This window comes from Pararhodobacter oceanensis (assembly GCF_003076755.1).
Taxonomy (GTDB): domain Bacteria; phylum Pseudomonadota; class Alphaproteobacteria; order Rhodobacterales; family Rhodobacteraceae; genus Pararhodobacter; species Pararhodobacter oceanensis.
Genome location: NZ_QDKM01000004.1, coordinates 338,937 through 382,261, shown reverse-complemented (window position 1 = coordinate 382,261; position 43,325 = coordinate 338,937). Strand labels below are relative to the sequence as shown.

Genomic DNA, 43,325 nt, shown 5'->3' with positions numbered 1-43,325 from the left:
TGCTTCTTGCTCCTTAATCATCCCAATAATCTGCGACTCAGTAAAACGGCTCTTTCGCATATGTTTGCTCCTTCATGGTTGAGCAAACTCTACATTAAAGTGAGGGATCTCGCGGGGGGCAGGTCACGATTTTCTCGTACAGACACCGTCGGTCGACTGGATGTTTGAGGTGAAGTCGACTTTGGAGGATGGCTGCGAATTCGAACTGACCTCCAACGAACTCCGCGTCGCTAGCTCCGCCTCCCGAACCGGCCGCAGACGATATCGGATCCTATATGTTCCCCATGTATTTTCGCCCGAAAACTGGTGCGTTTTCGAACTGCCCAACCCGATGGATAAGGAAACACAGGCTCAGTTCTCCGTAGTTGGACGCGGCTCGCTTCGACTGCGCTTTGAGCGACGGTAAATTCGCTAGAAGCAGAGAAGGTTCGACGCCAGTCCCTTGCCCTCCGCCACTATTCATCACATTGCGTTATATACTGCCGCGCGCGATCGGATTGCGGCTGAGCGGTGGTGTTTGCTCTGATCTCGCGCTCTGCAGGCTCGGGCGGAATTTGCGCCTGATGCATGCCGGCGGGCAATTTTTCCCATCACACCAACAACCTTGTCGCCATGACCCCGGTCCAGGCCGAGATCGCGGTCAGGGCCGCGCCCCAGGTGACGTCGGCGGCGACCATTTGCAGGGACCAATCCCGCAGGGTGGCGTAATTGGTGAATTCATAGGTGCCATAGGCCATTGCGCCGAGGATCGCGCCGCCGATCAGCGCATTCATAGGTGCATCGCCGCGCAGGGCGGGAAGCGATACGAACCAGAGCACGCCGCCGACATAGAAGAGGTAGAAGATGATCGCCGGTCGCAGGCGGATGTCCTCAAGGAGCCAGCTGCCGATATGCTGCGAGAACAGCGGTTTCATCACCGTTGTCAGCATCACTGCATCGAGCAACAGGAATACTGCGGCGGTGATCAAATAGAGGGTGGCGATCTGGATCATCATAAGCTCCGTTTTGCGTTGGGGGTGTTACGGCGCGCGGGGGCAGGTGGATCACATGGTGCAGGGCGAGGGGGCGATCGACAGCAAAGCACGGGGACGCGCGCCAAGGAATGATCGCGATCTCCGCGCCGAACCGCCAGCCTTGATGCATGGGCCAAGTAAATCTTGATTTACGCTGTCTTCGGGTGCAGCGTGGATGCGCGAGCAGTCGGCCACTTTCGTCAGGGTTGAGTGCCGTTTGGCGACTGGGTTGGAGGTACCGCTTGGTAATCGGTTGCGCCCCGAGGTGGGTTGCAGCCCACAGGACCCATAGCGCACCCGCGCGCAGCATCCGCGCTGTGTCGCCGCCCAAATGTATGACGCCGCGCCCTGCGCCCGCGTCTCCGGTTTTGACCTTACGACCGGCTGCAAAGCCTCTTTGCCGCCGCAAGAAACGGATAAGATCACCCACAACAGAAGGTTCCTGCCATGACCCTTATTCTCGACCGTCGCGCGTTTCTGGCTGGCTCGGCCAGTCTCATCGCCCTGCATCCCTTCTCGGCGCGTGCGCAAAGCAATCAGGCACATCTGCGGATCATGGAGACCACCGATCTGCATGTGCATGTCTTCCCCTATGACTATTACAGCGACCGTGCGGTGGATACCGTCGGGCTGGCGCGCACCGCGGCTTTGATCCAAGGCGTGCGTGCGGAATCGACCAACTCGCTACTGCTCGACAATGGTGATTTCCTGCAAGGCAACCCGATGGGCGATTACATCGCTTATGAGCGCGGCATGGCCGAGGGCGACGCCCATCCGATCATCACAGCGATGAACACGCTGGGGTTTGACGGCTCGACGCTGGGCAATCACGAGTTCAACTACGGGCTGAACTTCTTGATGAATTCGGTTTCGGGCGCCAATTTCCCGATTGTCTGCGCCAATGTCGCCCGCGAACTCGGTGCCAGCCCGCGCGAGGATGCGACCCTGCTGCCGCCCTATGTGATCTTGAATCATACGGTCACCGATGGCGCGGGGGAAAGCCATCCGATCCGCATCGGGCTGATCGGCTTTGTGCCGCCGCAGATTATGAACTGGGACCGGCGCCATCTGGAAGGCAGCGTTATGGCCCGCGATATCGTCGAGACCGCGCGCGCCTATATTCCGCAGATGAAAGAGGAGGGCGCCGATCTGATCATCGCCCTCTCGCACTCAGGCATTGGCGAGGCCGATCATATCGACGGGCAGGAAAACGCCTCGATCCCGCTGGCGGCGATTGACGGCATAGACGCGGTGCTGACCGGCCACCACCACCGCGTGTTCCCTGGTCCGAATTACGCTGAAACGCCGGGTGTTGATGTGACCAACAGCACCTTGATGGGCAAACCGGCGGTGATGGGCGGGTTCTGGGGCAGCCATATGGGGCTGGTCGATCTAATGCTCGAGCGCGACGGCAACACATGGCGCATTGCCGCGCATAGTTGCGAGGCGCGCCCGATCTCTCAGCGCAATGACGACCGCTCGATCACACCTCTGGTTGAAAGCGTCGCCGAGGTCGAGGCCTCGGTGCAGGAAGAGCATGACGCGACGCTGGCCTATGTGCGCCGCGCGGTGGGGCGCACCGAAGCGCCGCTGCACAGCTATTTCGCCTTGGTCGCCGATGACCCTTCGGTGCAGATCGTCTCGAATGCGCAGCTTTGGTATATTTCGCAGATGATGGAGGGCACCGAATACGAGGGGCTGCCGATCCTCTCGGCGGCGGCACCGTTCAAGGCGGGCGGGCGCGGCGGGCCGCAGTATTACACCGATGTGCCGGTGGGGGATGTGGCGATCCGCAATGTCGCCGATCTCTATCTTTATCCCAATACGGTGCGCGCGGTGCTGGTGACCGGCGCCGAGTTGCAGGGCTGGCTTGAGCGTTCGGCGGGGATGTTCAACCAGATTACCCCGGGTGAGGCCGATCAGGTGCTGCTCAACCCCGATTTCCCGTCGTATAATTTCGACGTGATCGATGGGGTGAGCTATCAGATCGACCTGTCGCAGCCCTCGCGTTTCTCGGCGGATGGCGAGTTGGTCAACCCCGAGGCTTCGCGGATCGTCTATCTGGCCTATCAGGGCGAACCGGTGACCCCCAACATGCAGTTCGTCGTGGCGACCAACAATTACCGCGCGGGGGGTGGCGGCAGCTTCCCTGGTGCGACGCCCGAGACCACGATTTTTGAGGGGCCGGACACCAACCGCGATGTCATCGTGCGCTATATCGTTGATCAGGGCACGATCAATCCGCAGGCCGACGCCAATTGGTCCTTTGCGCCCTTGGCCGAGACCTCGGTGCTGTTTGATACCGGCCCCGAGGCGAGCAATTATGCGGCGGATGTCGAAGGTGTGAGCATTGAGGCGGCGGGCGATGGCCCCGACGGGTTCGCGCGGTTCCGTATTACGCTGTAATCCGTATCACGCATTAAAATGACCGGCGCCGCATCGTATGGCGCCGGTCCCTCTAACCAGCGGAGACACCCGAAAACGCGCCTAGCGCTGCTCCATCGCGTTTTCCCATTCGGTCAGGAAGGTGCGGCGGTTCAGCGGGTCGAGATAGGCCATCAGCCCCGGACCCAAGCGGATCGGGCCGAAACCGGCATCCTCGCGCGGGCCCGAGTGGCTGAGCGCGGGCAGGGCCCAATCGCCTTGCAGCTCGCGCATGCCCAGATCGGCCAGCATATCGACCATCGCCCCTGCCGCCTCGATCTGGCGGGCGGTGGTCGGAATGATCACCGTGCGCAGCATGACATTCGAGAAATCTTGCATGGTTAATATCTGCATACGCCCGCTTTGATCCTCGTCGAGCCAATCCTCGGCATAGCTGCCCAACACATTATAGGCGACCGCCAGACGACCTTCGGCGACATCTTCGATCATCTGTAATGAGCAACAATAAAGTTGCGGTCCCAGCCTGCCCATCACCTCGTTGAGCCGCCAATAGGCATCGGTCGAGCGGTCCTCTTGCGTGGCAAAGAGATACCCCAGCCCGCTTTCGCGCACGTCGTATGTGCCGACCGCGCCGACAAACCGCTCGGGATGATCGCGCAGCACCGCGATCAGCTCTTGCCGCGTGGCGGGCAGGTCGAGACCTTCAAAACTGGCGCTATGGATCGCCACCACCGCGGGCTCGGTGGTAAAGGCAAAGATCAGATCGCGCCAGCGCGCCCAATCCGGCAGCGCCTCGGTCGCGGCAGAGCTGAACGGCTGGGCAAAGCCGTCATTGGCAAGTTGGAACTGTAGATCCATCGCCGAGGACATCGCCAGATCAAATGCCACCCCGTCACGGATCGCGCGGTGCAGATTGCTGGAGGAGAGCACCGAATAATCCACCGCGATCTCGGGGCGCGCGGCCTGAAACGCCGCGATATAGGGCTCGAACACATCCAGATCGGTGGTCGAGGCAACCCGCAAGACGCGGGTGCCCGTATCCATGCCGCCGGTCGCTGCTTGGAGGGCGGGAAACACCCTGTGGTCTTCGAGCTCCAGCTCTGCCGCCTGCGCCATTCCGGTCAGCGCGAGCGTCAGAGCCAGGGGGAGCGTCAGGGTCAGGCCAGAGGCAAAACCAAGGTGATACATGCGCCACCTCCTTTGAGTTGGGCGTTGGACAATTCCAGCCGACCGCCATGCGCCTGTAACACTTCGGCGGCAATGGTCAGGCCAAGGCCGGAGCCGACGATATCCGCCGTGTTTTCACCGCGCTGGAACCGCTGGGTCAGGGGCTCGAATGGCGCCAGCCCCAACCCCGGCCCCTGATCGGTCACGCTGAGCCGCGCGGTGGTGGCGTCGCAGGTGATTTGCAGGGTCACACTGGTATCCTCGGGCGAGTATTTGATCGCATTGTCGAGAATATTGCGCAGCGCGTTTTCCAGCAGCACCGCGTCACCGGCGATCCACGCTGTATCAGCCTTGAGCAGCAGGCGGATATCGCGCATCGAGGCAGTGGGTTCGAGCGCGGCAACGGTGCGCGCCGCCAGTGTCGCCAGATCGAGCGTGTCGCGCGCCAGATCCTCGATCCGGTAGGCAACGGTGGCATGGTCCAGCAACTGCCCCGCCGAACGCGAGCTTTCATCCACCGCGCGGATAATCTGGCGCAGATGTTCGCGCTCGGTGTCAGTCTGCGCCATCCTGAGCGCGATTTCGGTCTGCGCGCGCACCGTGGCCAGCGGGGTGCGGATGCGGTGGGCAGCCTCGGCGATGAAATCCTCGGAACGCCGGATCGATTGGCGCAGCCGGTCCATCAGCCGGTTCAAGGCCAGCAACAGCGGCGCCAGTTCGGTCGGCGCTGGGCGAACCACTGGCCGCAAATCCGAAGGGCCGCGTCGCGACACCGCCGAGGCAATCTCGTTCAGCGGTTTGAGCGAGGTATAGGCGACCAGCGCGGAAAGCGCCGCTGCCAGCAGGAAAAACGCCACCGACAGCATCGCCGCCAGTGACGACAGATCATCGGCCACCGCGCTGACCCCGTCGCGGGTTTGCGCCACGGTGACTGTCACCAAGACCGGCTCGTCTCCGGCGAGCACCGCGCGCCCGAGAGAGGCCATGCGAATTGCTGCGCCGCGAAACACCGAGGTTTCAAACACCACCTGACCCGCGCTGCCGGGGGTTGGCGGGGTCAGCTCGTCATAGCCGGTCAAGGTCACGCCGCCTGCGGTGACGCGGTAGAACACCCGGTCTTCGCTGATCGCGCCGAGCATGGCAAAGGCGGCATAGGGCAGTTCGAGCCGCACCTCGCCCTGTTCGCTGCGCAGGGTTTCGGCGATGGTCGTGGCCGAGGCGGCCAGCACATTATCCTGCGTGCGTTGCGAGGCTTCGCGCGCCAATGCGGTGACCATCGCCCAAGAGAGCACCGACAAGAGCGCCGCCACCGCCGCCAACAGCAGGGTCAGCCGTTTCCCGATGGAGCGGCTCTGGATCATGGGGCGCCGGTCTCTATCCGGTAGCCAAGCCCGCGCAGGGTTTCAATGCGCAGGCCCATCGGCGCGATCCGGCGGCGCAGACGGCCCACATAGACCTCGATGGCATTCTCGGTGACGGTGGTGTCATAGGAAAACAGCCGGTCCATCAGATGCGATTTCGACATGATCTGGCTGGGGTGGCGGGCGAACACCTCGAGCAGGCGGATTTCGCGACTGCGCAATTCGAGCGTGTCATCGCCGCGCTGCAGGGTGCCCGCCAGCAGGTCAAAGGTGACCGGCCCCAGCGCGATCTCGTTGCGCGCCGCGCCGCCGCGACGGCGCAGGACCGCGCGACAGCGGGCCTCGAGTTCGGAGAAATCGAAAGGTTTGGTGATATAATCATCCGCGCCTTGGTCCAGAGCGCTGACCCTATCCGAGACCTGCGAGCGCGCGGTCAGCATGATCACCGGCGTTTCCAGATGGGCACGGCTGCGCGCCAGAAAGTCCCGCCCGTCGCCATCCGGCAACATCACATCCAGCAAGATCAGGTCGTAGCTGGCGGCGGCCAGACAATCCTCGGCATGCGCCAGATTGGTCGCGTGATCCACCGCATGCCCGTCCAGTGCCAGCCGTTTGGTGACGGCCTCGGCCAGTTCCAGATTGTCTTCGACCAACAGGTAACGCACCCGATCCCCTATCTGCTATTTCCCGTGCGCCAAGGCGCCGCCTGAGGTAACATTCTTGTCAGGCTTCTGTCAGCTTGATGTGATTTGGACCAGTCTATGGGCGGCACAGGACCGCCTGTCAAATGGGAGGATTACCAATGAGCACCTATGGGTGGACTCGTCGCACGTTGATCGCTGCGGCAACCGCGAGCTTTGCATTCACCGGCATCGCCAGCGCGGACGGGCATCAAATGATGGATTCCGTGCATTTCCTGATTCCCGGCGGCGCCGGTGGCGGCTGGGACGGCACCGCACGCGGCACCGGTGAGGCTTTGGTCAACTCCGGTCTGATCGGCCATGCGACCTATGAGAATATGTCCGGCGGCGGCAGCGGTGTGGCGATTGCCCATCTGATCGAGAATGCGGCCAGCAGCGATGGCACCTTGATGGTCAACTCGACTCCGATCGTGATCCGCGCCCTGACCGGCGAGATCTCGCAGAGCTTTCGCGACCTGACGCTGGTTGCCGGCACGGTTGGCGACTATGCGGCCCTGGTGGTTCTGGCCGACAGCCCGATCAACACCATGGACGAAGCGCTAGCGATGTACCGCGAAGACCCGAACAGCTTCTCGATCGGTGGTGGTTCGGTGCCCGGCGGCATGGATCATCTGGTCGCCGCGATCATCATGCAGGGCGCTGGCGAAGACCCGACGGCCTTTAACTACATCGGCTATGACGCCGGTGGCGAAGCCATGGCCGGCCTGCTGTCGGGCGAGATCATGGCGCTGTCGACCGGTTTCTCTGAGGCAATCGCCTTGGCCGAACAGGGCGAAATCCGCATTCTGGGCGTGACCGCGCCCGAGCGCGTCGCTGCCTATGACGCCGCGCCCAGCTTTGCCGAGATGGGCATAGACGCGCAATTCGTGAACTGGCGCGGGTTCTTCGCCGCTCCGGGCATGGATGACGACAAAGTCACCGCCTATCAGGACCTGCTGGGCGCAATGATGGAAACGCCTGAGTGGGAAGAAATCCGCGCGCGCATGGGGTTGGTCAATATCTTCAACCCCGGTGACGAATTCGCCAGCTTCCTCGAAGCACAGGAACGCCAGATCGGTGATCTGATGCGCGAGTTGGGTTTCCTTTAAGCAGGACACAGGGTCACTATTGGTGACCTGAGCAACCGGATGCCCCTCAATGCGCGGGGCATCCGGAGTTGAAAATCTACACTGAGTTTTCTCGGGGGGAGGAACCGCAGATGGCGCTTGATCGTTGGATCGCGCTGGCCTTTATCGCGTTGTGTTGCGTCTATGGCTATGCCGCATTTTTCACCATGGACGCCCAATTGCCGCCGATCCTGCGGCGCAATCCGGTCTGGCCGTCGACCTTTCCCAAGATATTGACGGTGCTGGGGCTGATTGTCGGGTTTATTGTCCTATTCAGCCGCAAGCCAAACACCGGCGCGGCCCCCAAAGAGGGGGCCATCGATCTGACACGGCTGGGCGATTACCACATCGGGCAGGCCATCGCTTTGCTGGTGCTGATGGTGGTCTATGCGCTGACCCTGCGCCCCTTGGGCTTTCTGGGTTCGACCGTAGGGTTTCTGGTGCTCGGATCGCTGATCCTGGGCGAACGCCGGTTCCATATCCTGATCCCCGTAGCGATGCTGGCTGCGGGCTCGATCTGGTATCTGGTGCAAGAGGTCTTGGGGATTTTCTTGCGCCCCTTGCCCGCAATGTTCATGTGAGGGGGCCAGAAGATGCTTGAAGGAATTCTCATCGGGCTGGCAACAGCCGTAACACCGTTCAACCTGATGATGGTTGTGGCAGGCTGTGTGATCGGCACGCTCATCGGCATGTTGCCGGGGCTGGGGCCGATGTCGATCATCGCGATCATGATTCCGGTGGCGATTGGCATCGGCGATCCGACCTCGGCACTGATCCTCTTGTCGGGGGTTTATTACGGGGCGATTTTTGGCGGCTCGACCTCCTCCATTCTGCTGAATGCGCCGGGGGTCGCGGGCACCGTCGCCACCGCCTTTGACGGCTATCCGCTGGCCCGCAAGGGGCAGGCGGGCAAAGCGCTGACCATCGCCGCCATCGCCAGCTTTGCCGGCGGCACCATCGGTGCGATCCTGCTGATGATTTTCGCACCGGCGCTCTCGACCGTGGCGTTGTTGTTCCACTCGGCCGAGTATTTCGCGCTGATGGTGGTGGGCCTTTCGGCGATCGCCGCCTTCGCCGGCACCGGACAGGTGGCCAAAGCGCTGATGATGACGCTCTTGGGCCTGATGCTGGGCTCGGTGGGCGAGGGGGCTTTGTCGAACACGCCGCGCTTCACCTTCGGGTTGATGGAGCTGCAGTCGGGGTTCTCTTTCATCACCTTGGCGATGGCGATGTTTGCCCTGCCCGAGGCGCTGTTTCTGGTGATGAATCCGGCCCGCGCCGCCACCGGCGAGGGCGGCAAGATCAGCAAACTGCGGATTTCAGGGGCGGAGGCGCGCAGCATTGCGCCGGTGATCGGACGCCAGTCCATTCAAGGGTTTTTCATCGGCGTTTTGCCCGGCGCGGGGGCCACGATTGCCTCGTTTCTGGGCTATGCGGTGGAGCGCAATATCGCCAAGGGCGCTGAGCAGGACGAATTCGGCAAGGGCTCGATCAAAGGCGTCGCCGCACCCGAGAGCGCAAATAACGCCGCCTGCACCGGCTCCTTCGTGCCCTTGTTGACGCTGGGCATCCCCGGTTCGGGCACCACGGCGATCCTGCTGGGCGCGCTGCTTGCGCTCAATGTGACGCCGGGACCACGGCTGATGGTCGATGAACCGGGCGTGTTCTGGGCGGTGATCATCTCGATGTATTTGGGCAATCTGGTGCTGTTGATCCTCAACCTGCCGCTGATCCCCTATATCGCGAAAATCCTGACCATCCCGCGCACCTTCCTGATCCCCTTCATCCTGTTTTTCACCTTGATGGGCAGCTATCTGGGGCAGAACAACTCCACCGAATTGCTGATCCTCGTCGGCTTTGGCGTGGTCGCAACGATCCTGCGGTTTGCCGACTACCCGCTGGCGCCGCTGCTGATCGGGTTTATCCTCGGGGTGATGCTGGAGAACAACTTCGCCCGCGCGATGCAACTCTATCGCGGTTTCGACTTCATCCTCGAGCGGCCGATGACACTGGCGCTCTTGGTGCTGGCGATCCTGCTGATGGTCCTGCCTGGCCTGCGCAACCTCCGCGCCCGCAAACGCGCCGGAGGCGTGGCCGACGGCGACTGACGCTTGCGGCAAAGAACCGGGTCCGAAAACAAGGCGGCGAGGGAAACCTCGCCGCCTATTTTGTTGGGCTGAGCCTAGGGCGTGACCTTGCGGTGGTGTTGGGGCGGGGCACCCCATTTCTTTGGTGCACAATATCACGGCAAGCGAGACTGCAATGGCTACTGAATTCGGCAGCTGGAGTGCGGTAGCTCAGTATGTGTATGCATGACCAATAAAAGTGTCGACATGTTGAAATGTGATTGCTAGGCTCACTCTACAACTCGGCGGGTGGCGCGCTGTTTTCGAGGTGCGTCGCGACAAGCTGAAGTTCCAACAGAAGGAGTATACAATGAACATCCCTTTTACTCAGACGATGGGCGCCGTGGTGCTAGGCACGCTCGCGAGTTTCACCACCGCCAATGTTGCCCACAGCCAAGTGACGCTCAGAATGGTTGGTTCGTTCCCCATCGGGCCCTCGGCGACCGCCGAAATCGGCAACCGGTTCATGGAAGCCACCAACCGGCTCGGTGAAGGCGTGGTGCAGATCCGCTATATCGGTGCCTCCGATGTGATCCCGACCTTTGACCAGCCCGAGGCTTTGGTGAACGGCATCTTTGATGTCTGGTATGGCGCGCCGAACTATTGGGCCGGTGTTGTGCCCGGCGGCGATTTCACCGAACTTTCCTCCTTGCAAATTCCTGATGGTGGCCCCGGTCACGAGATCTATAACTATCTGGTTGAAATGTTCGCCGAACAAGGTGTGCGGTATCTGGCGCATGCTGCCGGTGATGTCGGCGTCGGCACCCATATGTTGAGCACCAACTTCGAGGTCTCCTCGGTCGACGATCTGAGCGGCACCAAAATCCGCGTCTCGCCGATCCTGCGCCACTTTATCGAGGATGTGGGCGCCGAGCCGATCACTCTGCCGCCGAGTGACATCTTTCTTGCCATCGACCGCGGGACGGTCGACGGTTTCAGCTGGCCGGTTGCGGATAACTACACCAACAATGGTTGGGAAGAAGTCACCAGCTATCTGGTTGACCATGGGATGTATCGCAGCGGCGCCAGCCTCGCGATGAACCTTGAGGTGTGGAATGGTCTTTCGCCCGAGGTGCAGGACATTCTGACCGAAGCCGCACAAGAGGCGCAGGGGTTTGCGCTCGACTGGTTCCGCGAGACCGAAGACACACAGCGCGAACGGATGCAGGCAGCAGGGATGGAGTTCCTGTCGCTGTCGGATGAAGCTGCCGCGCAATGGACTCAGGTCGCGAATGACTCGCAGTGGCAATATTATGCCGAAGTGTTGGGTGAAGCGCGCGCCGCCGAAGTCGCACAGCTGCTCGGTCGCGAGTGAACGCAGGAAGATTGATGAAGTTTCTGGAAAAGCTCTTCACCGGCATCGTCAACTTCTTTGCGGTCGTTGCCGGACTTCTCTTGGTGGCCATCATGATGGCCACCGTTTTCAAAGTGGGTCTGCGCGCCATAGCCGGACGCGGCATCATCGGCATCGACCAGCTAAGCGGTATGGCAATGATCTATATGACCTTTCTGGGCGCAGTCTGGGTGCTGCGCCATAATGGGCATGTCACCGTCGATTTGCTGCTTGGCGCGGTGCGCAACCCGACCAAACGCGGGTTGATCGTGCTCAATTCGCTGGTTGGCGCGGGAGTATGTTTTGCACTGTGCTACTACGGGTTCAGCGCACTGCATACGACCTACATGCGCGGCACAATGGTGGTGCAGGAGTTGGAAATCCCGCGTGCCATTGGCCTGATCCCGATCCCGATCGGGGCCGGTCTGTTGGGCATTGAATTCCTGCGTCGCGCGGTGGTGGCCGCACGTGGCGGGTTCGATGGCGATCAAGAACTCAGAGCGGAGGCCTGAAGCTATGGAATGGTGGCAATTTCTGGCGCTTTTCTTCTCCGGCCTTGGAGGGCTTTTGATCATCGGATTGCCGGTGGCCTTCGCCTTTCTCTTGGTCAACCTTGTCGGCGTCTATTACCTCTGGGGGGGCACCAGTGGCTTTAACCAGATCGTGTTGAGCATCGAAAGCTCGATTTCGACCTTTGTCTTGGTGCCGATCCCGATGTTCGTGCTGATGGGCACGATTATGTTCCATTCCGGCATCGCACGCAAAATGATCGACGTGCTTGACCATTGGATCGGTTTTGTTGCCGGGAGACTGGCGGTATTGGCGATCCTGACCGGCGCGGTTCTGGGGGCGCTGACCGGCGTCGCCATGGGCAGCGTCGCGATCCTCGGCTCGGCCTTGCTGCCCGAGATGAAAGAACGCGCCTACGCCAAATCCATGACGATCGGGCCGATTTTGGCCAGCGGTAGCCTGGCGATCCTGATCCCACCCAGCACTTTGGCGATTGTCATGGCCAGTCTGGGCGGGTTTTCGGTCGCCAAGATATTGGTCGCAATCGTCGTGCCCGGGCTTTTGCTGGCGCTGATGTTCGCCACCTATATCGTTGTCCGCTGCACCTTGAACCCCGAGTTGGCGCCAGCCTATGAGGTGCCGCATGTGCGCCTGACTCTGCGCCTGCGCGAGACCTTCGTGCATCTGCTGCCGCCGGTGTCGATCATCGTGATGGTGATTGCCTCGATCTTCTTTGGCATCGCCACCCCGACAGAGGCCGCGGCACTGGGGACCTTTATCACCCTGATACTCGCGGCGCTCTACGGGCGGCTTAGCAAGGCGGTGATCATCTCGGCAGTGGCCTCGGCGACAACATTGTCGATCATGGTGTTGATCATCCTGACCGGCTCGGCAGGGTTCAGCCAGTTGCTTAGCTTTGCCGGTGTGACCAGCGCGATCACCAGTTTCGCCACCGATCTGCCGGTGCATCCGATCATCCTGCTGCTGCTGATGCAGCTGGTGGTGATGATCATGGGGATGTTCCTTGAGCAAACCTCGATTGTGCTGGTGACGATCCCGATCTTTCTGCCGGTGATCCATGCGCTCGGCTGGGATCCGATCTGGTTCGGCACGATCATGATGCTCAATCTGGAGATGGCCACCATCACGCCGCCCTTTGGTCTGTCGCTGTTTGTGATGAAAGGCATCGCGCCGCCCGAAGTCACGATTGGCGATATCTACAAGGCCGCGCTGCCCTTCATTGTGATCAACATTATGCTGATGGGACTGATGATCGCCTTTCCCGGCATCATCCTATGGCTGCCTAGCTTGATGTAACCAAGCGCCGCCAGGCCCGGCTTGGCGGCGTTGAAATTGGGCGGGGAAGGGCGGTGTTTGCCCTTGCTTGCCCTATCGAGGGTGTTTGATCAGGCCCGGCTTGGCGGCGGTCTCAAGGCAATCGGCTCCGACTGAGGCGGCGGGCGGCGGTGTTATCCTTGCGGGTAGGCGCCGCCTTGCTGTTTGCGGGTCTCGATGAAGGGTGCGAGGCGCTCATCGGCGCTGGCGCCATGGGTGGGGTTCTGAAACTGCGCGAGGTCTTTGGTCCAGATCTCCGTGGCCCGCTGTGTGGAAGTCTGGGCGCCCGCCTCGCTCCATGCGCCGAAATTCGTGAGGTCGGAAACCAGCGGCGCATAGAAGGCCGATTGATAGCGATCCATCGTGTGTTGGGTGGCAAAGAAATGCCCGCCCGGATCGACCTCAGCCAGCGCATCAAAGCCGATCTCTGCGTCGCTGCCGAGGGGCTTTGTGCAGAGCTCGGCCATGGTCTGCAGCGCCTCGATATCATTGATGAATTTTTCATAGCCAAAGCTCAAACCACCCTCCAGCCAGCCCGCCGCATGGACCGTCAGCGTCGCATTGGCCATGGCCGCCCCCCAAAGCGCCATATTGGTCTCGGTCGCGGCCTGCATATCGGCGGTATTGGAGGCGGCGCCGGTCGCCGAACGCCAGGGCAGGCCGATATAGCGCGCCAATTGACCGGCGCCGATCTGCATCTTGACATGCTCGGGCGTGCCAAAGGCCGGGGCGCCGGATTTCATATCCACATTCGAACTGAAGCCACCGTAGCTGATCGGCGCGCCGCTGCGCGATAGCTGCGCCAAGGCGATGCCGGTCAAGGCCTCGGCGTGTTGCAAGGTCAAGGCGCCCGCTACGGTAATCGGCGCCATTGCCCCCGCGAGACAGAACGGGGTGATGATCGACATCTGGCCCGCGCGGGCGAAATCGATCAGCCCCTGCGCCATCGGAATATCCAGCATCCGCGGCGAATTCGAGTTGATCACCGTTGTCGCCCAGACCCCGTCGGTGAAATCCCCCTCCGACAGGCTCAGCGCCTTGCGAATCATCTCGAAACTCTCGCTCACCTGCGCCGAGCCGCGCGCATAGACAAACATCGGCTTGTCGCAATGGACCAGCTGCGCGCGCATCATCTCATAGTGGCGAAACTGGATCGGCACATCCTGCGGCTCGACACAGGGGCCGAGCATATGGATGACATCATAGGTCTGCGCGAGTTTCAGCGTCTCGACAAAGGCCTGCAGATCGCCCGCTCGGCGCCCGCGTTTCAGGTCGGTGGCATTGGGGCAGCCAGCGCCCGCCATGAACAGCATCGCGCCGGTCTCATATATCTGCTCGCGGGCAGGATTGGCGGCGCGCAGGCGGATCGCGGCAGGGGCGGTTTTCAGCGCTGCCGCCACGATATCGCGACCGATGAACACCATGTCATCTTTGACGCGCGCGCCTGCCGTGCGGAAAATCTCGCGGGCTTCGGGCAGCAAGACCTTGATCCCCAGGTCTTCGAGCACGCGCAAGGCGGTCTGGTGGATATTGGCGACCTCATCCTCGCTAAAGATGCTCTGGGGCTGGAACGGATGCCGCAGTTGCTTATAGCGGGTTTCACGCAGGGGGTTTGCCGCCTCGGATTGCGCTCTGCGGCGGCCGCCGGAACGGCGCGATCTATTGTTACTCAACATCCTGTTCCCCGTGTCTTTGTCCCTGTGCGCTAGCAAAACGCCTCCAGATCGCGCCGGAATGACGCGGAGAGATCTTCGTCTAACTCCCTGCCGGTGAAGGCGAAAAAGTAGTTCTCGAGCCGCGACATTCGGTCTTTTTCCGCCTCATCTGGGTTCATCGCGAAATAACCCACCTGCGCGAAATACAGCACCCGAGCACGCACATCGGCGTCTTGTGGCGCATAGCCCGAGCGTTCAAAAAGCGTGGTGATGACGGCGACGCGGCTGGCGTCCTCGCTGCGCACTTTGGCAAGAACGCGGTCATCGAGCCGCGCCCAATCGCGCACCGCTTGCTCCAAGGCGGCGTTGAAATGGGCGGGGTTGGTCCAGATTGCAAAGAACGACAAAATACCCTGATCAAGGCTGTCGGCTTTACTCATCACCTCTTTGATGCGCTGGCCGTTGACCGCGAACCATTCATCCAGCAACCCGTCCAGCAATTCCTGACGCGACTTGAAATGCCAATAAAAGCTGCCGCGACTGGCGCCGATTGCGGTGGCGAGGCGGGTGATTTGAACCGCTTCGATCCCCTCATCCATCAGGCAGGCGATGGCGGCGCGCAGCCAGTCGGCCCTGCCGAGTTGCGGCTTTTGGGCAGGTTCGGTGCGGATTTCCAGTGCTTTCATGCATCGAACATACAAGGGTGTTTAGTGAAAATCAAACCTGTATGGAGATGGCAGTTCGGGCCAGCCGCGCGATGCAAGAGCATCGGGTGGTGGACGCAATCGAGAGACGCGGAAAACCACCTTTCAGGCGGATGGACTCGTTCGAGAGGTCACACCGGACCATGCGCCTGACGCTAAAACCGGCGCTGCTTCAACCCTCGGCGCGGAATACCACCAGATCTTCGGGCGGCAGCGCAACGGTTAGCGGCGCGCCTTCGGTCAGCTCGAACCCGCTTTGCCCCTTGTGGCGAAACTCGAGTTCCAGCGATTGGTCAATGGCATCGCAACGCACCACGAGCCGGTGGACGTTGCCACGAAAGGAGATCGTCTCGATGCGGGTTTGCAACTGGTTCGGCGCGCCCTCCGCCGCCGTACCGACCAATATATTGGCGGGCCGGATACAGAGGTTGACCGCCGCGCCGGAGCCGAAACCATGTGCATGGGCGCCCGCAACCGGCAATGTGCCGATCCGAAGCGTGCCACCCTCATGCACATTCGCAGGAATGAAATTCATATCGCCCAGAAAGCCCGCGACAAAGGGCGTCGCGGGCGCGGTGAACACTTCCTCGGGCGAGCCGATCTGCTCGATTTCGCCCTGCCGCATGACCACGATTCGGTCGGCAATCGCCAGCGCCTCGTCCTGATCATGGGTCACCATGATCGTGGTGACGCCGAGATCGCGCTGCAACTGCCGCAGCTGGTCCCGCAGATGCAGCCGCACCTGAGCATCCAGCGCGCTGAGTGGCTCGTCCAGCAGCAAAAGCCCCGGCGAGGGGGCCAGCGCCCGCGCCAAGGCAACGCGTTGTTGCTGCCCGCCGGATAGCTGCGCGGGGTATTTCGACCCTTGCCCCTCAAGCCCGACCATCGCCAGCAAATCGTCAATACGCGCATGACGTTGGGCTTTACTCATGCCGGTGCCGCGCAGCCCGTAGCCGACGTTGCGGGTGACCGAGAGATTGGGAAACAGCGCGTAGGACTGGAACACGATGCCAAAGTCGCGCCGATGCACCGGCAGGCTGGAGACATCCTCGCCGTTTTGCTCGATCAGCCCGTAATCCTGCGGTTCAAGCCCGGCGATGGCGCGCAGGAGTGTGGTTTTGCCACAGCCCGAGGGGCCGAGAAAGCAGACGAATTCGCCTTTTTCAATCTCCAGCTCGATGTCGCGCAGCGCTTGAAACGCGCCAAAGGATTTTGACAGACCCGAGATGCGCAGCGCTTTTTCAGCCTCTGTCACCTCAACGGGGCGCGATGGGTTCACGGAATTGTCGACCATATTCATCATGCTCTGAGCCCTTTTGCTTCTTCTAGTTCCAGCAATTCCAACACCTCGGGCAGCCGTGCGGCGTCGCCGACCGCGACGATCCGCTCGCCCGAGTGCACGCTCAGTGGCGCACCGTTCCAGTCGCAGACCGCGCCGCCCGCGCCCTCGATCACCGGCACCGCGGCCAGATAATCGACGATCCCGTAGCGTGCGACCACCATCGCATCGGCATAGCCACTCGCGACCAGCCCGTAACCCTGCGTGCCCGCATCATAGATGGTGAACCGCGCACTTTCCGCCAGCCGTGCAAAGGGCATTGCGGCGTCGCCATCGAAATACTCGGGCGATGTGGACAAGAGGATCGCGTCGCGCATCGAGGCGCAGGCCCGCGTGCGCGTGGGCTTGCCGTTAAGGCGCGTCTCATGGCCTTTCGCACCGATCCAGCGTTCTTGGGTGATCGGGATATCGACCACTCCGAGCACCGGCACCTGCGCGCGGGTCAGCGCGATCAAGGTGCCGAAGACCGGACGGCCGGCGATGAACGAGCGGGTGCCGTCAATCGGGTCGATCACCCAGACATGCTCGGCCTCGGCGGCGCTGTCGGGATGTTCCTCGCCAATCACCCCGTGGTCGGGGTAGCGCGTGGCGATCATCTCGCGCAGCAGCGTTTCAACCTCGAAATCGGTGGGCGTCACCGGCGTGTTGTCGGGCTTCATCTCGACATCAATCGTGCCGCGAAACCGCGACCGGATCAACGCGCGGCTTGCCTCGGCCAGCTCTTGCGAGAAGTCGATGAATTCCTGCGCCACTGCCGCAGTCGTCGAAGCCGTCATGCTATGTTCCCTGTTGTTTGCCCGCTTGCGGGCGTGGTGTTTCACATGCGGCGGCAGATCACGGTGCCGCCGCTCATCTTTGGATCGCGGAGGCTCAGCGCTCGCTGCCGCGCCAGGCCTGGGTGCGGCCCAAGAGCCCGCGCATCAGCAACCATTGCAGGCTGACCACGCCCGCCGAAGTGGCCACGATCAGCACGCTCATCGCCGCCGCAGGCCCCAGCATCGCGTTGTCATTCATCAGCAATACCGAGATCGTCGCGACCTTCGAGTTTGCCGAATAGAGGAACACCAGCGCCGAGATCGTGGTCATCGAGTTCATGAAGAGGTAACTGGCGATGCGCAGGATGGTCGGCAGACAGACCGGCAGGATCACCCGTCCGAAGGTGCTGAACCGCGAGACCTTGAGCGACGCGCCCGCGGCCTCGATCCCCGGATCAATCTGCTTGAGCGCGGTCAGCGCGGTCAGATGCGGCACCGTGTAAAGATGCACGACGGTGCTGAGGATCAGGATCATCATCGTGCCGTAGATGCCGCCCAGCGGGTTCGCCGGATCGTTGAAGAAAAAGATATACGACAGGCCCAGCACCATCCCCGGCATTGCCAAGGGCACCATGGCAATGAAGCCGATCATGGCCCGCAACAGCCGCGCGCCGGGCATCCGTTCCAGCAGATAGGCGCCGAAAAAGATCAATGCGGTGCCAAAGAGCGCGGTGCCGCCGGCCAGTTTCAAGCTGTTGCGGTAAGCGCCCCAGCCGCTGGAATCATGCTCGGAGAAATTATAGCTGGCCAGGGAGAGGCTCAGATTATAGGGCCAGAGCCGGAACATCGAGCCGAGCACTGCCATCAGCAGGATGCCGAGGATCGCCACCGCAATTGCGGTGCAAAAGATGAAACAGGCGAGATCGCGGCCACGGCTTTTCTCGGGGATATAGATCACCGCGCTGCCGTCGATGCCGGCGCCGCGCCCGCGTTGCAGCAAATGCCCGATCAGAAAGGCAATGGCGGCGGGGATGAACAGCAAAATGCCGACCACCGCGCCCATCTGGAAATCAAACCCGCCGATCACCTTTTGATAGAGGTCGGTGGCCAGCACCGGATAGGAGCCGCCGACCACAATCGGCACGCCGAAATCCGTGAAAACCTTGGTGAATGTGGCGAAGAACGCCGCGCTGAGGCCGAATTTCATCGCCGGTAGCGTCACGGTGAAGAATGACCGCAGCCGCCCGGCGCGCAGGGTTTTGGCGACCTCATAAAGCCGCCGGTCGATGGTCAATAGCGAGGTCAGCACGATCATCAGGGCAATCGGGAAGGTGAAAAACACCTCGCCGATGACGATGCCGATCGGGCCATACAGGCTATAGCCGAACATGAAATCGCGGAAAAAACCTTGGTTGCCAAAGAGATAGATTAGCGCAATGCCGGGCAGCAGGGACGGGGTCAGCAGCGGCACCAAGGCCACGGCGCGAAAGAACCCGCGCCCGGGCATCCGCGAATGGGTTAGCGCGAAAGCATAGGTACCCGCCAACAGCAGGGTGATCGCGGTCGAGACCACCGAAATGCGCAGACTGTTGAAGAACACCACCGACACGCGCGGCTCGTTGAAATAGGCGATGAAGTTTTGCAAGCCGACGAAATTGCCGTCGACATCCTGCACCCCTTTGGACAAGAGCGTGTAGATCGGCAGCAAGAGCGCAACCACCAGAAACGCGGCCAGTGCGATCAGGCAAAGCCTCAACAACAGGTCCTCGCCGCTGGTCGAAATTCGTATCTTGCGCTGTGGGGGCTCAATCGCCGAAACCGTCGTGACCATTTGCCGTCAGCCTTCTCACATTGTCTGGGGAATTGCGTGCCGTCGCTCATTGCCCGCCGCTGGCGTCATGACCTGCGGGGGCATCAGCCCGGCAGATGCCGGACCGATGATGTGTCATATCAAGCGCTTAGGTGCGTTGAGTCGCGGGTGTTAGCGCGGCTCGTCCTTACGCCCGTAACGCTCTTGCCATTCTTCGAGAATGCGGTCGCGGTTCTCGGCCACCCAGTAGAAATCCACATCGACCAGCGCTTCTTCTTCGCCGGCGGGGTAGTTCGGCACGTCATTGGTGACACCCTCGCGCCCGACCAGCGCGTAATAGCTGTTGTGGATCTGATGCGCCTCGAAGCTGGTGGCGAAATCGGCCAACCGGCGGGCGGCATCGGGGTTGCGCGCACCGGCGATGATCGCCACGCCCTCAACCTCGGAGCCGACCCCTTCGGCGGGGATGATCACGCTCAGAGGCACGCCATCGTTGATCGCCTTGACCCCCGGAGCCGGATAGGAAATCCCGATCACCGCCTCGCCCGAAGCCGCCATGCGGCAGGGTTTGGAGCCCGAGTGCACGTATTGGGTGACGTTTTCGTGCAGCGCGTCCATATAGTCCCAAGCGCCCTCTTCGCCGAAAATCTCGGCCCAGCCGACAATCGCCAAGAGACCGGTGGCCGAGGAGTTCGGGTTCGGCATGGTGATCATACCGGCGTATTCGGGGCGCAGCAGATCCTCCCAGCTGGTTGGTGCCTCAACCCCGAGCCGCTCACCCTCGGCTTCATTGAAGCAGATTGCCGAGGCCCAAGCGTCGGTGCCGACCCAATGCGGCGGATCCGAGCGGTTGTCGCGGAACCGGTCCTTGATTTGATCCAGACCGGCGGGCGCATATTGTTCCAGCATCCCGCGTTCTTCGAGCATCACCAGACCGGGCACCGAGGCGCCAAAGATGATATCGGCGCGCGGGTTCTCCTGTTCGGCCAGTAGCCGCGCCATAATTGGCCCGTTGGAATCGATCAACTGGTTGATTTGCAGGTCCGGCTCCAGCGCTTGGAATGCTTCCATCAACTCGGCGAAATGACCTTTGGCCATGGCGCTATAGACGGTCAGTTCCTCTGCCTCGGCGGTCTGCGCGGTGCCAAGCAGCGCGGCGCCCGAGACCATAAGCGTGGCGCAGAGCGCGCGGAAAGGGTGCGGCACAAGGGGCTTTACCATGATGTTGTCCTCCCGATTTTCTATGTTTTGCGTTTCTTGTCACAGGAGTATCGGAAGCAAATTCCATATAGTCAAAGAGCAATTTTTCTGTCAGTCATTCATCAATGCTATAGCTTTGATGGGGAGGAACCGTGCAAATGGACCAGCCAAGCCGCAGCGATACGATCAGCCCGAGGCAGGTTGAGGCCTTCAAAGCGGTGGTCGAAGCCGCCTCGGTCACCGCCGCCGCCAACCTCATGCATATCTCGCAACCCAGCGTCAGCCGCCTGCTGCGTAGCCTTGAGGACAGCATCGGTTTCGCGCTGTTCGAGCGCCGCAAAGGGCGTCTGGTCGCCACCGCCGAAGCGATGCTGTTTTATGACGAGATCCAGAAGTATTTTCACACCATGCAGCGGCTGGCGCATACCGCGAATGACATTCGCACGCTGGCGCATGGGCAGTTGCGGCTGGGCTCGTTTATTGCGCTGGCAATCTCGATCACGCCGCGGGTGTTGCGCCGGTTCAATCAGGCGCATCCGCAGATCCATGTCTCGTGCAAAACCAGCCAGTCGCGGCAGATTGTCGATCTGGTCACCGCTCGTTTTGCCGATCTGGGGATCGTCGATCCGAGCGCGGTGACCAGCGCCGTGCGGGTCGAGCGCGAATGGCAGTTCCGCTGCGTTTGCGCGCTGCCCGTGGGCCATCCGCTGGCGCGTCATAAGGTGATCACCGCCGAGCATCTGGCGGGCGAGACGGTGATTGGTCTGCAGCGCGAATTCCTGACCCATCACCCTTCGGGCGCGGAACTCTACGCCGCGCTTGAGCCAAGCCTGCGGATCACTGTGCACCAGTCGATAGCTGCCTGCGCGATGGTCAGCGAAGGCACCGGCGTGGCGATTGTCGACCCGTTCACCGCCCGCCACTACGCGCCGCACGGGATCATCGTGCGCCCGCTCAAAGCCACGATCCCCTTTGATATCCGTATCATTTCCTCGCCCGAAGCGCCTTTGTCGGTGGCGGCGCAGGAATTCCTGAGCCTGTTCGACGCCGAGATCGAGGCCGCGCAACAGGCCGACCCGACCATCGCGCGCTATGTCTGAGTGCAAGGATTGTTGGCGGGGTGGTGTCTGGATTTGTTTCGCGAAATCAATCCTGTCGCCACCCGCAAGGCGCAGAAAATCGCAGTTGGTGAGGCAAGGCTAGAAACAAGTTCCCCGAGCTGATCGCAGCGGATATTTCTAGCTCACCAGGTGATGCGGACCGGAGACATGGCCCAGACCATGGTTGCTTCTTCGGAGCGGCGGTTGCGGAAGCGGTGGGCGATGGTGGCCGGATAGGAGAAACTATCACCGGCGCGCAAGACGATCACCTCATCACCGAGGCGCAATTCGACCTCGCCACTGAGCACGATGGCGTGTTGCTCACCTTCAAAGGCATAGCCTTCGAGAGGTTCCGGCGGCTCGGGTGGCGCCCCCTCGCAGGGGGGGAAGCGCGAGAGGATCAGATAGCATTGGCCTGAGAGGGTCGAAGACAGCAGCGCGTCCTCAAAACCCAATTCCTCTTTGGAGCGGGTATACATGCCGGACAAAGGCCGCCGGTTTTCGGCGCGCACCACATGGCGTGATTCCAAAGGTCCGGCACCGGGCCGTTTGGGAAAGAACCAATCCGCATCGACCTGTAGCGCTGCGCTGATCTCGTCAAGCAGCGCCTTCGAGACCCGCGCCGTGCCCAATTCGATACGGCTCAGATAGGCCGCCGAACAGGAAAGCTGCGCGCTGAGGTCCTTCAACGTCATGCCGCGCGCCTTGCGAACTTCGCGGATTTCGGCGCCAAGACGCTCGGCGTCGGCTTTTGTGTCTGCTGTGCTCATGCGGCGTATTTAGCGGTTTTTGGCACCCAGATTCAATCGGTGAGTGTGTTCGGTGACGCGACAATTCTGCGGCTGCAAAACCGGCCTTGCCGCACCGGCGCGATGGTCGTGAGGCGGGAGCTGGGCACGGGTCGGAATCGGGTGTTTTCCTTTCTCGCGCCGCAGTGCAGCGATGAATGCGGGTGCAGAAAGTGCATCAAAAAACCGAGCCAACATACTGAAAACAAACACATAAAATTCTTTCATCATTGATGCATCTTTTGTATTGCAATGCAGTTGAATTGTCGCAATAAAATCAACCAAGTTGAAGATGATTCAAAAATTCAACTTCATGGAGGATACATTGCGATTTGATCTGATTGCCAATTTCAGCCCTGGCAAAACCATTCCGTGGACCCGCACGCTGGAGATGATTCTGGAACAATGCTCGCTTGCCGAGCAGGCCGGATTCACCACCGCGTGGTTCACCGAGCACCATTTTGCGCATAACGGTTACATGAATGCGCCGCCCAACCCGATTCAGATGGGCACCCATGTCGCCGCGCATTGCAAAAAGCTGCGGGTTGGCACGGCGCCGATCATTCTGCCCGACTGGCATCCGCTGCGCGTCGCCGAAGATGTCGCGATGCTGGACAATATGACCCTCGGGCGGGTGGATTTCGGCGTTGCCAAAGGCATCAACGAGCGTTCGACGATCCAGTTCAACATCGACGCTGACCGCCGCGACAACGGCAAGGTGATGCGGCTCTATCAGGAATCGCTGGAGATCATCCTCAAGGCCTGGACCAATGAGGCCTTCACCCATAAGGGCGAATTCTATCAGTTCCCGGTGCCGGGCTGGAAGGAAACCAACCGTTTCTTCGAGCCGCTCGATCCGCGTTATCACGACGAGGACGGCGAATATAAAGCGATGTATGTGCATCCGCGGCCCTATACGCCCGGCCATCCGCCGGTCTGGCTGATGTCGAACGCGCCGCCGACCTTCAAACTGGCCGGTGAAAAAGGCTGGGGCGTGATCTCGATGTCGGCGGGGCCGAAAAGCACGCTGGCCTGCTGGGAAGCCTATCGCGAGGCTTTGGGCAAGCGCGAGGGGCGCGAGGTGCCGCTGGGCGAAGGCGTCGGCGTCTGCACCGCGGTCTATGTCGGCGAAAGCATGCAAGAGGCGATCGACACGATCCGCCCGAGCATCAACGCCTATTATGAATTCCTCGGCGGCTCGCGTCCGGCTGGCGAATGGACCAAGCGCGGCTATCTGGATATCGGCGAAGAGATGACCCCCGAAGACGAGGGCATGGATTGGTTCGATTTCCTCAACAAGCGCGGGATCATCGTGGTCGGTGACGCCGAGTTCGTCGCCGATAAATTCGCCGAAAAGCAGGAGACCATCGGGCTCGACCATCTGATGCTGATGCAGCAATACACCGGCGTTCCCTACGAGAAGATCCTCGCCAGCTGGAACCGGCTGTTCGAGCATGTGGTGCCGCGTTTTGGCACCCAGTCGATCGCGCAGAAGCGGGAGCTGGTCGATGCTTGAGATCTGGGGGCGGCCCTATTCCTCGAATGTGATTCCAGTGATCTGGACGGCCAACGAGTTGCAACTGGACTACCAGTTGCAGCTCGCCGGTGGCAGCTTTGGCAAGCTCGATACCGACGAGTTTGCCAAGATCAACCCGAATAAAATGATCCCCGCGATCCGCGACGGTGATTTCCCGCTCTGGGAGAGCCTGACCATCGTGCGCTATTTGTGCAGCCGCTACGGCGAAGGCACGCTTTATCCGCGTGATCTGCAACAACGCGCGGTGGCCGAGCAATGGATGGACTGGAGCGCCTCGATTGCCTTCCCGCCGGTGATCCAGCTGTTCTTTGCCACCGTGCGCTGCCAGCCCGAGGACCGCGATCCGGCGAAGATCGCCGAGCTGCGTGATGCCAGCGTTGCAGCCCTGCGCATTCTCGACGCGCATCTGGCAGAGCAGGCCTATGTGGCGGGCGATCACTTCACCATGGGGGATATTCCCTTGGGCTGTATCGCCTACCGGTTCTTCAACATCGAGGTCGAGCGCCCGTCGCTGCCGCATGTTGAGGCTTGGTATCAACGGCTCAGCGCGCGTCCCGCCTATCAGGCGCATGTGATGCGGTTTTTCGGCAGAAACCCCGACGACTGGCAGGCACTGGAAAAAGCCAGCGCTGCGGAAGGAGTGATTTGAGATGGACGTGAAAGATTATCGCCGCGCGCTCGGCTCGTTTCCGACCGGTGTGACCATCGTCACCGCCTTTGACGAGCAAGGCGAGCCTTGGGGGCTGACCGCAAATTCCTTTACCTCGGTGTCGCTGGACCCGCCGATAATCTCGGTTTGCGTGGCCAAAAACGGGCGGGTGTTTCCGACGCTGGCCAAGGCCTCGACATTCGCGGTCAACATTCTGGCCGACGAACAGCGCGATCTGGCGATGCATTTCGCCAGCAACACCGAGAACCGCTTTGCCGGCACGCCGTGGCAGCGGCAGGGCGAGGGCGCGCCGCTGTTCCCCGAAGCCGCCGCCTGTCTGGACTGCGTGGTCCATGAGCGTGTGGATGCGGGCGATCACGAGATCCTTCTGGGCCGAGTGGTGCATTACACCCATACCGCCAACCCGCCGCTGACCTATTGCCGCGGCGTGTTTTTCGCCGCCCAACCGCAAGAGCCAGCACAGGTGCAAGCATGAGCGACGCTTTGAACTATCACCAGCGCTTTTCGCCCGCGGAGTTTGACGCGCAGTATAACCTGCGCGCCGGACGTCCGAATTATGAAGAAACCGTAGTCCCTGACTGGATCGCGCGCAGCGCCGCCACTCGCGAGGCCCGCGCCTGCAAACTGGACGTGCGCTATGGCAACGGGCCCAAGCAACTGCTTGATGTGTTCCATTGTGGCGATGCGCAGGCCCCGACTTTGGTGTTTATCCACGGCGGCTATTGGCAGCGCGGCGACAAATCCGTCTACAGTTTTATCGCCGAGCCGTTCATCGCGGCGGGCGTGAATGTGGTGCTCTTGGGCTATGATCTTTGCCCCGAGGTCACCATCACCCATATCTCCGCTGAAATCCGCGAGGGGGTCGCCTTTGTCTACCGCCATGCGGCGGAACTGGGCGTCAACCGCGAGCGGCTGACGGTGATGGGGCATTCGGCGGGCGGTCATCTGACGCAGATGATGATGGCGACGGATTGGCCCGCCTATGGCGCCGATCTGCCCGCTGATCTGGTGAAAACCGGCGTGCCGGTCTCGCCGCTCAGCTATCTCGAGCCGGTGCGGCTGACCGAGGCGCTCAACGCGGCGCTGCGCATGGATGCCGCAGAGGCCGAGCGCGAAAGCCCGATGACCCAGCACCCGCCGCTAACCAATGCCCCGCAACTGGTGGTGGTGGGCGGCAAGGAAACCGACGAGTTCCACCGTCAGGCTCGTATCTACGCCGAGAAATACGCCACCGAGGCGCGCCGCATTGACGTCTATGTGGTGCCCGATGTGGACCATTTCGACGAACTCAACACCTTGGCCGATCCGGCCAGCGATTTCTTTCACAAAACCTGCGCCATGCTTGGCCTCAACAGGAAAGACCCGACTATGAAAGACCAGACAATGACCGAACTTACCCGCGAATTCGTTGACGCCGTGGGCGATGCCTTCAACGCCAATGATGTCGATGCGGTGATGGCCTATATCGACGACAATATCGTCTTTGACCACGCCGCTGGCCCCGAGGCATATGGTGTGCGCTTTGAGGGCGCCGAGACCGTGCGCGGCGTGTTCAAGGGGCTGTTCGACAAGGTCGAGAACGTCCATTGGAAAACCCTCGATTGCCGGATCGCGGGCGACAAAGCCTATTGCGAATATCTGCGCACCGCGACCCATAAGGACGGCACCAAAGAAGAGTATCAGAGCATCGACATCATGACCTTCAAAGACGGCAAGATGGTCTACAAAGATACCTATTACAAAATCCGAAACACCTGATTTTCCACTGAAATCCAATTGCTGACAGGTCGCGTATCGCGCCGTCAGATGTCACCGGCCACTCTCGGGCGCGTCTTGCGGCGCGCCCGGAAGGGGTCGCCTCAACCCAAAAATAAGAATAACAAACTGCAACAGGGACCAAATCATGTCTAAGAAACCTCCGCTATTGCATCTGCCGATACCGACCCATGACAAAGGGTTCTACAACGGTTTTTCGCGTGCTGTGACCATGACCTCGACGATGATCATCGCCATCGTGGTGATCTGGGCGGTCGCCTATCCCGAAGAAGCCGGTCGGGTTCTGGCCGCGATCAACGGCTATATCCTGTCGAGCTTTGCCACATGGTATATCTATGTCATGGGCGCTTTTGTCGTGGTATGCGGCATTCTCGCGCTCTGGCCCGCCTCGGGGCGGCTGAAGCTGGGTCTAGCGGGTGACACGCCCGAGTTTTCCAGCTTCTCGTGGTATTCGATGATGTTCGGCGCCGGGATCGGGGTCGGCATGCTGACTTGGGCGGTGGCCGAACCGTCGTATAATTTCAACAACAACCCCGATGTTCTGCTCGGGCTGGCCAGTTCCGGCGGGGCGGATAATATCACCAACGCCTTCAAGTGGTCGTTCCTGCATTGGGGCATTTCCGCTTGGGCGACCTATGCGGTGGCCGGTCTCTGTCTGGCCTATTTCACCTACCGGCGCGGTCTGCCGATGACCATGCGCTCGTCGCTGGTATCGCTGTTCGGGCGCCATCTTTCGGGTCCGCTCGGCCATGCGATCGACGTTTTCGCGGTGGTGGCGACGGTGTTTGGCGTTGCGCAGGCCCTCGGCTTTGGCGTCAACCAGTTGGTCGACGGGCTCAGCCGCATTGGTCTGGGCGGCTATCTGACGCTGGCCGATGGCACGCCCTCGGCGGCGGGGATCATCGTGGCGATTGTGCTGATCATGGGCGCCTCGACCCTATCGGCGGTCTCGGGCGTTGGCCGCGGGATCAAATGGCTGTCGAACATCAATATGGTGCTCTCGTTCTTTGTGCTGGCCTTCCTGCTGGTCTTCGGCGCAACAACCTTTGGCCTGACCTCGCTGTTCCAAGGGCTCTGGGTCTATATCCTCGATCTGCCTGCGCTGCTGTTCACCGTCTATGAAGGCGGCACCGAGACCGGCGATGCGCTGGTCGGCTGGCAGGGCGGCTGGACGGTGTTCTACTGGGCATGGTGGATTGCCTTTGCGCCTTTCGTCGGCCTGTTTCTGGCGCGGATCTCCAAAGGCCGCACGGTGCGTGAATTCGTCATCGGTGTGGTTGCGGTGCCCTCGCTGATCGCCTGTGTTTGGTTCTCGCTGGCAGGTGGCACGGCGATGCATCTCGAGATGACCGGCGAGGCGGCGGGCGCGATCTCCGGCGCCACCGATGGCGGCAAGATCTTTGCGATGATGGATGTGCTGATCCCCTCGGCCTTTCTGAGCTGGCTGATGGCGGCGCTGATTGTGGTCTTGCTGATGACCTATCTGGTGACCTCGGCGGATTCCGCGGTGCTGGTGGTGAACACGATCAACGCCGGTGGCTACGAGGGGCCGAAAGCACGTCCGCATATCATCTTCTGGGGCGTTGCCGTGGGCGGCGTGGTCGCAGCCTTGCTGCTGATCGGTGGCATCGGCGCGATCCAGACCGCGATGGTGATCGGAGCATTGCCGTTCAGCGTGGTGATGGCTCTGATGTGCGTCTCCTTGCTCAAAGCGGTGTTCAACGACACCCGCCGGATGGCCAATGGCGTGCCCTCGACGGTCATGCCCGCCGAGCAAGCGGCTGAGTAATCACGCCTTTCAAGAATGCGTCGCACCCCTAAATGCGATCCGGCCTTGCGCCGGGTCCGGGGTGCGAGGCCCTGACGGGTTCCAATCCCCACAGAATTTTCCATTTTTCACGCGCCGAGATATCCAACATGCTGCAGCTTTCCCGCCCCGATCTATTGGTAACCCAAGCCTATGCGAATGGCCTCTGGCTGGATGGCACAGCGCGGATTGCGGTGCATAACCCCGCCACAGGTGCGCTGGTCGCCGAGGTTGCCGACTGCACGGTGGAGGAGGTCAACCACGCGATTGACGCCGCCGCGATAGCCCAGCGTGACTGGGCCGCGCGGACCGGCAAAGAGCGCGCGGCACTCTTGCGGGCGTGGCACGATCTGATGATCGCGCATGCCGATGATCTGGCCATGATCCTGACCGCCGAGATGGGCAAACCGCTGGCCGAGGCGAAGGGCGAGGTGCTTTATGGCGCCAGTTTTATCGAATGGTTCGCCGAGGAAGCCAAACGCGTCTACGGCGATACCATCCCCGGCCACCAGCGCGACAAGCGGATTCTGGTGCTCAAACAGCCGGTCGGCGTGGTCGGCGCGATCACCCCGTGGAACTTTCCCAATGCGATGATCACCCGCAAGGCGGCTCCGGCGCTGGCGGCGGGCTGCACGATGGTGGTGCGTCCGGCCAGTGAAACGCCGCTTTCGGCGCTGGCGATGGCCCGGCTGGCCGAAGAGGCGGGTATCCCGCCGGGGGTGTTCTCGGTGCTGCCGTCCTCGGACGCAGCGGCGACCGGACAGGCCTTCTGCGCCCATCCCAAGATGCGCAAGATCAGCTTCACCGGCTCGACGCGGGTCGGCAAGATCCTGATGCAGCAGGGCGCGGCGCAGTTGAAGAAACTGTCCTTGGAACTGGGCGGCAATGCGCCCTTCATCGTGTTTGACGACGCCGATCTGGATGCGGCGGTCGAAGGCGCGATTGTCTCGAAATTTCGCAACGCCGGACAAACCTGCGTCTGCACCAACCGGATCTATGTGCATAACGGGGTCTATGAGGATTTTGTCGAACGCCTAAGCGCGGCGGTGGCGAAACTGCCGGTCGGCGACGGCTTCGCGGCGGGCACCGCAATCGGCCCGCTGATCAGCGATGCGGCGGTGAACAAGGTGCGCGCCCATATCGACGACGCGCTGGCCAAGGGCGCACGCATCGCCTTGGGCGGCGCGGCACACGCTTTGGGCGGTACTTTCTTTGAGCCAACGGTGATCGCCGAGGCGACCTCGCAAATGGCGGTGGCGCGGGACGAGACCTTCGGCCCGCTGGCGGCGGTGTTCCGCTTTGACAGTGAGGACGAGGTGCTAGAGGCCGCCAATGCCAGCGAATTCGGCCTTGCCTCCTATGTCTATACCAACACGCTGTCGCGGGTCTGGCGGATGATGGAGGGGCTGGATTACGGTATGGTCGGGGTGAACACCGGTCTGATCTCGACCGAGGTTGCGCCCTTCGGCGGGGTCAAAGAAAGCGGGCAGGGGCGTGAAGGGTCGAAATACGGGATCGAAGATTATCTCGAGATCAAATATTGCTGCCTGAGCATCTGACTGAACATCCGGCGGCAGGTCTCGCGGCTCTGACACGCGGCCTCCGCCAATTTACCAAAGGTTTTTCTGACATGTCCGGTCCTTTCTCCCTCGTGCCCCGGCTGCGGGCGCTGTTTCCCGGCTTTCTGGTGGCGGCGCTGATCGCATTGGCGGCGCAATTCATCTCCGAGCACTACGGCGCGCCGGCGATGCTGATGGCGCTCTTGTTCGGTATGGCGCTGAACTTCCTGTCCGACGATGGACCCTGCGCTGCCGGTATCGCGTTTTCGGCGCGCACGGTGTTGCGCTTTGGCGTGGTGCTGCTGGGCATGCGGATTTCGCTGGAAATGGCGGCGGCGCTGGGGTGGGAGATCATCGCGCTGGTCGTGCTGGGCGTGGCGCTGACCATCGGTTTCGGCCTCTTGTTCGCACGGGTCACCGGCCACGGGCCAAAATTCGCCTTTCTCTCGGCGGGATCAGTGGCGATCTGCGGCGCCTCGGCGGCCATGGCAATCGCGGCGATCCTTCCGCAGGACGAGCGTAGCGAAGAGCGGCTGGTGTTCACCGTGGTCGGTGTTACCCTGTTGTCGACGCTGGCGATGATCTTCTACCCGATCCTCACCGGCTGGCTGGAGCTGGGCGACGCGGCGGCGGGCGTGTTCATCGGCGGCACGATCCATGATGTGGCGCAGGTGGTCGGCGCGGGTTTCTCGATCTCGGATGAGGCGGGCGAGGTTGCGACCATCGTCAAACTGATCCGCGTGACCATGCTGGCGCCGATCATTCTGCTGGCCTCTTTGGTGATCCGCCATTCGGTTATGCGCGCGGGGCGTAGCAGTGACAGCAGCGGTGGCGCGCGGCCACCGATCATGCCCGCCTTCGTCGCCGGTTTCATCGCGGTGGTGGGGCTCAACTCATTGGGCGTATTTCCCCCGGTGCTGATTGACGTTTCCGAAGAGATCTCCCGCTGGGCGCTTCTCTGTGCGATTGGCGCGGTGGGGCTGAAGACCTCGCTGCGGGATGTGGCGCAGGTCGGCTATCCGGCGATCACGCTGCTGGTCGCGGAAACCGCCTTCATCGCGTTGTTTGTGTTGTTCGGATTGACGCTTTTGCCGCAGTGACGGGCTGGCGCAGGTCATCGTAGCGCGGTCGGAGATCACCTGCCGCTGATCCGGTTTCATTGCTCCGCGGCTGTCACCCTATAAACCTCACGGGGTCTACGCGGCGGATAACTTCCGCCGCGTCTTCACCACTCCGACAAATGTTGCGGGGCGCTCGATAAGATGTTAGTTATTGATCACTAACCGATGGGGCGCTGTGGATGGATAGATCAGATTTGGCCCTGCGTATCACGGGCGGCATCGCGATCGGCTTTGGCGGGCTGACCCTGCTGTCGGGCGGCACCACATTGCTGGGCGCTCTCGACATGGGGGCGGTGGTCGGCTTCGTCTTGTGGTTCAACACCTTGGCGGGCGTGGCCTATATCGCAGCGGGGCTCGGCCTCTGGCGGGCAAAGCCTTGGGCCTATCCGCTGTCACTGGCGATCTGTCTGGCGACATTGCTGGTCTTTGCGGGGTTCCTCTATGTCGTCCTGCGCGGCGGGGCATATGAGATGCGCACCGTCTTCGCCATGACCCTGCGCTGCGCGATCTGGCTGGGCATCGCATTGGTGGCCCGCGCGGCTGTGCGCAGACGGCAGACATGAAAACCGCATCCCCCATAGACGGCGCGCTGGTGCTGACAATTGCAACCGGCCTCGGGCTGGTTCTGGCGGGGCTGGGCCTCTGGCCACTGCAAGGTAGCGCGGCGGATGTGGCCTCACTCACCGGATTGACGCTGGTCTATCTGGCCGGCGGGCTGCCCGCGGCTTGGCGGGCCGTCACCGTTCTGTGGCGAGAGCGGGTTCTGGATATCGACCTGCTGATGGTGGTGGCGGCAATGGCGGCGGCGGCGGTGGGTGCGCCGCTCGAAGGCGCGGTGCTGCTGACCCTGTTCAGCATCTCGACAACGCTGGAAGAGCGCGCCATGGGCCGCGCCCGCCGCGCCGTCGAAGCACTGATGGCGCTGCGCCCCGAAACCGCCTTGCGCAAAGCCGAAGACGGGCATGTCCATGAGGTTCCGGTCGCAGAGCTGACCGTCGGTGATATCATCGTCTTGCGCCCCGGTGCGCGTGTGCCCACCGATGCCGAGGTCATCGCGGGGCATGGCGCGCTGGATGAGGCCAATATCACCGGCGAATCCATGCCGGTCAGCAAACAACAGGGCGCGCAGGTCTTTGAGGCAACGGTGAACCTCGACGGGGTGCTGGAGGCAAGGGTCACCAAAAGCGTCGCCGATAGCACCGTCGCGCGGATGATCACGTTGGTCACCGAGGCGCAGGCGGCCAAAGCCCCCTCGGAACGTTTCAGCGAATGGTTCGGCCAGAGGTATACGGTTGCGGTGCTCCTCGGTGCCATTCTTGCCTTTGCGACTTTCCTCTTTCTCGGGCGCGACTGGCATGATGCGCTCTACCGCGCGGCGGTCTTGCTGGTTGCGGCCAGCCCCTGCGCGATTGTGATCTCGGTGCCTGCCGCGATCCTCTCGGCGCTATCCGCGGCAGCGCGGCGCGGCGTGTTGTTCAAAGGCGGGGCGGCGCTGGAAACACTGGCCGCGGTCGATACATTCGCCTTTGACAAGACCGGCACATTGACCACCGGCAAAGCCTCGGTCAGCGAGACCGTCGCCCTCGAGATCGACGCGCGGGAGTTCCTCGCGCTGCTGGCCGGGCTCGAGGCGGAGTCCGAGCATCACAGCGGCGCCGCGATCCGCGCGGAAGCCAAGCATCACGGGATTGCGCCGGTGGCGGTGGAGGATGTGGTGGCTTGGCCGAGCGAGGGGATCACCGGCGCCTTTGAGGGCCGCACCCTTTGGGCCGGAAACCCGCGGATCGCGGCGCGGATGGGCGCGACGATTGAGCATCCGGCCCTCGCGGCGATGGTCGAGGACACGCAGAGCGTCATCTATTTCGGGCAGGACGCGCAGCTTCTTGGCGCGGTGAGTATCGCGGATCAGGCGCGTGCGAGTTCGGCTCCGGCGCTGGCCATGCTGCGCGACAGTGGCGTGAGCAAAATCCTGATGTTGACCGGCGACCGCCGCTTGGTGGCGATGCGGATCGGGGCGGAACTGGGGTTTGAGGCTGGCGATATCCACGCCGATTTGCTGGCCGAGGACAAGCTGCGGCTGATCGGCGAGCTTGCCGCCAAGGGGCGGGTGGCCTTTGTCGGCGACGGGGTGAATGATGCCGCTGCCTTGGCGCGGGCCGATGTCGGGATCGCGATGGGCGCGGCGGGATCGGATGTGGCCCTGCAGGCCGCCGATGTCGCGCTCTTGTCCGAGGATATGGAGCGATTGGCCGAGGCCCATATGATGGCGCGCCGCACCGCCAAGATCATCCGCCAGAACCTGACTTTCGCTATCGGCGCCATGGGCGTGTTGGTCACCGGCGGGTTGTTTTTCGATCTGCCCTTGCCGCTGGCGGTGATCGGCCACGAAGGCGGGACGGTGCTGGTGGTGCTCAATGGCCTGCGGCTGCTCAAAGGGGTGGATCGGTAGGGAAGGGCGGTTACAGGTGTCAGAGCTGCTACGTCGATAGGTGGCCGGTCCGCGATGATCGCTGCGCCATAGCGGCTGATATACCGCCAAAGAAACCGTTGCGACGATGCGGAGATGGACGGTCCGCTTTGCCATGAGTATTGCGGGCGCGACACCCATCGAAAAGCTCTCGGCGGTGCTGGTCGAACCCTTTGCAGCCTGACCACGCTCGCGGGGCAATCCCGCCCCCCTTTGCTAGCTCCGCCGTATCTGCTCAGGCGCGATAGCGGTGATCACGGCATCGCGCGTTTCCGCATTGCTCGCCGCGATGATCTGCTCGTTCAACCGTGCCGCATCGAGCTTGCGCAACTGGGCGATGAGCTCTTCGGCCTCGTCTTCGGGATAGCCCAATGCGTGCAGCGCCCGCCCGCTCAGCGCCAGAGCCGAGAGTTGGGTTTCGCGGATGATCGCCTCTGCGGGCACGCCTTCGCTGGCCAGACGAACCGCATGTATCCGGTCGTGTGCGCGCACCAGCAAAGCGGCATCGGGAAACTTGCGCTGGATGGTGGCGACGATCTGGAGCGTGATCTCCGGCTTGCCCGTCGCCACCACAATCACCTTGGCTGATCCCGCGCCTGCCGCGGCCAGCACCTCGGGCCGCCGCCCGTCACCGAAATACACCCGCTCGATAAACCGGTGCGCTTTGCGGATGCGGTCGGTGTCGTGGTCGAGCAATGTCACCGGCACCCCCTCGGCGATGAGCGGCTGCGCTACCAATTGCCCGACCCGTCCAAAACCGATGATCAGCACCGATCCGGCGGCATCGGTGAAATCCTCGTCGATGGTCTCAGGCGCCGTTTTGCGGGAGACAAAACGATAGACGCGGTCGGATTGCGACGAGAGCGCCATCGACAGGGTGACAATCGCCACCACCACCGAAGCGAGGTCTCCGGGCAAAAGCAGGGCCGAAGTCGCCGCCGAAAACAGGACAAAGCCGAATTCGCCATGCTGGCCCATGGTCAGGGCGATGCGCAGCGCGGTTGGATGAGGGGTTCCAAAGGCGCGGTTCACGCCGTAAGCCCCAAGCCCCTTGAGGCTGATGGTAAGTGGCACCGCCAGCAAGATCACCTGCCAGTTCTGGGCCACCGCCGAGAGGTCCAGCGAGAGGCCGACCGCCATAAAGAATAGCCCCATGAACAAGCCGCGGAAGGGCTCGATATCGGCTTCCATCTCGTGCCGATAAGAGGATTCTGCGAGCATCACACCGGCGATAAAGGCGCCCATCGCATAGGATAACCCCGCCGAAGCCATGATCAGCGCGGCAAAGACCACCACGCCAAGCGCGGCGGCGGTCATCAGTTCCGGGGTGCGCGTGCGGGCGATGATGCGAAAGACCGGATCAAGCGCATAACGCCCGATCAGGATCAGCAGCGCGATGGCGCCGATGCCGATAGCGGTGGCCCACAGGTTGCCAGCCAGCGTCGCATCCTCGCCAGAGGGGGCGAGCAATGTGACCAGCAAAAGAAAGGGCACAATTGCCAGATCCTCGAACAACAAAACCGCGATGGCGGTCTGTCCAAAGGTGGAATTGCGCTCGCCGCTCTCGTCGATGCCGCGCATGACCAGCGCCGTAGAGGAGAGCGCCAAACCGAGGCCGATGATCACCGCGACACGCCACTCAAGCCCGAACAGCAATGCCGCCGACGTTAGCAGGGCCGCGCAGGTCATCACCTGTGCAAGCCCCCGCCCGAAGATTGTGCCGCGCATCGCCCAAAGCCGTGCGGGGCGGAACTCCAGCCCGATCACAAAGAGAAACAGCACCACCCCGAACTCGGCGAAATGCAGCAGTTCCTCAGGGTCGCCGGTGAAGGAAATCGACAGGCCGGCCCCCGCGACCACACCCGCGACGAGATAGCCGATCACCGTGCCCAGCCCCACAGCGCGCGACAACGGCACGAATACACAGGCCAGCGCGATCAGGGCTAGGGCCTCGAGAAAGGCCAGTTCCAGCCCGACAAGGCCGAAAATCGCCCGCCCGTCCTCGGGAGTGGCTGCCTGTGCAGGGGCACCAATGACGGCCAAGAGGATGGCCGCGCAGATATATGTGACCGGTCGGCGCGTCACCCTCCATGCCCTCCGCTGGTGGTCTGCGCAACAATGCGGGTGCTTGCAGGCCATAGGTGCTTAACCATCAAATTTGCCGGCCACGGTCGGGATATCCGAGCCATGCCTGCCACACCGGAAACCCTCAGCGGCGACATACTCACGCCACGCCCAGCGGTAGTTGCTGCGCCTCGGCCCATTGCCGTGGTGACTGCCCATAGTGGCGCTTGAACTCGCGGCTGAATTGCGAGGCGCTCAGATATCCGACGTCCATCGCGGCCTCGGTGACCGCCAAACCGCCGGCGATCTTCATCGCGGCGTTGTTGAGCCGCATGGATTTGACGAATTGGATCGGCGCCATCGTGGTCACCTGCTTGAATTTGCGGTGGAACACCGCGCGGCTCATCCCGGCGCGGCCCGCCATCTCGTCAATCGAGACCGGCGCCGCCAGATTTGACGACAGATCCGCAATCGATCGCGCAATGGCATTTCCGGCGCCAAAGGCTTGCCGCGCAAACCCGCCCGCCTCGCCCTTGAGGATCGCGTAATATAGCTCTCGCAGCCGCGCCTCGCCAAGGATCGCCATATCCGCCCGGTTCTTTGCAAGCTGCAACAGCCGCAGCAGGGCATTGGTGAAACCATCATCCCAGCGCGCCAGCCTGATCCCCTGCGCAGGCGGATCGGTTTTGACCATCGGATCGGGGCTGGCAGAAGCCTCCATCTGCATATCCATCGCCAATGCCGACATCACCCGCGGGTCAAGCGCGATGAGCACGCCGTAAAGCGGGGTATCCGGCGCGGCGGCAGGGGTTCCGGCCATGACCGGCATCGACATCGGACAGCAGAGGTATTTGCTATCGTCGTAGACATATCTTTGCCCGTCAAAAATGGCTTCTTTCTCGCCGCTGACGATGGCCACGATGCAGGGATCATAGACCACCGGAACGCAGGGAATGGCCTGCGTCGCGCGGAACAGTTGCACGCCTTTGATGCCGCTCTCGGTCAGCCCCTCACGGGCTGCGTTTGCGGCGATAATATCTTTGATGGCCTGTTTGCTCATGGCGGCGATCTAACCGAGGAACCCCGCGCGTTGCAACCGGCTTGAGACAATCAGGCAAGTTTTTGCGACAATCTTGGCTGTTTCTGCGCGCCTGTGAGAGGTATTTACAGCTTCAGGATATAAGTTGCGCGGCCCTTTGCCCGCGCTCAAAGGAGCAAGATAATGTCGGATACCAGATTTGGACCCAAAGGCTGGACGCCGGACCGCCTGAGTGATCTTGGCGGCAAGACCTATGTGATCACCGGCGCCAATGCCGGCGCGGGGTTTCAGGCGGCGCGGACGCTGCTGGGCAAAGGCGCGAAAGTGGTGATGCTGAACCGCTCGGACGCGAAATCGCAGGCGGCACAGGCGCAGCTAAAGGCCGAATTCGGCGCCGAGGCCAAGGTCAGCTATATCCGCATGGACCTTGCCTCGCTGGCCTCTGTGCGCGCGGCGGCGGCGGAGATCTTGGCCACGGTTCCGCGCATTGACGCGCTGATCTGCAACGCTGCCATCGCGCAGGTGCCCAAACAAGTGCTGACGGTTGACGGGTTCGAAAGCATGCTGGGCACCAACCACTACGGCCATTTCCTGCTTTGCGGGCTGGTATTCGAGCGCGTGGCCGAGACCAAGGGCCGGATCGTGGTGGTCTCGAGCCTTGGCTATAATATGGGGATCAAAACCATCCAGTTCGACGATATGAACTGGGATCAGAACTATCACCAAAACCGCACGTACTCGCAAAGCAAACTGGCGCAGATGATGTTCGCCTATGAGTTGCAGGACCGGCTGGCCGCGGCAGGTCGCAGTGATGTCGGCGTCTATGTCTGTCATCCCGGTTCGTCACGCACCTCGCTGATCACCACCAGCGGCAATCTGACCACGCGGATCATGTTTGGGCTGATGTCGCTGTCGCCCTTGGTGCAATCTGCCGAAAAGGGCTCTTGGCCCGAGGTGATGTGCGCCACCGAAGAGGGGCTGGAGCCTCGTGCGCTTTACGGTCCCACGGGCTGGCTGGGGTTCGGCGGCCCCGTCGGCAAGGGGGAATTGCGGCCCCATGCCTATGACAAGCCGGTGATGGCGCGGCTGTGGGAGGTCTCCGAGGCGGCGACGGGGTATCAATGGGCGCTTTGAACGGCTGCGATGCGCGCAATGCGGTTTCGGCGCTACGACCGGTCAGCGGCGCGCGCGAGAAACCATGATATGACCTTGGCAATCGCCGGTGATTGCTTGGGTTTGCGCGTGGCAAGCAGGTAGAAATCCTGCCTGCCGCGCAAGATTTGCGGTGTGATCTGCAGTAAACGCCCGCTTGCAAGCTCCGCAGCCACCAGAAACCGGCTCACCAGCGCCGCGCCCTGACCGGAAAGCGCGGCATCGACAGCCAATGAGGTCTGGCTCAAGCGCAGCCCGTGGCCCGCGGTATCTGCGATGTTCAGCGACCTCAGGAACTCCGGCCAGAGATCATGCGCGTCGTGCAGTTTGGGCAGGGCCGAGAGGGCCTGCGGAGTGACCGGCACGCCTTGCTCCGCGACCAGATCGGGCGTTGACACCGCGATAACCTCTTGATCAAACAGCAGATGAGCGTCGAGCGCGGCGCCAAAGGGCGGCTCGCCCTGTCGGACCGCAAGGTCGATCCCGTCGCTGTGAAAGCTCGAGAGTTTCTCGGTCGCCAGAATGCGCAGGTCGATATCGGGGTGATGGGTCGAGAAATCGGGCAGATTGGGGATCAACCATTTCGCCGCGAAGGTCGGAGTGACGCTGATCAGCACCTTGCCGGGTTCCGGCCTGAGCTGCTCGGTGGCATTGCGCAGCGCGTCAAACGCACTGGCGATGCCCGCGTGATAGCTTCGCCCCGCGGCGGTGAAGGCCAGACCCTTCGGCAGTCGCTCAAACAAGGGCACTCCCAAATGCGCCTCAAGCTGGCGCACCTGCTGGGCAATGGCGCCCTGCGTCACGCGCAACTCATCGGCCGCGGCGCGAAAGTTCAGGAACCGGCCCGCCACATCAAATGCGCGCAGCCCGTTAAGGGGAGGAAGCTGGGTCATTTGGAGATAGTATTTCTACTGTCATGAAAGATCAATTCTCGGGCGATGCGGCGCGTCCATAAGATTATATTCATGCCAATGACGAGATGGAGTGAGTAATGACTGTAGATAACATGGTGCATATCGCCGGCAGCGGCACCGGCGCCGCGCGTATAGCGTCGGTAGTTGGAATTGATCCGGGTAGCCGGTCCTTGTCTGCACAAGGCAACGGCGCTGCAGCGGGAGGCTTGGCTCATGTCCGCTGACGCCGCCATGAGGCGCCCGCAATTCGACCGCATGGTGTTCGCGGTCAAATGGGGCGCCTCGATCATCCAGATCATGGGCTATACCGCCACCGGATTCGGCTGGACGCCGTGGAACCTCTATCTGTTTCTGATCGGTGTCTTGGGCTGGTTTGCGGTCGGCGCCATGTGGAAGGATAACGCGCTGATGCTGGTCCATCTCGTCGCCCTCGGCGCCATGGTGGCGGGGATGGTGAGCGGGTAGCATTGCCGGGATTGGCGGCTGGTGCGGCGCGTAAATCACCCGAGCACGAAAACCGATTAACCAAAACCTGCGGGTCTTTATAACCCGTGGTGCCTCAATTCAGCGTGGCGTCGAATTCGATGATGCTGCGGCCCTCATCGGTGACCGGCGCGGCGATGATTTTAGCGTTGAAAATCCCCGGGCCAGAGAATTCGATGGATTGCCCGAGCCGGTCTTCGGTGTTCAGGCTGACCGAATAATCGGTGCTGCTCAGACTGTCCATCCAGTCGCCAAAAAGCGCGTCGAGATCGGCCTCGGTGGTGATCGCAAACATCCGTATGCTCGAGCCGATGGCGCGGTCGGTAACCACTTCGATATCGTCAGGAAAAACCAGTTCCGAGGGGATCCAATCCTGCACCACGCTGGACGCAGCGGCGCTTATCGGCACGGCGAGGGCCAGCGCCAGAACCGCGCCGCCGAGGGCAGGGCGGGAGAGCGCGGCTTGAAAACGGGCGCGGAATGTTGCGGGGCGGGAGGGTCTGCTGATCATGGCGCTTTAACTAACGTATGTGCGCAGGTTTTCAAGCAGCTCGGCATTTTTCCGCTAGGCTGTTTGGTTTTTGAACTTCAAAGTTCTTTAATTTCTCCAGCACCAAGGTCTAAAACCCAGTCAAACAGCTTCATATGCTGAAAAACCGGCATGTCCTTCGATGCGCGGTTCGCTCGCAGCGCATTGGCTCTTACCGGCAGAGCCTATACATATGAACGCCACAGCACCGGCACGCCGACCCGCAGGTTTCGCGGGGGCGATTTGCCTGTGCGGAGGCAGGAAGGACCCCAAAATGGTGATGCAAGACCGGAGCCCAAAGCCCGAGATCGTAATTATGGGCGAGGCCAGCGAGGGCGCGTTGGCGCAGGCGCAAAACTGCCGGATCGAAGCCGAAGCGATGCTGTTGATGGCAGATAATCACCAAGGCTACGGCATGCCGGTCGGCGGTGTGGCGGTCTAAACCGATAGGATCGCTCCGGCGGGTGTCGGCTTCGATATCGGCTGTGGCAACAAAGCGGTGCGGACCAATCTGACGCGGGCGGATGTCAGCGGGCGGCTCGCGCCCTTGGCGGATGAGATGTATGCGCAACTGGCCTTCGGCGTCGGGCAGGCGAATAAGACCCGCGTCGAGGATGCGCTGTTTGACGATCCACTTTGGCAGACCTCGCCGTTTCTGCGCGCTTCGGGCGATCTGAAAGCGACGGCGCGGGCGCAATTGGGTTCGATCGGCGCGGGCAATCATTATGTCAATGTGTTCGCCGATGAGGAGGAGCGGATTTGGGTCGGGGTCCATTTCGGCTCGCGCTCATTGGGCCATGCAATTGCGTCGCATTTTATGAAACAGGCGGGCGATAAGCCCAATGCGGCGGATGCGGCGCCGAAAACACTGCCGGTGAATTCGGCGTTGGGGCGCGATTATATCGCCTGTATGCAATTGGCCGGTCGCTATGCCTATGCGGGGCGTGACTGGGCCTGTGACAGGGTGGTCGAGATCCTTGGCGGCGAGATAGTGGACGAGGTGCACAACCACCATAATTTCGCTTGGCACGAAGAGCACGGCGGCCAGAACCGCTGGGTGGTGCGCAAGGGCGCGACACCTGCGTTTCCCGGCCAGCGCGGGTTTGTAGGTGCGTCGATGGGCGGGGTCTCGGTGATCTTGCAAGGCGTCGACAGCGCCCAGTCACGCGGGCTCTATTACTCGACCGTGCATGGCGCGGGGCGGGTGATGTCACGCTCGGCGGCGGCGGGGCGGCGGCGACGGGTCAAGCGGCAGGCCACCCGCAAGGACGGGCGCGTGGTCAATGTGACCGAATGGGTGCAGAGCGGCGGTCAGGTGGATTTTCCGGCTGTTCAAAAGGAGCTTGCGCGGCAGGGGATCATCCTGCGCGGTGGCGGCGCGGATGAGGCGCCCGAGGTCTATAAGGATCTCGATAAGGTTCTCGAGGCGCATGCGGGCACGGTGGAGGTGCTGCACCGGTTGCGCCCGCTGATCGTCTGTATGGCGGCGTAGCGGGTGAGGCGCACTAAAGCGCAGGCTGACCTGCGGGGCGCGGCGAGGGGGTGCAGCCGCGGCGCTATTTTCCTTGATCAGGGCAGGGCTTAACGAGTCTCAGATTTGACGAACGGCACCGCAGCGCGCCATGCGAGCAGGGCGATGCCAAGCGCGGCGAGCGCCAGCACCGGCAGATTCATCGTCGGCAGATTGCTGACGATCACACCGACCAGCGCCCAGATAATCGCCGCCGCATACCCCCATTCGCGGGGGCGCGCGGCCTGCACGATCAGCGCGACCAGCAGCACCGCGCCAAGGCACAAGAGCGCCGCTGCCTGCGCCGAAAGCACCCCGTATCCGGCCAGCGTGACGCCAATGCCGACGCCGGTCGCGGCGGTCAGCCAGCCTGCATAGAGCGCGACGGGGCGGGCCTGCAGCCAGACATCCTGTGGCCCCGCGCGCAGCAGGGCCGCGATTGCTGTGGCCGCCATCACCACGATCATCACTGTCGCCAGAACCGGCGCGGAATTTGCCGCCGCGATCCAGAACGCGCCGATAGTCAGACTGATCAACAAGGGGATCCGCATCGCCTGCCAGCCTGCGTCGTCGGGTGCGCGCCAGACGCCGTAAGCGGCGCTGATCACCAGCCAGAGGTAAATCACCCCCCAGATCGCAAACGCATAACCCGCAGGTTGCACCGGCGGGTCGGTCTGCGGGATCGGGAATTGATCGGCGGAAAAGCCGTTGAAACCGCTGGAAAATAGCGGCGAAATCACAAAGGCGATGGTGGCGACCAGCACCAGAATGGCGAGAGTTCCAATGCGCATGGCGTGTCCTTTTCGAGTGCTATCCCAGCGGGTTAGATGGTGGCGCGACGTGGTTTCATTTCTCAACGCCTTGAGGATCATACGGCGCCGCGCGGGTTTTGGATCAGATTAATCTTGGCGCTGATTGTCCCGAATAGCGAGGGCTTTTGCTGCTGCTGGTTTTTCGGCGCCCTCCGCGCCTCACTGCAACCTGAGCGCAGCCGACTTGATTGCAAAAGGAATTCGGGCAATGCTGCGGTCAAATCGTGATCGTATTTGAGAGTAACCATTGAAAGGGAGAGAATTTTATGGACCTGCAAACTTCGGTTAAAACCTGTCTGACGCAAAAATATGTCGGTTTCAGCGGGCGCGCGAGCCGGTCGGAATATTGGTGGTTCGTGCTGGTTGTGGTGATCGGCGGGATCATTGCCTCACTGCTGGGATCGTGGATCGTATTGATCTATTACCTCGCCTTGCTCAGCCCGATGGCGGCGGCGGGATACCGGCGCTTGCAAGATACCGGACGGCCGGGCTGGCAGATCTTCATCCCGATGGGGCTTGGCTTGATCGGCATGTTGTTCATGCCCTCGGCGCCGGTGGTCGATGGCGGGCAGGTGACCAATATGCCGAGCATGGGCAGCATGGGGTTCATGGCGCTGTTTGGCCTTGTGCAACTGGTGGTCGGGCTGGTGTTCCTGTGGTGGCTGACCCGCCCGTCCGAGCCTGAGGCAAACCAGTTCGGGCCGGTGCCGGCCACCTGATCACTTGAGAGTTTGCCCTGATTTGCGCCCTGTCGCGGGGCGCAAATCATCCAGAACGGCATAGAAGGCGGGCAGCACGGCAAGGATCAGCACCGTCGCCGCCAGCAGCCCGAAGACCACCGCGATCACCAAAGGTTTCAGCGTTTGCGCCTGCGTCGAGGTCTCGAACAGCAAGGGCGCCATGCCGAAAATCGTGGTCGAGACCGAGACAAAGATCGGCCGGAACCGCGCCCGCACCGCATCGCCCGCAGCCTCGGCAGCTGTGCGGCCCTCGGCGCGGCGGGCATTGATCACGCCGACCAAGAGGATCGCGTTATTGACCACGATCCCCGCCAATGATGCCGCGCCGACCAGCGAGGGCATCGAGATATTATAGCCCATCAGCACATGCCCCCAGACCACCCCGAGGAAGGCCAGCGGGATGGTCATCATCACGATCACCGGCTCGATATAGCTGCGGAACTGGAAGCTGAGCACGGCATAGATACCGACCAGCCCGATCAGAAACCCGCGCAGGATCGAGGCGACGGTCTCGGCGGCATTGGCGGCCTGTCCGCCGATCTCGAAACTCAGCCCCGGGGTCTCGGCAGCGAGCGCGGGCAGGTAGCCGCTGGCCAAACGGGCGGTGATCGCATCGGCATTGCCGATCTGCCCGTCGACATCCGCCGAAACGGTGAGGGTGCGGCGCCCGTTGCGCTGGGTGATACTGCCCCAACCGCGCGCCTCGGTGAGGCTGGCGACGCTGGACAGCGGCACACTACCACCTGCGGGGAGCGCG

The 43,325-nt window shown here is 62.0% G+C and carries 41 protein-coding genes (1 of these 41 only partly in view); 23 read left to right on the top strand and 18 right to left on the bottom strand.

Annotated elements, in window-relative coordinates; genetic code table 11:
• Positions 1 to 106: 106 nt before the first annotated feature.
• A complete protein-coding gene (locus DDE20_RS19395) occupies positions 107 to 406 on the top strand; it encodes a protein NO VEIN domain-containing protein (RefSeq protein WP_116558697.1) in 300 nt (99 codons plus the stop codon).
• 184 nt (positions 407 to 590) lie between these two features.
• Here DDE20_RS19395 and DDE20_RS11850 read toward each other — a convergent pair whose 3' ends face one another.
• Positions 591 to 989, bottom strand: coding sequence for a DUF2177 family protein (locus tag DDE20_RS11850; protein WP_205961662.1), 399 nt, complete (start codon positions 987 to 989; stop codon positions 591 to 593).
• A 471-nt stretch (positions 990 to 1,460) separates the two neighbouring features.
• Here DDE20_RS11850 and DDE20_RS11845 point away from each other — a divergent pair, with 471 nt between their 5' ends.
• Positions 1,461 to 3,419 carry a bifunctional 2',3'-cyclic-nucleotide 2'-phosphodiesterase/3'-nucleotidase gene (locus tag DDE20_RS11845; RefSeq protein WP_116558696.1) on the top strand — a complete coding sequence of 653 codons (1,959 nt, stop codon included), beginning with the start codon at positions 1,461 to 1,463 and terminating at the stop codon, positions 3,417 to 3,419.
• A gap of 81 nt (positions 3,420 to 3,500) precedes the next feature.
• Here DDE20_RS11845 and DDE20_RS11840 read toward each other — a convergent pair whose 3' ends face one another.
• Genes DDE20_RS11840 through DDE20_RS11830 form a run of 3 tightly spaced genes read right to left on the bottom strand, consistent with a single transcriptional unit; the run spans position 3,501 to position 6,591 of the window.
• Positions 3,501 to 4,586, bottom strand: a complete 1,086-nt coding sequence (locus tag DDE20_RS11840) for an extracellular solute-binding protein (protein WP_240608014.1) — start codon at positions 4,584 to 4,586, stop codon at positions 3,501 to 3,503.
• Positions 4,556 to 5,926: a sensor histidine kinase gene (locus DDE20_RS11835; protein ID WP_116558695.1), complete on the bottom strand. Its 1,371-nt coding sequence runs from the start codon at positions 5,924 to 5,926 to the stop codon at positions 4,556 to 4,558. The genes DDE20_RS11840 and DDE20_RS11835 overlap by 31 nt, the downstream gene beginning before the upstream one ends.
• Positions 5,923 to 6,591: a response regulator transcription factor gene (locus DDE20_RS11830; protein WP_116558694.1), complete on the bottom strand. Its 669-nt coding sequence runs from the start codon at positions 6,589 to 6,591 to the stop codon at positions 5,923 to 5,925. The genes DDE20_RS11835 and DDE20_RS11830 overlap by 4 nt, the downstream gene beginning before the upstream one ends.
• Before the next feature lie 137 nt (positions 6,592 to 6,728).
• Here DDE20_RS11830 and DDE20_RS11825 point away from each other — a divergent pair, with 137 nt between their 5' ends.
• The 6 genes from DDE20_RS11825 to DDE20_RS11800 all read left to right on the top strand — a co-directional run bounded on the left by DDE20_RS11825 (position 6,729) and on the right by DDE20_RS11800 (position 13,019).
• Positions 6,729 to 7,715, top strand: coding sequence for a tripartite tricarboxylate transporter substrate binding protein (locus DDE20_RS11825; RefSeq protein WP_116558693.1), 987 nt, complete (start codon positions 6,729 to 6,731; stop codon positions 7,713 to 7,715).
• Positions 7,716 to 7,825: 110 nt separating this feature from the next.
• Positions 7,826 to 8,314 (top strand): tripartite tricarboxylate transporter TctB family protein, encoded by a 489-nt coding sequence (locus DDE20_RS11820; RefSeq protein WP_116558692.1) that lies wholly within the window; start codon positions 7,826 to 7,828, stop codon positions 8,312 to 8,314.
• A 12-nt stretch (positions 8,315 to 8,326) separates the two neighbouring features.
• Positions 8,327 to 9,841, top strand: coding sequence for a tripartite tricarboxylate transporter permease (locus DDE20_RS11815; RefSeq protein ID WP_116558691.1), 1,515 nt, complete (start codon positions 8,327 to 8,329; stop codon positions 9,839 to 9,841).
• Positions 9,842 to 10,169: 328 nt separating this feature from the next.
• Positions 10,170 to 11,174, top strand: coding sequence for a TRAP transporter substrate-binding protein DctP (gene dctP, locus DDE20_RS11810; protein ID WP_116558690.1), 1,005 nt, complete (start codon positions 10,170 to 10,172; stop codon positions 11,172 to 11,174).
• A gap of 14 nt (positions 11,175 to 11,188) precedes the next feature.
• Positions 11,189 to 11,704, top strand: coding sequence for a TRAP transporter small permease (locus tag DDE20_RS11805; protein ID WP_116558689.1), 516 nt, complete (start codon positions 11,189 to 11,191; stop codon positions 11,702 to 11,704).
• 4 nt (positions 11,705 to 11,708) lie between these two features.
• Positions 11,709 to 13,019, top strand: a complete 1,311-nt coding sequence (locus tag DDE20_RS11800; RefSeq protein ID WP_116558688.1) for a TRAP transporter large permease — start codon at positions 11,709 to 11,711, stop codon at positions 13,017 to 13,019.
• 152 nt (positions 13,020 to 13,171) lie between these two features.
• Here the strand turns inward: DDE20_RS11800 and DDE20_RS11795 are convergent, their stop codons facing one another.
• From DDE20_RS11795 to DDE20_RS11770, 6 genes are all read right to left on the bottom strand, one after another.
• Positions 13,172 to 14,713, bottom strand: a complete 1,542-nt coding sequence (locus tag DDE20_RS11795; RefSeq protein WP_116558687.1) for a trimethylamine methyltransferase family protein — start codon at positions 14,711 to 14,713, stop codon at positions 13,172 to 13,174.
• A gap of 29 nt (positions 14,714 to 14,742) precedes the next feature.
• Positions 14,743 to 15,378 (bottom strand): TetR/AcrR family transcriptional regulator, encoded by a 636-nt coding sequence (locus DDE20_RS11790; RefSeq protein WP_116558686.1) that lies wholly within the window; start codon positions 15,376 to 15,378, stop codon positions 14,743 to 14,745.
• Positions 15,379 to 15,568: 190 nt separating this feature from the next.
• A complete protein-coding gene (locus tag DDE20_RS11785; RefSeq protein ID WP_116558726.1) occupies positions 15,569 to 16,690 on the bottom strand; it encodes a putative 2-aminoethylphosphonate ABC transporter ATP-binding protein in 1,122 nt (373 codons plus the stop codon).
• A 5-nt stretch (positions 16,691 to 16,695) separates the two neighbouring features.
• On the bottom strand, positions 16,696 to 17,511 hold the full coding sequence (locus DDE20_RS11780; protein WP_116558685.1) for an inositol monophosphatase family protein: 816 nt from the start codon (positions 17,509 to 17,511) through the stop codon (positions 16,696 to 16,698).
• A 94-nt stretch (positions 17,512 to 17,605) separates the two neighbouring features.
• The gene (locus DDE20_RS11775) at positions 17,606 to 19,321 is read right to left on the bottom strand and encodes a putative 2-aminoethylphosphonate ABC transporter permease subunit (RefSeq protein ID WP_116558684.1); all 1,716 of its coding nucleotides are present in this window, start codon (positions 19,319 to 19,321) and stop codon (positions 17,606 to 17,608) included.
• 150 nt (positions 19,322 to 19,471) lie between these two features.
• Entirely contained in the window at positions 19,472 to 20,521 is a 1,050-nt protein-coding gene (locus tag DDE20_RS11770) for an extracellular solute-binding protein (protein WP_116558683.1), read from the bottom strand.
• Between the two features lie 137 nt (positions 20,522 to 20,658).
• Between DDE20_RS11770 and DDE20_RS11765 the strand changes: the two genes are divergently transcribed.
• On the top strand, positions 20,659 to 21,600 hold the full coding sequence (locus DDE20_RS11765; RefSeq protein ID WP_116558682.1) for a LysR substrate-binding domain-containing protein: 942 nt from the start codon (positions 20,659 to 20,661) through the stop codon (positions 21,598 to 21,600).
• A 143-nt stretch (positions 21,601 to 21,743) separates the two neighbouring features.
• On the opposite strand, the gene DDE20_RS11760 is transcribed toward DDE20_RS11765, so the two are convergent.
• Together DDE20_RS11760 and DDE20_RS11755 are read right to left on the bottom strand one after the other, a co-directional pair.
• The gene (locus tag DDE20_RS11760; protein ID WP_116558681.1) at positions 21,744 to 22,370 is read right to left on the bottom strand and encodes a helix-turn-helix domain-containing protein; all 627 of its coding nucleotides are present in this window, start codon (positions 22,368 to 22,370) and stop codon (positions 21,744 to 21,746) included.
• A 9-nt stretch (positions 22,371 to 22,379) separates the two neighbouring features.
• Entirely contained in the window at positions 22,380 to 22,619 is a 240-nt protein-coding gene (locus DDE20_RS11755) for a hypothetical protein (protein WP_116558680.1), read from the bottom strand.
• A gap of 61 nt (positions 22,620 to 22,680) precedes the next feature.
• Here DDE20_RS11755 and DDE20_RS11750 point away from each other — a divergent pair, with 61 nt between their 5' ends.
• The 9 genes from DDE20_RS11750 to DDE20_RS11705 all read left to right on the top strand — a co-directional run bounded on the left by DDE20_RS11750 (position 22,681) and on the right by DDE20_RS11705 (position 33,307).
• Positions 22,681 to 23,904 carry an LLM class flavin-dependent oxidoreductase gene (locus DDE20_RS11750; RefSeq protein ID WP_240608010.1) on the top strand — a complete coding sequence of 408 codons (1,224 nt, stop codon included), beginning with the start codon at positions 22,681 to 22,683 and terminating at the stop codon, positions 23,902 to 23,904.
• Complete coding sequence (locus DDE20_RS11745) at positions 23,897 to 24,574, top strand: glutathione S-transferase family protein (protein WP_116558679.1); 678 nt, start codon at positions 23,897 to 23,899, stop codon at positions 24,572 to 24,574. Before DDE20_RS11750 ends, DDE20_RS11745 begins: the two co-directional genes overlap by 8 nt.
• Position 24,575: 1 nt before the next feature.
• The gene (locus tag DDE20_RS11740; protein ID WP_116558678.1) at positions 24,576 to 25,070 is read left to right on the top strand and encodes a flavin reductase family protein; all 495 of its coding nucleotides are present in this window, start codon (positions 24,576 to 24,578) and stop codon (positions 25,068 to 25,070) included.
• Entirely contained in the window at positions 25,067 to 26,353 is a 1,287-nt protein-coding gene (locus tag DDE20_RS11735; protein ID WP_240608009.1) for a nuclear transport factor 2 family protein, read from the top strand. Before DDE20_RS11740 ends, DDE20_RS11735 begins: the two co-directional genes overlap by 4 nt.
• Before the next feature lie 145 nt (positions 26,354 to 26,498).
• Positions 26,499 to 28,160 (top strand): BCCT family transporter, encoded by a 1,662-nt coding sequence (locus DDE20_RS11725; RefSeq protein ID WP_116558677.1) that lies wholly within the window; start codon positions 26,499 to 26,501, stop codon positions 28,158 to 28,160.
• Between the two features lie 128 nt (positions 28,161 to 28,288).
• Positions 28,289 to 29,737 (top strand): NAD-dependent succinate-semialdehyde dehydrogenase, encoded by a 1,449-nt coding sequence (locus tag DDE20_RS11720; RefSeq protein WP_116558676.1) that lies wholly within the window; start codon positions 28,289 to 28,291, stop codon positions 29,735 to 29,737.
• A gap of 71 nt (positions 29,738 to 29,808) precedes the next feature.
• Positions 29,809 to 30,837, top strand: coding sequence for a YeiH family protein (locus tag DDE20_RS11715; RefSeq protein ID WP_116558675.1), 1,029 nt, complete (start codon positions 29,809 to 29,811; stop codon positions 30,835 to 30,837).
• 200 nt (positions 30,838 to 31,037) lie between these two features.
• Entirely contained in the window at positions 31,038 to 31,421 is a 384-nt protein-coding gene (locus tag DDE20_RS11710) for a hypothetical protein (protein ID WP_116558674.1), read from the top strand.
• Positions 31,418 to 33,307, top strand: a complete 1,890-nt coding sequence (locus DDE20_RS11705; protein WP_116558673.1) for a heavy metal translocating P-type ATPase — start codon at positions 31,418 to 31,420, stop codon at positions 33,305 to 33,307. The genes DDE20_RS11710 and DDE20_RS11705 overlap by 4 nt, the downstream gene beginning before the upstream one ends.
• A gap of 234 nt (positions 33,308 to 33,541) precedes the next feature.
• Here DDE20_RS11705 and DDE20_RS11700 read toward each other — a convergent pair whose 3' ends face one another.
• Both DDE20_RS11700 and DDE20_RS11695 read right to left on the bottom strand, forming a co-directional pair.
• Positions 33,542 to 35,368, bottom strand: coding sequence for a monovalent cation:proton antiporter-2 (CPA2) family protein (locus DDE20_RS11700; protein WP_165814505.1), 1,827 nt, complete (start codon positions 35,366 to 35,368; stop codon positions 33,542 to 33,544).
• Between the two features lie 181 nt (positions 35,369 to 35,549).
• Positions 35,550 to 36,449, bottom strand: a complete 900-nt coding sequence (locus DDE20_RS11695) for an AraC family transcriptional regulator (RefSeq protein WP_116558671.1) — start codon at positions 36,447 to 36,449, stop codon at positions 35,550 to 35,552.
• A 162-nt stretch (positions 36,450 to 36,611) separates the two neighbouring features.
• Between DDE20_RS11695 and DDE20_RS11690 the strand changes: the two genes are divergently transcribed.
• Complete coding sequence (locus DDE20_RS11690) at positions 36,612 to 37,562, top strand: SDR family oxidoreductase (RefSeq protein ID WP_116558670.1); 951 nt, start codon at positions 36,612 to 36,614, stop codon at positions 37,560 to 37,562.
• A 32-nt stretch (positions 37,563 to 37,594) separates the two neighbouring features.
• Here DDE20_RS11690 and DDE20_RS11685 read toward each other — a convergent pair whose 3' ends face one another.
• Positions 37,595 to 38,473: a LysR substrate-binding domain-containing protein gene (locus DDE20_RS11685; protein WP_116558669.1), complete on the bottom strand. Its 879-nt coding sequence runs from the start codon at positions 38,471 to 38,473 to the stop codon at positions 37,595 to 37,597.
• Between the two features lie 234 nt (positions 38,474 to 38,707).
• On the opposite strand from DDE20_RS11685, the gene DDE20_RS11680 reads away from it, so the two are divergent.
• Positions 38,708 to 38,959: a DUF6552 family protein gene (locus tag DDE20_RS11680; RefSeq protein ID WP_116558668.1), complete on the top strand. Its 252-nt coding sequence runs from the start codon at positions 38,708 to 38,710 to the stop codon at positions 38,957 to 38,959.
• Between the two features lie 94 nt (positions 38,960 to 39,053).
• Here the strand turns inward: DDE20_RS11680 and DDE20_RS11675 are convergent, their stop codons facing one another.
• On the bottom strand, positions 39,054 to 39,488 hold the full coding sequence (locus DDE20_RS11675) for a hypothetical protein (protein WP_116558667.1): 435 nt from the start codon (positions 39,486 to 39,488) through the stop codon (positions 39,054 to 39,056).
• Positions 39,489 to 39,786: 298 nt separating this feature from the next.
• Here DDE20_RS11675 and DDE20_RS19135 point away from each other — a divergent pair, with 298 nt between their 5' ends.
• A complete protein-coding gene (locus DDE20_RS19135) occupies positions 39,787 to 39,948 on the top strand; it encodes a hypothetical protein (RefSeq protein ID WP_205961660.1) in 162 nt (53 codons plus the stop codon).
• Positions 39,949 to 39,957: 9 nt separating this feature from the next.
• A complete protein-coding gene (locus tag DDE20_RS11670; RefSeq protein WP_276308531.1) occupies positions 39,958 to 40,998 on the top strand; it encodes an RtcB family protein in 1,041 nt (346 codons plus the stop codon).
• A gap of 89 nt (positions 40,999 to 41,087) precedes the next feature.
• On the opposite strand, the gene DDE20_RS11665 is transcribed toward DDE20_RS11670, so the two are convergent.
• Positions 41,088 to 41,807 carry a tryptophan-rich sensory protein gene (locus DDE20_RS11665; RefSeq protein ID WP_116558666.1) on the bottom strand — a complete coding sequence of 240 codons (720 nt, stop codon included), beginning with the start codon at positions 41,805 to 41,807 and terminating at the stop codon, positions 41,088 to 41,090.
• A 287-nt stretch (positions 41,808 to 42,094) separates the two neighbouring features.
• On the opposite strand from DDE20_RS11665, the gene DDE20_RS11655 reads away from it, so the two are divergent.
• On the top strand, positions 42,095 to 42,547 hold the full coding sequence (locus tag DDE20_RS11655) for a DUF805 domain-containing protein (RefSeq protein WP_116558664.1): 453 nt from the start codon (positions 42,095 to 42,097) through the stop codon (positions 42,545 to 42,547).
• Here the strand turns inward: DDE20_RS11655 and DDE20_RS11650 are convergent, their stop codons facing one another.
• Positions 42,548 to 43,325 carry the final stretch of an efflux RND transporter permease subunit gene (locus DDE20_RS11650; RefSeq protein WP_116558663.1) on the bottom strand. It continues 2,318 nt past the right edge of the window, so only the last 778 of its 3,096 coding nucleotides appear in the window; its start codon lies off the right edge, out of view; its stop codon occupies positions 42,548 to 42,550. It lies immediately after the preceding gene.

Excerpts from the sequence above, each read along its gene's own strand:
- DDE20_RS11820 (WP_116558692.1), top strand. The coding sequence starts at position 7,826 with ATGGCGCTTGATCGTTGGATCGCGCTGGCCTTTATCGCGTTGTGTTGC.
- DDE20_RS11800 (WP_116558688.1), top strand. The coding sequence starts at position 11,709 with ATGGAATGGTGGCAATTTCTGGCGCTTTTCTTCTCCGGCCTTGGAGGG.
- DDE20_RS11715 (WP_116558675.1), top strand. The coding sequence starts at position 29,809 with ATGTCCGGTCCTTTCTCCCTCGTGCCCCGGCTGCGGGCGCTGTTTCCC.
- DDE20_RS11765 (WP_116558682.1), top strand. The coding sequence starts at position 20,659 with ATGGACCAGCCAAGCCGCAGCGATACGATCAGCCCGAGGCAGGTTGAG.
- DDE20_RS11760 (WP_116558681.1), bottom strand. The coding sequence starts at position 22,370 with ATGAGCACAGCAGACACAAAAGCCGACGCCGAGCGTCTTGGCGCCGAA.
- DDE20_RS19135 (WP_205961660.1), top strand. The coding sequence starts at position 39,787 with ATGCAAGACCGGAGCCCAAAGCCCGAGATCGTAATTATGGGCGAGGCC.
- DDE20_RS11655 (WP_116558664.1), top strand. The coding sequence starts at position 42,095 with ATGGACCTGCAAACTTCGGTTAAAACCTGTCTGACGCAAAAATATGTC.
- DDE20_RS11775 (WP_116558684.1), bottom strand. The coding sequence starts at position 19,321 with ATGGTCACGACGGTTTCGGCGATTGAGCCCCCACAGCGCAAGATACGA.
- DDE20_RS11690 (WP_116558670.1), top strand. The coding sequence starts at position 36,612 with ATGTCGGATACCAGATTTGGACCCAAAGGCTGGACGCCGGACCGCCTG.
- DDE20_RS11735 (WP_240608009.1), top strand. The coding sequence starts at position 25,067 with ATGAGCGACGCTTTGAACTATCACCAGCGCTTTTCGCCCGCGGAGTTT.
- DDE20_RS11745 (WP_116558679.1), top strand. The coding sequence starts at position 23,897 with ATGCTTGAGATCTGGGGGCGGCCCTATTCCTCGAATGTGATTCCAGTG.
- DDE20_RS11725 (WP_116558677.1), top strand. The coding sequence starts at position 26,499 with ATGTCTAAGAAACCTCCGCTATTGCATCTGCCGATACCGACCCATGAC.
- DDE20_RS11780 (WP_116558685.1), bottom strand. The coding sequence starts at position 17,511 with ATGACGGCTTCGACGACTGCGGCAGTGGCGCAGGAATTCATCGACTTC.
- DDE20_RS11740 (WP_116558678.1), top strand. The coding sequence starts at position 24,576 with ATGGACGTGAAAGATTATCGCCGCGCGCTCGGCTCGTTTCCGACCGGT.
- DDE20_RS11835 (WP_116558695.1), bottom strand. The coding sequence starts at position 5,926 with ATGATCCAGAGCCGCTCCATCGGGAAACGGCTGACCCTGCTGTTGGCG.
- dctP (WP_116558690.1), top strand. The coding sequence starts at position 10,170 with ATGAACATCCCTTTTACTCAGACGATGGGCGCCGTGGTGCTAGGCACG.
- DDE20_RS11685 (WP_116558669.1), bottom strand. The coding sequence starts at position 38,473 with ATGACCCAGCTTCCTCCCCTTAACGGGCTGCGCGCATTTGATGTGGCG.
- DDE20_RS11675 (WP_116558667.1), bottom strand. The coding sequence starts at position 39,488 with ATGATCAGCAGACCCTCCCGCCCCGCAACATTCCGCGCCCGTTTTCAA.
- DDE20_RS11680 (WP_116558668.1), top strand. The coding sequence starts at position 38,708 with ATGTCCGCTGACGCCGCCATGAGGCGCCCGCAATTCGACCGCATGGTG.
- DDE20_RS11665 (WP_116558666.1), bottom strand. The coding sequence starts at position 41,807 with ATGCGCATTGGAACTCTCGCCATTCTGGTGCTGGTCGCCACCATCGCC.
- DDE20_RS11710 (WP_116558674.1), top strand. The coding sequence starts at position 31,038 with ATGGATAGATCAGATTTGGCCCTGCGTATCACGGGCGGCATCGCGATC.
- DDE20_RS11770 (WP_116558683.1), bottom strand. The coding sequence starts at position 20,521 with ATGGTAAAGCCCCTTGTGCCGCACCCTTTCCGCGCGCTCTGCGCCACG.
- DDE20_RS11755 (WP_116558680.1), bottom strand. The coding sequence starts at position 22,619 with ATGATGAAAGAATTTTATGTGTTTGTTTTCAGTATGTTGGCTCGGTTT.
- DDE20_RS11790 (WP_116558686.1), bottom strand. The coding sequence starts at position 15,378 with ATGAAAGCACTGGAAATCCGCACCGAACCTGCCCAAAAGCCGCAACTC.
- DDE20_RS11795 (WP_116558687.1), bottom strand. The coding sequence starts at position 14,713 with ATGTTGAGTAACAATAGATCGCGCCGTTCCGGCGGCCGCCGCAGAGCG.
- DDE20_RS11720 (WP_116558676.1), top strand. The coding sequence starts at position 28,289 with ATGCTGCAGCTTTCCCGCCCCGATCTATTGGTAACCCAAGCCTATGCG.
- DDE20_RS11805 (WP_116558689.1), top strand. The coding sequence starts at position 11,189 with ATGAAGTTTCTGGAAAAGCTCTTCACCGGCATCGTCAACTTCTTTGCG.
- DDE20_RS11840 (WP_240608014.1), bottom strand. The coding sequence starts at position 4,586 with ATGTATCACCTTGGTTTTGCCTCTGGCCTGACCCTGACGCTCCCCCTG.
- DDE20_RS11705 (WP_116558673.1), top strand. The coding sequence starts at position 31,418 with ATGAAAACCGCATCCCCCATAGACGGCGCGCTGGTGCTGACAATTGCA.
- DDE20_RS11845 (WP_116558696.1), top strand. The coding sequence starts at position 1,461 with ATGACCCTTATTCTCGACCGTCGCGCGTTTCTGGCTGGCTCGGCCAGT.
- DDE20_RS11695 (WP_116558671.1), bottom strand. The coding sequence starts at position 36,449 with ATGAGCAAACAGGCCATCAAAGATATTATCGCCGCAAACGCAGCCCGT.
- DDE20_RS11815 (WP_116558691.1), top strand. The coding sequence starts at position 8,327 with ATGCTTGAAGGAATTCTCATCGGGCTGGCAACAGCCGTAACACCGTTC.
- DDE20_RS11825 (WP_116558693.1), top strand. The coding sequence starts at position 6,729 with ATGAGCACCTATGGGTGGACTCGTCGCACGTTGATCGCTGCGGCAACC.
- DDE20_RS11785 (WP_116558726.1), bottom strand. The coding sequence starts at position 16,690 with ATGGTCGACAATTCCGTGAACCCATCGCGCCCCGTTGAGGTGACAGAG.
- DDE20_RS11750 (WP_240608010.1), top strand. The coding sequence starts at position 22,681 with ATGATTCAAAAATTCAACTTCATGGAGGATACATTGCGATTTGATCTG.